We start from the raw sequence: 55,920 nt of genomic DNA, 5'->3' as shown, positions 1-55,920 counted from the left end.
AGTCCTGGACCTCACGACCACGCTCGCCGATCAGGCCGACAACAATGACATCGGCCTGGGTATAGCGGGCCATCATACCCAGCAGCACCGACTTGCCCACGCCGGAGCCGGCGAACAGCCCCATGCGCTGACCACGGCCGACACTCAGTAGCGCATTGATGGCGCGAATGCCGACATCGATCTGCTCACTGATGGGGGCTCGGGACAGTGGATTCAGGGGAGGCGTGGCCAGAGGAGCACGGGGAGCGTCATCCAGATCGCCGAGCCCATCGAGGGGCGCGCCGGTGCCATCGACAACCCTTCCCAGAAGCTGCTCGCCCAATGGAAAGCGTCGCGCACTGCCGGTGTCCCCATGACCCATCGGAAGCACCCGGGCGCCGGGCATCAGACCATGGATCTCGGCCAGTGGCATCAGGAACAGGCGATCACCGGAAAAGCCGACGACTTCAGCGTCGGCATAGGCCATCTTGCCGGGCTGGTCAGTGGATAGCTCGATGCGACAGCTGTCGCCCAGCGCCACCCGCAGGCCAACGGCCTCGATGATCATGCCGGTGGCGCGCACCACGCGACCGCTTGAGCTCACTGGTGGCAGTCTGTCGATACGCGAGGCGACGGACTTCAGCGCCTGCTGCCAGCGCAGCTGATGCTCTGCGGCGCTGCTCATTCGCCGTCATCCCGGTCAGGCTGTCGGGGGGCGCGGCGGCGGATCTGGCCTCGGGCGGCTTCCCAGCGCCCCTGCCAGGTGGCATCCAGCTCGCCATGTTCACCAATCAGGCGGCAGCCGCCACGTTGTTGGCTTTCGTCATCACGCAGGCTCCAGCCTGCTGCGGCAAGTGATTCACCCAGATGGGTCTCGACCAGCCTGCGATCCAGCGGATGTAGCCAGAGGCGCTGCCGACCGACTAGAGGAGGATCGGTCTGCAGCAACTCGCGAACCAATTCGACCACTTGACGTGGACGGGCCTTGAGCGCATCTCCGGCCAACTGCCGGCCGGTAGCCAGGGCGAGTTCCGAGAGGTTCTCGATCACGCTGTCATCCAGCTGTGCAAGGGCAGCCTGAAACTGCTCGACCAACTGCTGTACGGGAGCCAGAGCTTCGGCTACCTGACGCTCGATGGCGGCGGCGATCTCGGCCTCGGCCTGAGCACGGCCTTCGGCGAGCCCCTGTTCGAGACCGGCGGCCAGCCCCTCCGCGTGGCCATCCGTGAATCCTTCGCGATGGCCAGCTTCCATGGCCTCGCGACACTCGTCCTCGAACTGACGGGCCAGCTCTTCGCTGTCCGGCTCGCGGGATGCCTCCGGCCTGTCGTGTGGCTGACGAGAGGCGTCGTCACGAGGCAGCTTGTCCATTCGCCAGCGACGCCAGCTGGTGCTGCCCGATGTCCATGCCTGATGGCTCATGGCCGGCAACCCCCGTAGGCGATGGGCCCGGCGATATCAGACGCTTCTGGCCCGGAGACATTCCGACGGCTAGACATAGGCTTCCTCTCCGCCACTCAATACGATCTCGCCGTTGTCGGCCATGCGCCGAACGATCTGCAGGATGGCCTTCTGCTCGGCTTCGACATGGGAGACGCGCATGGGACCCCGAGCCTCCATATCTTCCTGCAGCAGATCGGCGGCGCGCTGCGACATGTTGAGCAGGAAGCGGGCCTTGAGAGTCTCCGGTGCGCCCTTGAGCGCGACCACCAGACTGTTGGTGTCGATTTCCTTGAGCAGCAGTTGAATGCTGCGGTCGTCGAGGTCGACGAGGTTCTCGAACAGGAACATCTCGTCGATGATGCGCTGGGCGAGGTCTTCGCTGTGTGTGCGCACGGTGTCGATCGCAGCTTCTTCCTGGGTGGAGTTCATCAGGTTGAGAATTTCCGCCGCGGTGCGCACACCGCCCATCTTGCTGCGCTTGAGATTCTGACCGTCGAGCATACTGCTGAGCACTTCGGTGAGCTCCTGCAGTGCGGCGGGCTGGACACCACTGAAGGTGGCGATGCGCAATACCACGTCGTTGCGTAGCTTGTCCTCAAACTGTTCGAGCACATCGGCGGCCTGGGCTCGCTCGAGGTGAACCAGCACAGTGGCAATGATCTGTGGGTGCTCGTCGCGGATCAGTTCGGCCACCATCGAAGGCTCCATCAGATTGAGCGCGTCGATGCCACTGCTGGTGCCGGTCGATTCCAGCACATCCTCGATCAGGCTGGAGGCGCGCTCACTGCCCAGCGCCTTGGTCAGCACAGAGCGAATATGCTCGCTGGAGTTCATGTTGAGGCCGACGTATTCCTCGGTCTCGCTGTGGAAGTCATGCAGTACGCGGCGCATCTCATCATGGGAGATCTGCCCCAACTGTGCCATCTCGCGAGATAACAGCTGGATTTCCTTGGCGTTGAGGAACTTGAAGACCTCTGCAGCGCTGTCCTCATCAAGGGCGAGGAGCAGCACAGCGCTGCGACGAATACCGTTGGGACTCTCGGTGCTAGTCATTGTCGTTTATCCAGCCGCGGACAATCATGGCAATCATGCGCGGATCTTCCTGGGCCATCTCGCGCAGATCATTGAGGTGCTGTTCATAGGTCGTGGCCTTGCGCTGGCGCTTCGCTTCACGCGCATAGGTCGGGGTGTCGTCGCTGCCGTCGATTGACTCGCTATCGTTTTCCGCCGCCTGATCATCCTCGCCGACCGTGGCATGGAAGCCAGCCGCTGCCGTCGGCATCACCGGGCTTTCGGTATAGCGGCGAATCACCGGTCTCAGGACCAACAGGTAGAGCAGCAGAATAGCGAGGCCCACCAGTAGGTACCGACCGCTACTCAGTGCCAGTTGCTGGATGCCGGGATCACGCCACCAGGCCAGATCGGCAGGCCCCTCGGGCTGACTGAACGGACTGTTGACCACGGTCAGCGCATCGCCACGCTCCTCGGAGAACCCCATGGCCTGGTGGACCAGACCTTCGATCTGGGTCAGTTGCTCGGAGGCCAGTGGTTGCGGCTCGGTGACGCCATTATCGTTGGTGACCTGCTGGTAGTTGACCACCACGGCTGCCGACAGTCGCTGGATCTGGCCGCGCTGGTGCTGCACGTGGGAGACCAGACGATCGACCTCGTAGTTGATGACATCATCGCGCCGCATGCGACCGTTGGCTGATTCCTCGCTGGTGGCCTCGTCATTGGCGCCTGCTGTGCCATTGTCGATCGGTGATGGAGCGGTTCCCGGAGGAGTATTGCTGAGGGCACCGGGGATACCGCTGGCGAGGTTGCCTTGACCGTTGTAGTCGAGGCTGCTCTGACGACTGCGCACGGTGGCTTCATTGGGTGGCTGGTTGGGCGAGTACTGTTCGGAGGTTTCCTCACGCCGGGAGAAGTCGATCTGAGCGGTGACCTGAGCCTTGACGTTACCGGGTCCGAGAATCGGTGTGAGAATGTCCTCGATGCGCTGCTGGTAGGTCTGCTCCAGCTGGCTGACATAATCCAGTTGTGTGCCATCCAGGCCCATGCCATGGGTGGTGGGGGATGACAGCAGGCGCCCGGACTGGTCGACGACGGTGACGCCCTCGTTGGCCAGGTCCGGAACGCTTGAGGATACCAGGTGAACGATGGCGGCGATCTGGCCATCGCTCAACTGTCGGCCCGGCTCGAGGGACAGCATCACCGATGCCTTGGCGGGCTCACGCTTGCGCACGAACACCGAGTCACGGGACAGAGCGAGGTGCACGCGGGCACTGGCCACCGGCCCCAATGAAGTGATGGAGCGTGCCAGTTCGCCTTCGAGGCCACGCTGGTAGTTGATCTGCTCGGCAAACTGGCTGATACCGAATTCCTGGTGATCCATCAGTTCCAGCCCGACGTTGCCGGCGTGGGGCAGGCCCTTTTCAGCCAGTTGCAGACGCAGCACCGGTACCTGGTCGCCGGGCACCAGTAGCGTGTTGCCCCCGGAGGCGAAACGGTAGGGGATGCCGCGGCTGTCCAGCTCGGTGATGATGGCTCCGCCATCGGCTTCACTGAGGTTGCTGAACAGGACGCGGTATTGCGGACGAGAGGCCCACAGCAGCAGGGCGATGATCATGGCGATACAGGCTGCGGCGGCGATGATCACAGCAATGATCGGCTTGCCACGCAGGCGTGTGGCGAGATCGGCCAGGGGGGAGCTGCCGGTGTGCTTTGCGTCGTCGGAGGCTGCTGCACTCATGAGTGGCTCCTGACGGTGTTGGCCCTGTGGGTCTTGTGGTCGTGCAGTGACATGAATGGCAGCTCGCAACTTGATTGGTACGCTGGTGACACGGTTCCGCGATGACAGCCATTATGCGCAGCCCCTGCCAGGCTAAAGGTTCGAATAGCCCTTCTTTTGCCAGTCAATTACGCCAATGGCGTCATGGTCCCCCTTGCTAGTCTTGGCGACAATTCCCTATCTTCCAGGACCTTTTCATGGCTACCCCGGCAATGCAGTCTGCTCTCGCCCAGATGACCTCTCTCACTCAACAGGCTGGTGCCACGCCCGTGGCCAGACCGCTTGATGAAGCCGCACTCGTGGCAGATGGGGGCGGTGGATTTGCCGATGCGCTCAAGTCGTCAATTCAGCGCATCAATCAGCTCAAGCATGAGGCGGATGCCGGAGCAATGGCATTCCAGTCGGGGGTGCCGGGCGTCGAACTCAATGACGTCATGGTCGATATGCAGAAGGCCAGCCTTGCCTTTCAGATGGGCCAGCAGGTGCGTGATCGGCTTGTGGGAGCCTATCGCGAAGTGATGAACATGCAGGTCTGACGAGTGACCATTCTTCGACGGTTCGATCGAATCCAGTGGTTGCCTTTCATCGGGTGTCTTCTGGTCCTGATGGCGGCAACCCTGGCGATTGGATCGATGGCATGGCAGTTGCAACGGCAGCAGCACGCGGATGTGGGTCGCTTGCCCAGGTCCGTCGAGCAGCAGGCGCGCCTGCTCAACCTGGCGTATGTCGACGTGCTGCGAGCGAAGATCGAATTGAATGAGGTTGTTCGGCAGCATGTCGGTCAGCAGCAGCCGGCCTCGGAGGCTGAGTTATGGCGTACCACGGCACTGGTCAAGGATGCACGCATTGCCTTTGACGCCTTCAGCAGGAATGCCGCTCTGGAAGGCGAGTCGGAGAGTGTACAGAGCCTGGCACAGCCCTTTCATGAGCTGCTGAAAGTGGGCTTCGATCAGCAGATCCTGAATCTGAGTCGTGGAATGCTCTCCGCACTGGATGCCGGACAACAGCAGATTGCTCAGCTGGAATCAGCCTTCGGTGATCGTGTTGAGCACTGGTTTGCCCAGCGTGGCCGACAGGCCCTTGCGGCGTCTTCCGTCACTGCCGCTCCTTTCGATTACTCCCTCTATGTATCGGTGGCCGTTCTGCTGCTGCTGATCCTGTTGATCGGACATCGTGTCCAACAGGATGTCTATGCTCCCCTGGCGTGTCTTGGAGAGCGTTCACGATTGCCCATTACGAGGCGGGATGACTTGCCCGGGAAAAGCTATCCACAGCCACTTGGCTAGTGCAGTAGGCTGCCAATGTCAGGCCGCCTGGGCTTTTCCTCAGGACTTGCACATGTTATCCACAGCAATTCCCAGGCAATGTCCACTGGCTTGTCCACACGCGCCTTTACGTTCCTGTAACCGCTATAGCCTGCCCATTGTGACAGGATGTTCTGCATCTCTCTTCTTTCTTCTCACCTCTGTTCTTGCTGTCTGCCTCTTGCGAGATATCTCTGTCTGTCATGCGCTGACGACGCCGCGCATCAGAACTGTGGTCGTTTAGCGGGCGATCAGCGGTCGTACGTCGGCAGGGGCCAATGGAGAGATTTCACGATGTTCATTGAGCGGGCGCCCTGCCGCCGTGGTCAGCAGGATCTGTAGCGGATCACCATGACTGACGAGTAGCAGGGTGGTGTCGTTATACCGTTGTTCAAGCTCAGCAATCAGCGCGCAGAGACGCTCGGCAACCTGGTGAACGCTCTCGACTTGTTTCAATGGTTGAGACGGATCTCTGGCATCCATGTCCCAGACATCGTGATAGACATGATCGGGGTGCAGGTCGTACTCGCCGAAGAAGCGTTCACGCAGGCGAGCGTCGGGGTTCAGGGGCACGTTGAAATGGTCGGCAACGCGCTGGGCGGTCTCGGTGGTGCGTAGAAAATCCGAGTACAGAATCTGCTGTGGAGCTGCCAGATGCCATTCCGCCAGGCGTCGACTCATTTGTTCCTCACCCTTGGCCGATAGCCCGTAGCCGCTCAAGCCATGTTCGGGAGAGGACACCACCAGACCCATGGCGTTGGCCTGGCTGTGACCATGACGCATTACCAGGTAATGATTGCGCAGCTGATGGAGTTCGGGGACGGTAGAGTTTGACTTCATGGGGTCACATTCTAGATTGAAGACAGGGAGCGCTCGAATTCGCACATCGGAGCACCGGAGTGTTTTCACCTTCGAACTTCCGGCCTACCCTGGGGGAAAGGACCGGAGTGCAGAACGCAGGTTGCTGGCGGATGTTTTCAGAGCGGATATTTCAAGAATCTGGGCTCCAGGACAATAAACACAATACACCACCAAAGAGGCATGCCATGCGATATTCATTCCAGCAGGGTAGAGGTCTCCTGCTCGCCACGCTAATGGTTTCCTTCGGGCTGACGATGCCCGTCGCCCAGGCTCAGGACGACACCAGTTGCCCGCACGGGGACCTGGATCCAATGTACTGCGACCAGGATGGCGATCTCGTGGCTGACCCGCCCGACGAGTCCGAGCTGGTCAACCCGGATACCCTGATCTTTGCCTACACGCCGGTGGAGGATCCGGCGATCTATGCCGACATCTGGCAGCCATTCATTGACCATATCAAGGAAGTGACCGGTAAGGACGTGCGCTTCTTCGCAGTACAGTCCAACTCCGCCCAGGTGGAGGCAATGCGTAGTGGGCGCCTGCACATTGCTGGCTTCTCGACTGGGCCGACCCCCTTTGCCGTCAATCTCGCCGGGGCGGTACCCTTTGCTCTGATGGGGTCCGATGACGGGCGTTTCGGTTATACGCTGCAGGTGTTTACCCAGGCGGACTCCGATATCCAGAGTCTGGCGGACTTGAAGGGCAAGCGTGTGGCACATACCTCGCCGACATCCAACTCCGGTAACCAGGCCCCCCGTGCACTGTTCCCGGATGAGGGGGTAGTGCCGGATGAGGACTATGAGGTGCTGTATTCCGGTAGCCATGATCAGTCGATGCTGGGGGTGGTGGCTGGCGACTATGATGCCGCTCCGGTGGCATCGGAAGTGGTCGAGCGCATGGCGGCACGCGACCTGTATGATGAGGACAGCGTGCGCATGATCTTCGAGTCCGAGCCATTCCCCACCACGTCCTACACCTATGCCCATGATCTCGATCCGCAACTGGTGGAGAGTATCAAGGAGGCCTTCTTCAGCTTCGACTTTGCCGGTACTGCCCTGGGAGAGGAATTCGAAGGCGTCGAGAAGTTCATCCCGATCACCTACAAGGATCAGTGGCAGGTGATTCGCACCATCCAGTCAGCCAATGGAGTCCGTTACACTCCAGACAACCTGGAGGAATAGTCCACACCCAATGCCTTGGCAGGCAGTGGAGAACTGGCGGGACCGGTATCATTGCCGGGACCCGCTGTTTCTCTGTTGCTGGTGTGGATGCTGTTGTTGTCGATCGGGCTTCAGGGGATTGCGATGCTGGAAATCACTCAACTGGTCAAACGCTATGGCCGTAACGATCCGGTGCTCAAGGGGCTGGATCTCACCGTCGAAGGCAACTCCGTGGTATCCATTGTCGGAGCCTCGGGGGCGGGCAAGAGTACCCTGTTACGCTGTATCAATCGCTTGATCGAACCCAGCTCGGGCTCGATCAAGCTCAATGGCGATGAGTTGTCGAACCTTCATGGCCAGGCATTGCGCCAGGCCCGCCGGCGAATCGGCATGGTCTTTCAGGGCTTCAATCTCATTGATCGCCTGACGGTGATGGAAAACGTGCTGGCCGGACGGCTTGGTTACGTGAGTTTTCTGCAGGCCTGGCGACGCAGGTTCCCACAACAGGATATCGAACGTGCCTTCGAACTGATGGAGCGCGTGGGGATCGCTCAGTATGCCAACAAGCGGGCCGATGAGCTGTCCGGCGGCGAGCGGCAGCGAGTTGGTGTGGTGCGGGCGCTGATGCAGGAGCCGGATATCCTGTTGGCGGATGAGCCAACCGCATCTCTGGACCCGGTCACCAGTGAACAGATCATGAAGTTGATGCACAGCCTGGCCCATGAGTTGTCGTTGCCGGTGCTGATCAATATCCACAACGTAGCTCAGGCAAGAACCTACACCGAGCGTATTGTGGGTCTGCGCCACGGACACATGATCTTCGATGGATCGCCCGCGCAGTTCGACAAGGCGGCGTTGGAGGAGATCTATGGCGGCATTGAAGCGCCGGATGAGACCACTGCATCAGCCACTGCGGAGGAGCATCACGGATGACGCCGAACTCCGCGGTACGTCAGTGGCGCAAGCCGCACTTCATCGCCAGCCCATGGTTGCGCTGGGGGCTGATCCTCGGTGTGGCGGCCTATCTGAGCTGGGCACTGGCGACGCTACCTTTCGACTGGGAGCGTATCAGTCAGGGCATTCCGCGTGCAGCTCGCATCTTCGGTGGCGGATTCCCACCGAGTTTCGAGCGTTACGAGTTGCTGTTCAGCGGTTTCAAGGAGAGCTTCCAGATTGCCTTGCTGGCAACCCTACTGGGCGTGCTGTTGTCGATACCCTTTGCGGTGATGGCGGCACGCAATATTGCGCCGCGGCCGATCTATCTGCTGGGCCGAGCGGTGATCATTGTCTCGCGCAGCTTTCATCCGGTAATCGTTGCCATTCTGTTCGTCAAGGCGGTGGGCTTTGGCCCTCTGGCCGGTATTCTTACGTTGACCCTGTATTCCATCGGGTTTGTCGGCAAGTTGCTGGCCGAGGAGATCGAGGAAATCGACTGGGGACAGGTCGAGGCCATGCGCGCGGTGGGAGCCAGTTATCTATCGACACTGATCTATGCGGTCTTCCCGCAGATCCTGCCGCGTCAGATCGGATTGTCGATGTACCAGCTCGACAGCAACCTGAGAGCATCGGCAGTGGTCGGCATCGTCGGAGCCGGAGGGATTGGTGGGACCTTGATGAATGCCTTTGGCCGTTACGACTATGATTTTGCCTTCGCCATTCTGTTGGTGATCATCGCCGTGATTCTGGTCAGTGAAGGCGTCAGCGGCTGGGTAAGGAGACGAGTATGGTAACCGAGCCGGTCTCCAGCCGCGTGTGGATTCGTTACAACCGGCGTGAGCGCTGGACACGTTGGAGCATCATGCTGCTGGTATGCGCGGTGCTGGTGTGGGCGGTGCGCGATGTGGATATCTTCTGGCCGTGGGTATGGGATGCGCCGGTACAGATTCACAGTCTGGGCGAGCGTATGTGGCCGCCGGATCTGCGGCGTCTGGAAGAGATTGTCACGGCCATGGTCGAGACCGTACACATCGCCACTCTGGCCACTTTTCTGACGATCTTTCTGGCCTTGCCGATTTCCTGGATATCGGCCCAGAACACCACGCCCAATCGTGCCTGCCTGTGGTTGGGGCGCTTTATTCTTGTCGCCAGCCGTTCGGTCAACACCATTATCTGGGCGTTGCTGTTTGTGGCCATCTTCGGGCCCGGTGTACTGGCCGGGATTCTGGCGATCACCTTTCGCTCGATCGGTTTTGTCGGCAAGTTGATGGGCGAGGCCATCGAGGAAATCGATCGCAAACCGGTCGAGGCGATGGAAGCGACTGGTGCCAGCCGGGCCAGCGTGGTGCTGTATGCCATTGTGCCCCAGGTGATGCCGGCGTTCTTTGCGGTGATCATCCTGCGTTGGGATATCAATATTCGTGAGTCGACCGTACTGGGGCTGGTGGGCGCGGGTGGAATCGGCGTGATTCTTCAGGGCGCCATCGATACCTTTGCCTGGCCCACCGTGGCGACCATTCTGTGCGCGATCGTGCTGTTGGTGCTGGCCGGAGAGGCGGTGACCAGCGTACTACGACGTAGGGTACTCTAGACAACTCACTAGGAGTATACGGGCATCTGTGCTGGTGAGCTGTGATGGAATGGGTTATCCTCGAAGCATTAGTGCTAGTGAAATGCTGCGAGATTATTGACCCTGTGAGACGCCTCTGAAAATGGATGCCCGCACCGCCTTTCGCCTACTTGCTGATGGGCTCTCCCGTGAGCCAGCCAGAGACTTCTTTCCCTGGCTGGCGTTACGTCTGGCGAGTATCGTTGAGGCTGATGCTCTTGCCATTGTTCGTGTGATACCCGGTGGCCGCGCGGCCCATACTCTTTCTCTGTGTATAGATGGCGCGATAGTCGACAATGTCGATTATGTGCTGGCAGGTACACCGTGTGAACAGGTGACAGAACATCGAGTCTGCTTGTTTGCTCGAGATGTTGTGAAAGACTTTCCTGACGACATCATGCTGGCTGATCTAGGAGCTGAGGCCTATCTTGGTGTCCCGGTGCTGACGCTGGACGACAAGCTTGTTGGACTTATTGCTGCCATCTATCGTCGACCACTGACCAATGGCGGTGTGGCTCAGGAAGTGTTGAGCATCGCTGCAGCTCGAGTGGGTTCTGAACTGGCCAATCAGCGAGCTGAATTTGCTCTGGCGAGTACCGAGCGCCAGTTGGCCGATACCCACCATCGATTGGCCCGCACCAACCACGCTTTGACGCTGCTGAGGTTAGTCAACCGAGTGGTGATCCGCAGTGCTGATGAAATGGCCCTGCTCAGTGAAGTCTGCCGTCTGGCGGTGGAAGAGGGCGGCTATCAGTTGGCCTGGACGGGGTTGGCTCAGGGGGAAGAAAAGCGAATCATGCCTCTGACCTGCTCCGGGGAGGGCCAGGAGTTTCTCGACGAATGCCGCTTCAGTTGGTCGGCAGAGTCGCCCGAAGGGCAAGCCCCCTGTGGTCGCACTATTCGTGAACAGACAGCGCAGTTACTGTCGCCGTTGGTGACGTCACCGGACTATGCGCCTTTTGCAGATGCTGCGGCGCGTTACAGTCTGGCCACAGAGGTGGCGTTGCCGTTGCATCTTGGTAGTGATCGGCAAGGTGTGCTGGTACTGCTGATGAATACGGCGCTGGAGGTCAGTGATGACGAACTGATGCTATTGCAGGAATTGGCCGACAACCTTTCCTGGGGGGTGAGTGCGTTACGGCTTCGTCGAGAACAGGAGCGTATGCAGCAGGTCGTACTGGATGTGGCGGAAGCCGTTACTGCACGAAGTAATGACCAGTTCTTCAGTCATCTTGCTCAACGTCTCGCAGGTGTGATGATGGCTGATGCGGCCCTTATCATGCGTGTTGACGATGGCGTACCGCTCAGCGCTTCGCTGGAGGCCGGTGTGGTTGATGGTCAGCCTGTGGAAAACTTCAGCTTCGAGTTTTCAGGGATGCCTTGTGGAGAGAATTTTCATAGCGCTGAGCGTGTCATAACTCAAGGTGTGGCCACTGATTTTCCCTTGATCGAGCGACTCATGGGGGAACGATTTCAGGCTTGGGTCGACCGGCGCCTCGAGGATGCCAGTGGTGATGCTATTGGCGTGATTATTCTGTTGTTTCGTCAACCTCTGATGGCGGGTTACGACTCCCCTCGTCACTTGTTGCGAATCTTCGCTGCAGGAGCAGCGGCTGAGCTGGAACGGCGTCGCAGCGATTCCCACATCCGTCACCTGGCCTATTTTGATCCGGGCACGGGGTTGCCTAACCGGGTGCATTTCATGGAACGGCTGCACGGTGCAATTCTGAAGTCTCGTCAGGAAGGGCACCGCCTGGCATTGATGTTTCTTGACCTGAACCGCTTCAAGGAAATCAACGATAGTCAGGGACATGATGTCGGAGATCAGGTACTGCGGGAGGTGGCCACACGCTTTGCTGCCTGTCTGGCTCGTGGTGAGAGCCTTGCCCGCCTGGGCGGAGACGAGTTCGTGGTGATGGTAGAGCGAGCTGACGAGATTCATTCGGCTCAGGTGGTCGGGCGGTTACTCAATGCGCTGGCAAACCCAGTACTATGTGATGGGCATCGTTTCAATCTCGATGTCAGTATCGGTGTTGCCTTCTATCCCGAAGATGGCGATGGTCCGCGTGAATTACTCAAGAATACCGACATTGCCATGTATCACGCCAAGGAATGCGGTAGTGGGTATCGCTTCTACGCTCCAGAGATGGGGCGCGACCTGAGTCGTCGCCTGATACTGGCGACAAGGCTCAAGGAAGCCTTGAAGAACGAGAAACTGGAGTTGCGCTATCAGCCGATTGTGGCCTTGGGTAGTGGCAATCTGGTTGGCGCCGAGGTGCTATGTCGCTGGTTCGACAATGAACTGGGTTGGATCAGCCCCATCGAGTTCATTGCCGTGGCAGAGGAACGTGGCATGATCAGTCAGCTCGGAGAGTGGGTGATGAGTGACGCCTGTCGCCAGTTGGCCCAATGGGAGGAGATGCAAGTGGCAGTATTGCCTGAGCGTCTCTATGTGAATCTGGCGGCGAGACAGTTTGAGGACCCCCTTTTGACGCAGCAGCTTTGCGACATCGTTGGACGTGCTGGTGTGTCGCCGGACCGACTGGGGCTGGAGATAACTGAAGGCGGCTTCATGCAGGATCCCGAGCAGGCAGTGCGCACTACTGAACAGCTGTGCAAGCGAGGCTTTGTGTTGTCCATCGACGACTTTGGTACGGGTTATTCGTCATTGACTTACCTCAAGCGTTTTGCGGCCTATGCGGTAAAAATCGACAAGTCTTTTGTCAGCGATATGCTCACTGACAGCAATGACTATTCGATCATCGAGACTATCATTGCCATGGCGGATCGCCTGGGACTGAGGACGGTGGCTGAAGGCGTAGAGACGCAGGCCCAGGCCAGCGCCCTCAAGTCGATGGGTTGCAACCTGGCCCAGGGATATCTGTTCTCGCGTCCGTTGGCTGCCGAGGAGTTCCAGCGCCTATGGCTGGTGGAGTCGAATCCTTCGATGAACGTCGTTGGTGATGGCGTTGTGGCTAGCCGCGACTGAAGCACAACTGTTTCATACGTGACAGTGCATCCGCTGCGCCTTCCAGGCTGAAGGTCATGAACCAGTAGTCGTCGACATCTTCCGTCATGCGGATACGTAGATGTAGTTCCTGGCCGTCCTGCATCTGTTGCAGAAGGGTAGGCATGTCGAGGTCATGAAAGCGCAGGTATAGGCCGTCGTCGCCGCGCTCAGTGAGCAGCTCAACGCGCCCGGTCAGCGTGTAGTGATCGCCGATCAGCACATCGGCAGGGACATCATTGACGCGTTCACTGAGCGGTTGGTTTTCCCCGACACTGGTGCGAACTTCCAGCCACGGCTGTGTGCAGCTCCCGGGTGTGGCATTGACGCTGAGCATCGCATCGCTGTAACTGCTGTGCTCGATCATCCGTACATGGGATTCGCTGCCGAGACTGACGACCAGTGACTGCCACATCCCGTGCTGCTGCTGTTCTGTGGTATTGAAGTCCACAGCGGCACTGATATTTGACGTCAGTAATCCGGCGGTCATGATCAGCGATGCAAGCAGTATACGGGGGTGAAAATCCCGGAAATGGCGTCCCCTGAAGTGAGGACCGAGAGTCGCAGAACGAGGCATGACGGCTCCTGTCGATGACGGTTGAAGCGAGGCGAGTGTGGTATCCCGCAAGTTCATCGTGTTTCAGCGTCATCAGGTGCCGTTGGGCACGTGGTCCAGCACCCTGGCGTGTTCCGCCGTTCATATCGGCTATATGGACCAGGGACACAACACAGCACCAGTGGCACCTGATGGCTCCCACGAGGCACGCCATACCGGGCCGCTGGCGGTGTTGCCGCTTTGGGAAAGGGTAGTAGCCATTCCCTGCAAGCGGCGTCTGGCCATCGATCCGGTATGACGCGCTGAAATCATGCCAACTTGCGGGACGCCACACTAGCACGGAGCCTCTCTACTGTCGCCCTCGCCGGGGGCGTGGCTTCCGTCAAGCGCAGCTTTGGGTCAGCTCGATCAGCTTGAGTTCCTGCAGGCGAGATCGGCAATCAGGCATCAGCAGGTCCTGTAGCGTATAGCGATCCAGCACCTCGATGAACGCGGCCAGCCCTTCATTGGCAATATGCTTGAATCGGCACACGGTCGCAATGTAACAAGCTTCATCATCGCCATCGCATTCGGTCAGTGAAAGACTGTGCTCGGTGTCCTGGATCAGCCTGCCGAGGTGGATGGTATCCGGGCTTTTCTTCAGGGATAGGCCTCCATGTTTACCGCGAATGGCGGTGACGTAACCGAGGCGGCTGAGTTCCTGAACGACCTTCATCAAGTGATTGCGAGAGATGTTGAAACGTGCGGCTATCTCGGCAATGGTGGTGCGCTCGTTGGTCGACTCGGCGAGGTACATGAGCACACGAAGTGAGTAATCAGTGAAACGAGTAAGGTGCATGGCTGGGCCCTAAAGCCGACGGCGCGGCGTGTTGAATAAAATGCAGAGCGGTAAACACGGATCAGAACTCTATCATTAGGCTGCAATGAAAATTCCGGTATAACTCAATTTATACGAAAGTATCAGATTGAAGTGGATTGTCATTGATGTCAGTCATTGCGATAGGCCCTGGTTCGTATAATAGATGATTTATTTAGTATTTTTATTGCGATTTATTTTCCAAATCCTTCAGGGGTATTTGTGCCATTCTTGTATGGGTATTGACTGGTTGTAAAGTAGTAGTTCTGATTGGTCTTATAGCCCCAGGTTCCTGTTGTGTCGGGACTTGTTGCCGTTCTTCAGTCGCTTAAATGTAAACAGGCCTCCGGATAATCATATGAGGTGTTGGTTGTTGCATGGTTGTCCCGATCCTGAGTGGAGCACCTCGGGTGCCGGGGCTGTCGGGATGAGTGCTGCTCGTTGATAGAGAGCCTTCGCCTGGCACGACTCAACAAGGCAGTCACTGTCTGGCGGAAAACAGGTACTGAAAATACACATCTGAATCGAGAGGCAAACATGCCCTGTCTTTACCCTTTATGTATTGATGCAGGTCATGTCCCTGTTGATCGAGCGCAGCAGAGCCGGGGAGTCATGAGACAATGGCTCTGGTGTAGGCCCATGGGAGGCGTCTACACCTTTCCTGCTGAGGGCCGCCACCATGTCTGCCGATATCCTGCCGTTCGAGCGCTGTCTGGTTGAGAAGTACGACCGTCCCGGTCCTCGCTATACTTCCTATCCCACGGCACCTCATTTCCACGAGGATTTTGGTGTGGCGGACTACCGGCAGGCGGTGTTGGTCAGCCAGCAGGTAGCGCAGCCGCGTCCCCTGTCGATATATGTCCATGTGCCCTTCTGCGAGAGCCTCTGCTACTACTGCGGCTGCTCGAAGATCATTACCCATAACCGCCAGCGCGCCGCCGAATACCTCGACTATCTGAAGCGTGAGATTGTCCTGCAGGCCGAGTTATTCAATCAGGCCCGTGTGCTGACACAATTGCATCTGGGCGGAGGCACTCCGACTTTTCTCTCCAATCGCCAACTGGGTGAATTGATCGACTGTCTGGCGCAACATTTTCAGTTCGCCTCAGAGGCCCAGCGGGAGTTCTCGCTGGAGGTGGATCCACGCACGGTGACTCCCGCACAGATTCACGAGCTGCGTCGACTGGGTTTCAATCGACTGAGTCTGGGCGTGCAGGACTTCGACCCTGCGGTGCAGGAGGCTGTCAATCGAGTGCAGAGTGAGGCTGAGGTGCGGGGTCTGGTCGAGGCTGCGCGCGAGGCGGGCTTTGCTTCGGTGTCAGTGGATCTGATCTATGGTTTGCCGTTGCAGACCCGTGAGAGCTTCGCCAGGACGCTTGAACAGGTCATCGACATTCGTCCGGATCGCATCGCCAGCTACAGCTATGCGCACCTGCCGCACCTGTTCAAGGCACAACGGTTGATCCGTGACCAGGACATGCCACCGCCCTCGCGCAAGCTGGAACTGCTGGAACTGACCATCGAGCGATTGACATCCGCAGGCTACATCTACATCGGTATGGACCATTTCGCCCAGCCAGACGATGATCTCTGCCAGGCAAGGCGTGACGGTTCGCTGCAGCGGAACTTCCAGGGGTACTCGACCCAGGCCGAGTGCGACATGGTTGGTCTGGGGGTGACATCCATCGGCCGTGTCGGCAACGCCTGGAGCCAGAACGTCAAGACCACCGCCGAATACATGGCGTGTCTTGATGCCGGAAGGCTGCCGATCCTGCGTGGCTATCGGCTGAGCGCCGAAGATGTCCTGCGCGCAGAGGTCATCACCGCCTTGATGTGCCATGGTCGGCTGCGTTTTCGGGATATCGAACAGCATCACCGCATCGATTTCGCCGACCACTTCTCCGAGTCGCTGGAACAATTGAGGGAGATGGTCGTCGATGGCCTGATCGAGATCAATGAGGCCGAGATTCGTGTGCAGCCGGCAGGGCGGCTGATGTTGAGAAATGTCGCCATGGCCTTTGATGCCTACCTCAATCCCGGCACCGTACGCTACTCGCGGACCGTGTGACGGGCCTGCCGCAAAGCTTGCTGAATCAGCACAGGATGAATTGAAATTCGGGGCTTCCATACGCCGAAATTTGCTTTATATTGTGCTGCCTGCTTCATCATCTACTATATATGGTGTCGAGGGGGTTCCGTGGTGACCACCGGAACTTGTGCCCCTTGCGCCCTTTTTTCTTGCCGAGCTTCATCGGAGACAGCACGCATGACGACATCTGCCAAGGCCGCTGCGTTGTCGCAGGAGGTACCCATGCAGGGCCCTTCATATGACATCTGGGATTCGAAATATCGTCTCAAGGACCGCCATGGTCAGCCGGTCGATAGTGACCTCAAGGCCACCTGGGAACGGGTTGCCAAAGCCCTGGCCAAGGTGGAGGGCGATCAGGCCGACCATTGGCTGCCGAAGTTTCGCTGGGCGCTGGAGCATGGCGCGGTACCGGCGGGCCGCATCATGTCGAATGCTGGAGCCGAGGGCTACAAGCCGGCGGTCAGCCTGATCAACTGCACCGTTTCGCGCACCATCCGCGACTCCATGCACGATATCCTCGACAGCGTGGTGGATGCCGGCATGACGCTCAAGGCCGGTTGCGGTATCGGCTATGAGTTCTCCACCCTGCGCCACAAGGGCGCCTTCGTGTTCGGTGCCGGTGCCGGCACCAATGGCCCGCTGGCGTTCATGGATATCTACGACAAGATGTGTTTCACGGTGGCCTCCGCTGGCGGACGTCGTGGTGCCCAGATGGGAACCTTCGACGTCGGTCATCCAGATGTGCGTGCTTTCATCGAGGCCAAGCGTGAGGCGGGGCGTCTGCGTCAGTTCAACCTCAGTCTGCTGATCACCGACGAGTTCATGGAAGCGGTCAAGAACGATGCCGACTGGCCGCTGGCCTTCCCGCTGCACGCCGGCGAAAAGGGTGATGTGGACGACAGCGAGCTGATCTATCGCGACTGGCCGGTGGTCGAGGATGGCTACACCGTCGACGCGGAAGGTCGAGTGGCCTGTCGCATCGTCGAGGTCATCAAGGCGCGTGAGCTGTGGGACACTATCATGAGTTCCACCTACGACTACGCGGAGCCGGGCTTCATTCTGATTGACCAGGTCAATCGCATGAACAACAACTGGTTCTGTGAGGAAATCCGTGCCACCAACCCCTGCGGTGAACAGCCGTTGCCGCCTGAAGGGGCCTGTCTGCTGGGTTCGGTCAACCTGACTCGTTTTGTTATCGATCCTTTCAGCGAGGCACCGCGCTTCGACTGGGACAAGTATCGTCAGGTAGTGGCCATCTTCACCCGCATGCTCGATAACGTAGTCGAGATCAGCGGTCTGCCGCTGGAGGGCCAGCGCAGCGAGATCGAAGCCAAGCGCCGTCATGGCATGGGCTTCCTCGGCCTCGGTTCGACCATGACAATGCTGCAGATGCCCTACGGTTCGGCCGAGTCGCTGGCCTTCACCGAGGAAGTCAGCCGCGTGCTGGCGGTGGAAGGCTGGAAACAGGCGCTGGAACTGTCGAAGGAGAAGGGCATGGCACCCATCCTTCAGCAGGAGTTCGAGATCACGCCGAAGATGCTGCGCAACCGCCCGGAACTGGCGCGTGATGGCTATGAGGCGGGTGACAAGGTGCCGGGGCGTATCCTGCATGCGCGTTATAGCCGTTACATGCAGAAGGTTGCCGAGGTGGAACCGGAACTGGTCGCTGAGCTGGCCGAGCATGGCGCACGTTTCACCCACCATTCGTCGATTGCGCCCACAGGCACTATCAGTCTGTCGTTGGGTAATAATGCTTCCAACGGTATCGAACCATCGTTCTCGCATCGCTATTTCCGCAATGTGATTCAGGCCGGCAAGAAGACCAAGGAGCAGGTCGAGGTCGTGTCCTTTGAACTGGCGGCCTATCGTCACTTCATGCATGCCGATGCGGTGGAAAGCGATCTACCGGACTACTTCATCACAGCGGATGCAGTGACACCTGAGCAGCATGTGGCGGTGCAGGCGGCGGCCCAGGCGTGGATCGACTCGGCGATCTCCAAGACCGTCAATGTGCCGACTGACTTTCCGTTTGATGCGTTCAAGGACCTGTATCTCGACGCCTATCAGAGTCGTCTCAAGGGCTGCACGACCTTCCGCTTCAACCCGGAAGCCTTCCAGGGCGTGCTGGTGCGTGAGGATGACCTCAAGAACACCACCTACGTGTTCGAGCTGGACAATGGCGAGAGTGTCGAACTCAAGGGTGATGAGAAAGTGATCTACGATGGCGAGGAACACACGGCCGCCAACCTCTATGACGGGCTCAAGGAGGGGACCTATGGCAAGTGGTAGAGAGGCCTCGTTGTTCGTGATTCATCCTGTTTGTGGAGGAGCCTGCTGATGGCTGTCGAAATTTCATCGAAGATCGTGGGCTACCGCGTCAAGGCCGAGCAGGAGACGCCGCCCCCGGCGCCGCTGGCCGACGAGAACCCATTGACGTTGCGTATCGCTTCACGGCCCGAGGGCACTCTCGAGGCCGTATCGGAAAAGATTTCCTACGTGGGTGCCGAAGGCCGCAAGAAGGTCTATCTGCTGGTGTCGTTCATGCCGGTGGAAGGTGTGCTCAATGGTCAGCGAGTGATCATCGAGCGCCCGGTGGAGTTCTTCTTCCCCTCGGGGCAGCTGTCCAGCGAGCACCAATGGATTACTGCGACCATGCGCAGCCTGTCGCTGGCCGCTCGAGGTGGCTATGTTACCCAGGCGGTGGCGGATCTGCGCAAGGTCGCCTGGGACAAGGGGCTGGTGCGTTGTGGCATGAATCGCTGGGGCAAACCGATGTTCCACGACTCGGAAGTCTCGGCCATTGCCTGGTCGATCCAGCAGATCCTTTATCGCCGTGGTTTTCTCGATATCGATGGTAACCAGGTGCCAGTGGAAGAGCTGGTCAGTCGCTACGCAAAGCGTCAGGCTTCCGGGCACGGCTGGTTCCCTGCCGAGGTTGAGGAAGAGCCGGGCCTTGAGAGCGGCGCCGTGGAGGCGATCGGTGGTGGGGCCGACAGCAAGCCCAGTGGCGAGGGCAAAGGCCCGGCCACAGTCGGTAACTGCCCCGAGTGTCGCGGCGAACTGATCATGATGGACGGCTGTCCGACCTGTTACGCGGGTTGCGGCTGGTCGAAGTGCGGCTAACCTGAGTCAGTACGACCCCGGGCAAGCTCCAGAAGGGCCACTCATTGTAGTGGCCCTTCTGAAAATAAGTGGCCTTTCTGAAAATAAGTGGCCCTTCTGAAATGAGCAGCCTTGCTGCATTCACGGCGGTAGCACTACTCTGCACAGTCGATGCACTTGAGCACGGTGGGATCCCACTCGAGTCGTTTCGCCGAGATCCATTCGCCGCACTCGATGCACTCACCGAAGTCCTCGCGCTCCAGTCGTGTCAGGGCAGCATCGATACGCCGAATCATCAACTGGCGACGTTCTTCTTCTGCCTTGGCCATGGCCTGCCCCTGAAGGGCGTCCATGCGTGACAGGCGGCCGACCGACTGCTGATCCAGCGTCACCGTGGCTCGACTGTCCTCGCTATCGGCACTTTCGCTGAGCAGCGCTTCACGCATTGCCTTCAGCTTTCGAGTGATCTGCTCGAGGTCCAATTGAGGGTGGCTCACGTTTGTGGCTCCTGTATATCTCCCGGCGCAATCGCCATGCGGATCATGGATTCGATCAGTGAAGCATGGACGTGCCGCCGTCGGCCATCAGGACGACAATCAAATCGATCAGGATGCGCTATTTGATTGCCATGTTAATCGCGACGTCGATATCCACCGAGCCGTCTATTGTGTGAGGGAGCTTCCAGCTTGTCCTGAAACGTAAACGGGCCCCGCAATGGGGCCCGTATGTTGCTGCTCGGCTTCAGTGTGAGATCACTGTCCGCCGGAGGGGAAGTTGAACTCGGCGTGGGTGGTCTCGAAGGGAGATGGCCAACGCTGGGACACGGCCTTGCGGCGAGTGTAGAAACGTACCGCGTCGGGCCCGTAGGCATGCAGGTCACCGAACAGTGAGCGCTTCCAGCCGCCGAAGCTGTGGCTGGCCACGGGCACCGGCAGCGGCACATTGACGCCGACCATGCCCACTTCGATGGCATCGGTGAAGCGGCGTGCGGCTTCACCGTCACGGGTGAACAGGCAGGTACCGTTGCCGTATTCGTGGGCGTTGGTCAGCTCGATGGCTTCGTCGAGGCTGTTGACGCGCACCACGCACAGTACCGGGCCGAAGATTTCCTCACGATAGATACGCATCTCCGGAGTCACCTTGTCGAACAGGCAGCCACCGACGAAGTAGCCGTTCTCATGGCCGGGTACGACCAGTTCACGACCGTCGGCGACCAGCTTGGCGCCTTCACGGATCCCCTGCTCGACATAACCCAGTACCTTGTAACGATGCTCGGCGGTAACCAGTGCACCCATGTCGAGGCCCTTTTCGGTACCGGGACCGATCTTGAGTGCGTCGATCTTGGGCTGCATCGACTCGATCAGGCGATCTGCGGTGTCGTCACCCACACACACTGCCACTGAAATCGCCATGCAACGCTCACCGGCGCTGCCGTAGGCCGCACCCATCAGGGTGTTGGCGGCGTTCTCGATGTCGGCATCGCCCAGCACGATGGCATGGTTCTTGGCGCCACCCAGTGCCTGAACACGCTTGCCGGCGGCAGCGCCACGGCGATAGATGGCTTCGGCAATCGGCGTGGAGCCGACGAAGGAGACCGCCTTGACTTCGGGAGCGTCGAGCAGCGTTTCGACGGTTTCGCGGCCACCATGCACCACGTTCATGATGCCCTTCGGCAGGCCAGCTTCCTCGAGCAGTTCGGCCACCGCCAGAGACGCGGTCGGGTCCTTCTCGGAGGGCTTGAGGATGAAGGCATTGCCGCAGGCAATCGCCATCGGGTACATCCACAGCGGCACCATGGCCGGGAAGTTGAACGGTGTGATGCCGGCTACAACCCCCAGCGGCTGGAAGTTGGAGAAGGCGTCGATGGAGGGGCCAACGTTGTGGGAATATTCACCCTTGAGCAGTTCCGGTACGCCGCAGGCATATTCGACATTCTCGATGCCACGCTTGAGCTCGCCCATGGCGTCTTCGACGGTCTTGCCGTGCTCTTCGCTGATCAACTGGACCAGCCGCTCGGCATCACGCTCGAGGAGTGTCTTGAAACGATACATGACCTGAGCGCGCTTGGCCGGCGGAGTATCACGCCATGCCGGGAATGCCCGCTGGGCGGCCTCGATGGCCGTCTGGACGGTGCTGGCGTCACCATCGGCGACCTGACGAATGACTTCGCCGGTGGCCGGGTTGGTGATGGCCAGGGTGCGCTCGGAGGTCAGGTGCTCGCCATTGATCCAGTGGGAAACTTGAGTCATGCAGAAATTCCTTGATGGTTCTCTGTGTCGGGAGCGGCGGCATTATCGCCGCCAGCCCCGGCATCCTGTTGAAGATTGACGGAACAGCCTGGTCTGTCTGTGGATTGTCCGCCTGTGGATAACCTTGTGAATGGCCGGGGAGGAATCTGTCCACAGCCTGTCGATGAGCCGTGGACAGAATCATTTTCGAAACACCCGGCTTCGAAACACCCGGCAACGTATCAGGCCAGACCGTCGAGGGTTGTGGCCACAGCGTCAAACAGGCGCTCCAGTTCCTCTTCGGTGGTGCCGAAGGGAGGGCCGAACTGCAGCGTATCGCCACCATAGCGGACGTAGAAACCTGCTTCCCACAATGCCATGTGAGCATCGCGAGGGCGAATGCTTGGGTCACCGTCGCGTGGTGCCAGCTGGATGGCTCCGGCAAGACCGAAATTGCGGATATCGACCACATGGGCGCGTCCCTTGAGGGCATGCAGCTTGTCCTCGAAGGTTGGCGCGATGGCTCTTACCTGGCCGGGGAAGTCTTCACGCTCGAGCAGGTCCAGTGCAGCCAGGCCCGCGGCGCAGGCGACCGGATGGCCGCTGTAGGTGTAGCCATGCGGGAACTCGATGGCATGCTCGGGGCCACCGGCCTGCATGAAGGCCTCGAAGATCTCGCTGGAGGCAATGACTGCACCCATCGGTACGGCGCCGTTGGTGATCTGCTTGGCCACGGTCATGATATCCGGAGTAACCCCGAAGGCCTCGGCGCCGGTGCGTGCGCCGCTGCGTCCGAAGGCGGTGATGACCTCATCGAAGATCAGCAGGATATCGTGGGCATCACAGATCTGGCGCAGGCGGTCCAGATACCCCTTGGGCGGCACGACGACACCGGCAGACCCGGACATCGGTTCGACGATGACCGCGGCGATGGTCGAGGCGTCATGCAGCGCTACCTGGTCGAGCAGGGCATCGGCCAGCTCGGCGCCGGTTTCTGCCTGGCCACGGGTGAAGGCCAACTGCGGCTGCAGGGTGTGCGGCAGGTGAGTCGAGTCGAGCAACTGACCATAGTGCTTGCGGTTGCCACCAATACCCCCAAGGCTGGTGCCGCCGATGTTGACGCCATGGTAGCCCTTGGCACGCCCGATCAAGCGGGTCTTCTCCGGGCGCCCCTTGAGGCGCCAGTAGGCCTTGGCCATCTTCAGCGCGGTATCGGCGGATTCGGAGCCGGAATCGGTGAAGAACACATGATCGAGCCCTTTCGGCATCAGGCTGGCGACCTTCTCGGCCAGTTGGAAGGCCAGCGGATGCGAGACCTGGAAGCTCGGAGCGTAGTCGAGACAGCCCAACTGATGGGCGACGGCGTCACGGATCTGCTGGCGATTATGGCCAGCGCCGCAAGTCCACAGGCCCGACAGCGAGTCGAAGATGCGCCGGCCCTGGTCATCGATGAAGTAACGTCCCTCGGCACCAGCGATCATGCGCGGGTTGGCATGAAAGTCGCGATTGGCGGTGAAGGGCATCCAGTAATGTTGGTTGAGCTGAGAACCGTGCTGTTCACGGCTCCCGGCTTCCGGGGTGTCGAAGGCCTGCATGACGTATCTCCTGTGAAGTGCCTGCAATGGAAACACTGTTGAGTGACGGCTCGCGCGGCATCATCAACGTGTCCCGCTGAGCATGGTTCACAGCATGGGTCAGGAATCAGGTTGGTAAAATCAAATGTTACTTGCGCTTGGGTGAGTATCTATAAACGTAACCGAATACGCCCTTCAGGGCGTATTCTCCAGGAGCAAGCGTGGCGAGAGGGCCGTCCGATCCAGGCGCAGCTCGAGTATCGCGGGTCGGCCCGCCTGACGAGCGCGAGCCAGGGCTGGCGCGATATCGCCGTCGTCGCATACCACCTCACCGTAGCCACCATAGGCCTGCGCCAGAGCGGCAAAATCCGGGTTGACGAGGTCCGTCGCGGAAGGTCGCTGGGGATAGCGGCGCTGCTGATGCATGCGGATGGTGCCGTACATGCCGTTGTTGGATACCAGCACGATGATGTTGGCGCCATACTGGCAGGCGGTACCGAATTCCTGGGACACCATCTGAAAGCAACCGTCTCCTGCCAGGCAGACCACCTCTCGTTCGGGATAGCGCAGCTTGGCTGCTACGGCAGCGGGCAGGCCGTATCCCATCGAGCCTGAGGTGGGAGCCAGTTGGGTGCGAAAATCGCGATAGCGATAATAGCGATGCAGCCATGCCGAGTAGTTGCCAGCCCCGTTGGTCAGTATGGCGTCATCGGGAAGCACCTCGTTGAGATGGCTCACCAGGCTCTCCATGCGCAGCGTACCGGGAGTCGGCTCCGGAATCTGCCAGGCAGCGTAGTCGGCGCGTGCCGATTCCTGCCAGGCGCGTCGATCGATACGCGGTGCCTCGGCGCACTCTGCCAACTGCTGCACCATGACACCGGCCCTTGCGACCACCGCCAGATCGGGGCGATAGACCCGACCGAGTTCATCGGCATCGGCATGTATGTGGATCAGGCGTTGCCGGGACCTGGGCGGCGTCAACAGCGTGTAGCCGCTGGTGGTCATTTCACCGAGGCGGGCGCCCAGCGCCAGCACCACATCTGCCTCCTTGATGCGCTCGGCCAGTGCCGGATTGATGCCGATTCCTACATCCCCGACGTAGTGCGGGTGACGGTTGTCGAGGTAGTCCTGGCAACGAAAGGCGGCGCCAACCGGCAGTTGGCAGCGCTCGGCGAATTGTCCCAGTGCCCGGGCGGCAGCCTGTGACCAGCCGCTGCCACCGACAATGACCATGGGCTTCTCGGCCTCGGCAAGTGCGTCGATGACGGCCTGGACATCCTGGTGATCCGCCCTGCCGCTGGGAAGATTGGCCGAGGGCAGTACTTCGGCTTCGCAATGGCTCGACAGCATGTCTTCCGGCAGAGCCAGTACCACCGGGCCAGGGCGACCACTCTGGGCAACATGGAAGGCATGGCTGACATATTCCGGAATGCGATCCGCACGGTCGATGGTGGCAACCCACTTGGCCAGCGGCGCAAACATCGCCCCGTAGTCGACTTCCTGAAAGGCTTCCCGGTCACGCTGGTCGCTGGCGACCTGGCCGATGAACAGTACCATCGGTGTCGAGTCCTGAAAGGCAACGTGCACACCACTGGAGGCATTGGTCGCACCGGGCCCTCGGGTCACGAAGGCCACCCCCGGCTGGCCTGTGAGTTTGCCGTCGGCCTCGGCCATCATGGCGGCACCGCCTTCGTGGCGGGCAACAATGGTGTCGATCTCGGCATCATGCAAGGCGTCGAGAGCGGCAAGATAGCTTTCGCCAGGCACACAGAAGACCCGTTCGACGCCCTGGGCGGCGAGGGCCTTGATGAGCACCTGACCACCGTGGGCACTGGTGTGAGAGGTCATGGCATTGTCCCGTCGGGAGAAGAGTGGCTGCTGGAAGTATGGCAGTAGAGGCCCGTTTACAACGGCGAAAATGACGTTGAGCGAAGCAGCTTGTTGCACTGGTGCTGGACGTTGCCGGCTTCGGCACTCTTCTTGCGATAGGCGATCCATTCCGGGTCCTGCTCCATGGCAGTACGGCGTTGTTCACGATCCGCCGCCGACTCATAGCCCCACAGGTGGACAACCTGGTTGTGGGTGCCTGTTTCGGTCACGAAGTAGCCGATGAGATTGCCTAGATGGCGTTTCTGGATAGGCAGGCCTTCGCGTTCGTAGAGTTCGAGAAAGGCGTTGAGTCGGCCGGGAACCATGGTGTAGGTGCGTAGATCGACGATCATGAGGCTTCCTGATGGATGTAAGGTAGGGAAAGGAGCATTCGTAACGCCTCTATTAGTAGTACATATGATGTTTATGTGCGAGTTCGACCATAGTGGGGTGCAGGGCAAGAGGAGCTGGTCGTCCACTAAAGTTGCATACCGTCGAGGGGTGGCGGGGTCTATGTTGTGCTTGGTTGTTATTTGTATGATGTATGATGTCTTATATGTATAGCACGGCACACAGGAGGTACTTGTGGCCCAGATTCCCTTCGCCGAGCTGCAACAGCGTCTCGAGCGAATCCTGCTTGCAGCAGGGCTGCATGGCGAGGATGCGGCGCTCTGTGCCCGAGTGCATGCCGAGTCGACACGGGACGGTGTGGTCTCCCACGGCGTAGGCCGCATTCCCCGGTTCGTTGATTATCTCGCCAGGGGATGGGTTGATCCGCAGGCGACTCTAACACCGGTAACCAGCCTGGATACCCTGGAGGTTCTCGATGGAGGGCAGGGTATTGGCGTCCGTCATGCACTCACCGCCACCGAGCGTGCAATGGCGCTGGCCAGCCAGCACGGCATGGGTCTGGTCGCGGTTCGCAACACCACACACTGGATGCGTGGTGGCACCTATGGCTGGCATGCCGCAGAGCAGGGTTATGCGGCCATCATGTGGACCAATACCGAGTCATGCATGCCGGCCTGGGGAGCCAGGAATCAGAGCATCGGCAACAACCCGCTGGTCATGGCCGTGCCCTCGAAAGATGGGCCGCTGGTGCTGGACATGGCCATGTCGCAGTTTTCCTACGGCAAGCTCGCCACCCTGTCCGAGACCGGAGAGGCCCTGCCGGTGGATGGGGGCTTCGACGACCAGGGGCGCCTCAGTCGCGATCCCGGCGTGATCGCCGCCACCCGGCGGCTGTTGCCGACCGGCTACTGGAAGGGCTCTGGCCTGGCTATCCTGCTGGATGCGCTGGCCGCGCTGTTGTCCCAGGGCAATGCCAGTCATCAGATCGACCGTATACAGCGCGGCAGTGGTACCGGTTGCTCCCAGGTCTTCATGGTTTTCGATCCTCGGCACCTCGGTGGCCTGGAAGCCTGCGAGGCGCTCTGTGCCGGCATTGCTGGACATCTCGTCGATAGTGAGCCGGATGAGGTAGGGAAGCCGGTGCGCTGGCCAGGGCAATCGACGCTGAAACGCCGACGACGGAATCTCGATGAACCCGTTCAGATTCCCGATAACACCTGGCAGGCCATATTGGCGCTGCCTGTCTGACTGACGCTGAAAACAGCAACAGAGACAACAGTTGTTCCCGTGGCCCATGCCGGCGCGCCCGGCTGGGACTCAATAACAATGCAAGGGAGTAAACGCCATGCACAAGTCCATTCTGAGTCTCGCTCTGGCGACGCTGGTCGCCAGTAGTGCCGCATATGCCGAATACCCACAGCGTGACATCCGCATGATCGTGCCATGGGGTGCGGGCGGTGGTACCGACGGCATCGTGCGCAAGATCTCCAGCCTCGCCGAAGACCCGCTCGGCGGCACCATCTATGTGGAGAACATCGAAGGCGGCATGAGTGCCAACGGCCTGGTTCAGGCACTGGGCGCTCGGCCTGATGGCTATACCCTGGTCGCCCTGACCTACGATAGCGTGGTGACCATTCCCTGGCAGGACATGCTGGCTGGGTACGATATCGACAAGCTTGATCTGGTTGCACGCATCACCAGCGAGCCGGATTCCATCGTGGTACCCGATGATTCGCCATATACCAGCTTTGAGGAGTTGATTGCCGCTGCGAAAGAGGCTCCCGGCGAGATCCGCGCTGGTATCCAGAACATGGGCAGCCGCACCCATTTGACGCTGCTTCAGCTTCAGGACCAGGCCGACGTGGAATTCAAGGTGGTGTCTTATCCTGGCGGTGCGGCGCCGCAGAAGGAAGCCCTGCTCAACGGTGAAGTGGATCTTGCCCTGACCAGCCTGGGAGATTTCGAGTCACTGATCTCTTCCGGTGACGCACGCGGTCTGGTGGAGTTCACCGATGTGCAGAGTGAGAGCTTCCCCGATGTTCCTCCCGCCATGGAGCTGGGCTACGACATTCAGATGGGTAGCTTCGTGATCCTCGCGGCACCGGCCAATACGCCGGACGAGGCCATCTCCGCCCTGGAGCAGGCTTATCAACAGGCCTACGACAGCGAGGAATTCCAGCGCTGGTTGGTCGATGTCGGAGTGACACCGAACTGGTTGGGCCATGACGAGGTCAGCGACTGGGCGCAGACAACACAGCAGGAGCTCTTTGGCCGCATGGACGAGCTCAAGGAAGCGGGGCTACTGGGTCAATGAGCCCGATCGACGTCAACCCCGTCATGCTGGTGCATGGCGGGGCACCATCCCATGAGGTCCGGTCATGAGAATTCTGTCCTGGTTGGGTAGTGGCGCGGGTGTCGTCGTACTGCTGCTGGCCCTGACCCTGATCTATCTGGTGGCGGCACTTGGCATTGCGCCTCCGATCAGCAACGGCAATATCACCGCTTCCTTCTTCCCGGTAGTGCTCGGGCTGATCATGGTGGTGGCATTGGCGGTGTCAATGCTGGGGGATCGCCGCAAGGCGGCTGCCGAGAGTGATGACAAGCCATCCACAGAGGCGGGTGCCAGTACGTCATTCGGGCCCCTTGCAGTGGTGGTGCTGACCGCCGTCTATATCGCGTTGTTCTCATCGCTGGGGTACTTCATCAGCACCACGCTCTATGCCTTTGCCATGACCCTGGTGTTCAGCGCCGGGCGCCCCACTCCAGGGCAGCTGTTGGTCAAGGCGCTGATTGCCGTGGCCATTGCGGTGCTGGGGTACGGACTCTTCGAGTGGGTGTTCCAGGTCCGCCTACCGGTACTGTGGGGATAACACATGGACTATGTTGCTGAACTGATGCGTGGGTTTGCAGTGCTCATGCAACCCGACATTCTTCCCTACCTGATCGGCGGTTATCTGATCGGTACCTTCTTCGGGGCCGTGCCGGGGTTGACCTCGATGCTGGCGATCGCGCTGCTGCTGCCGTTGACCTATAGCCTTGATGTCACGGCGGCGTTGGTGGCCTGTGCCGGCATCTTCATGGCCGGCATGTGTAGCGGCAGCATTACCGCAACGACGATCAATATCCCCGGTGCGCCGTCATCCATGATGACCGCCATCGAAGGCTATCCCATGCAACAGCGTGGAGAGGGCGCCAAGGCGCTGGGCCACGCGGCCCTGGCCTCGATGATTGGCGGTGCTCTGGGAGCCGTGTTGCTGATGGTGGTGGCGCCACTGGCCACCGATGCGGCGTTGTTGATACGCACGCCAGGCAAGTTTGCGTTGATTGCCTTCGCCTTGATCGTGATTGTCATTTCCCAGCGCGGGGCAATATCCAAGGGGCTGGTGGCAACCACACTAGGCGTCATGGTCGCCACCGTCGGTATCGATGTGATGCAGCCAGTGACCAGATTCACTTTCGGTACTGCCGTGCTGATGCAGGGCATCGACATCATGCCGCTGGTGATCGGAGCCTTCGCCATCAGCGAGTTGCTGGTACAGGCCGAGAACAAGTCAGCGCGCACTGTGGAAGCCGCGGACGTCAAGGCGGCTCCGATCCGGCGTCGTGACTTTATTCCACCGTGGAGTGAGGTGCGAGAGATCGGCTTCTTCCGCTATGTGAAGTGTGCAGTCATCGGCTATGCGGTTGGGGTTCTGCCCGGGGCAGGAGGGTCGATGGCGGCTTTCGTCGCCTATGCCGAGTCGATGCGCAGTTCGAAACATCCCGAGAAGTACGGCAAGGGCTCTGTGGAAGGCATTGCAGCCGCCGAGGGCGCCAACAACGCCATGTGCAGCGGTGCCTTTGTCCCGATGCTGTCATTCGGCATACCGGGTGACCCGACAACGGCGATTGTGCTGGGGGTTCTGGTGATCAATGGCCTGCAGCCCGGACCACAGTTCCTCGACAGCCAGATGGCACTGATCGCTCCCATGTTCATGGCCCTGTTTGTATCGGCCCTGATCCTGGTGCCGTTGACGCTCTACCTGTTGGGCCCCTGGTTCGTGCGCATCGTGTCGATCAGACGGGACATTCTGTATGCCAGCATCGCAGTGATCGCGCTGGTCGGCTGTTATGTGGCGACCTATTCGATGTTCCAGATGGGACTCGCGCTGCTGTTCGGCGTACTGGCCTGGCTCCTGCGTCGACATGGTTATCCGGTTGCCTGTCTGCTGCTGGGGTTCGTGTTGGGACCAAGTCTCGAGGAATACTGTCGACGTTCGTTGTCGATTTCTGACGGCAGTCCGCTGATCTTCCTCACCAGCCCGGATAGCTTGTTCTTCCTGGCTCTGACTGGTGTGTTCTATTACTTCATGGTGATTCGCAAGCCACAGGCACGCCAGCACGCCTGAGTATATTCAACTCGGGATAAGTGCATTCAACTCGGGATAAATACGTTCAACCCGAGCGGGAGGCTTCCGATCTGGGATAGACCGTTGGCCAGAAAAAGCCGAGGCCGCATCAGTGACGATGCGGCCTCGCGTCGGCCTGATAGCTGGCTGTGGCACGTCCTTGTGCCGCGATTGACCCAGCAAAAGAGCTTGCTGGGTCAATAACTCACTAACCGGCTGTCTTGCCTCAGGCCGCCTGGAGCGGGCGAGACGGGCCGAACTGCTCGTAATGACGTTGATCGGTGCCAATGCCCAGTGCGGCGAGATAACCGTCGACGGCGCTCATGAAGCCCTCGGGGCCCACGAAGTAGCATTGGGTATCGGTACCCGGCAGCAGGCGCTGCAGCAGGGCCTGATCGACAAGGCCGCTGGTGTTGCCACCTTCGCCGTGCTCGTGGATGAAGTGGTGGGTCAACTGGCCGGGGTATTCAGCGCCTAGTGCGCTGATCTCTCCGCCGAAGGCATGGTGGGCGGCATCACGGGCAGCGTGGATGTAGACCACCTGACGACCGCGGCGCAGGGCTTCGCGAGCCAGCATCAGCATCGGGGTCTGGCCGACGCCACCGCTGATCAGCATGACCGGTGCCTGGCCATCGTCGAGGGTCAGATCACCCGCTGGCGGATAGGCGGTCAAGGTATCGCCGACCTTGACCTTGTCATGCAGCCAGGGACTGACCAGTCCTCTCGCTTCGCGCTTGACCGAGATACGGTAGCCACGTTCAGCGTCACAGCCGGACAGGCTGTAGTGGCGATGGGCAATGGTGCCATCCACATCAAGGCGCAGGCCGATGTACTGACCCGCCTCGGCCACAGCCACCGGCTTGCCGTCGACAGGCTCGAGATGAAACGAGCGGATCACCTCGCTTTCCTGCTTGATGTCGGCGACACGGAACTCACGGGTGCCTGTCCAGCCGCCTGGGCGCTGGGCGAACGCCTGGTACTCCCGGGCTTCAGCGGTGATCAACAGGTCGGCCAACTCGCCATAGAGTGCCCCCCAGGCATCGGCAACGTCTTCTGTCACGGCATCGCCCAGCACTTCGCCGATGGCGGCCATCAAGCATTCGCCAACAATCGGGTACTGGCCCGGCTGGATACCCAGCGAAACATGTTTGCTGATCGCCACAGCCATGGCCGCGCGGGCTTCGGCCGGCTGCTTGCGCAGCCCTACATAGGCCAGCACGCTGCGCGCCAGAGCGCGAGGTTGTCCACCATCCTGCTGGTGGCTCTGGTTGAAGATCGTCTTGACCTCGGGGTAGCGCTCGAACATCAATGGATAGAAGCGCGCAGTGATGGCTTCCAGGTGCTCGGCAACAACGGGAGCAGTGGCATCGATGATGGCGTCTTGAGCAGCGGTGGTCATGGCTGGACTCCTTGAGTTCAATGAATCAGCGGTGGCGAAGCGGCGGTGATGAGGCCGCTTGTGGTGAATCCGGCGACCGGCACAGGGGCCGGTGGCAATGATTCCTTTCCTCTCCTTCCGACGCGGATGCTGCGAGGCGACGATGGACAGGAGCCTTGCCCTTGATATGGCAAGTGCTGTGCCGATTCCGCCAGGGTGCGCTATCCTGCCGCACCCATGACGCGTAAGTGCCATGGTACGAGGGATTCAGAGCCAGGATACTGTCGTCGGTCATGATGTCGGTTGACATGCATGTTTGGATGATTGTCATAATGACATTTATAGTTAGTGTCTTATTGACAGTTATCATTGTGGAATTGACAGCATTATGGTGACGTTTCTTCGAACGCTGCGCGATGTCCTGATGCGCCTCGACGGCAATGACGAGGAAGGCCTCGAGGTGGCGTGGCAGGGGTTGCTCGAGGCGTTGGTGGCGGATACTGCTGCCGATGCCAGTGCGTTGCTGGTGCATCAGGCCGGCGGCTTGACGCCGGTGGCGGCGATTGGGCTGCCGGACGGCATCCGTGGGCGCACCTTCATCCTCGCCGACCATCCACGACTGGCGGCCATCGCCAATGCCGACGGTGTCTGTCGCTTCGCCACGGATTCACCACTACCGGACCCCTATGACGGTCTGCTCGACGAGGCACTGAGCCCTGTCCATGATTGCCTGGGCGTGGCCTTGCGCGACGGCCAGCGGCTGATCGGCATGGTGACGCTTGATGCGCTGACACCAGGATGTCTGGCCGATCTTGATGATCAGGCGTTGATCGCCGCGGCCAACCTGCTGGCAACCTGCCTGCGTCTGGCCGAGAGGCTGCAGGCGGCACGCTCCCAACTCGCCGTCAACCATCAGTTGCCCGGTGAGCGACCGTTGGTGACACGTTGGAACAGTGGCTCGATGCGACAGCTGATGAGCTCGGTGGAGCTGGTGGCGACTACCGACATGAGCGTACTGGTGTGTGGTGAAACCGGGGTCGGCAAGGAACAGATCGCCACCGCCCTGCATCGGCTCTCACCGCGGGCGGAGGGGGCCCTGGTCGTGGTCAACTGTGCTGCCCTGCCTGCGTCACTGATCGAGAGTGCGCTGTTCGGCCATCGACGTGGAGCCTTCTCCGGGGCAACCCGTGATCATCGCGGCCACTTTGCCATGGCCGATGGCGGTACCCTGGTGCTGGACGAGATTGGTGAGTTGCCGCTGGAGTTGCAGCCCAAACTGCTGCGTTCATTGCAGGAGGGGGAAATCCAGGCGCTGGGCAGCGATGAGGTGCGCCGGGTCGATGTGCGGGTGGTGGCGGTCACCAATCGCGATCTGGCCGCCCAGGTCTCGGCGGGCCGTTTTCGCGAGGATCTCTTCCATCGCCTCAGTGCCTTTCCGTTGCGAGTACCGCCACTGCGCGAGCGCCCGGAAGATCTGTCGTTATTGATCGGACACTTTCTCGAACAGAACCGCTCTCGTCTGGGGGTCGGTAACCTGCGAGTCAACGCGGCGGCAGCAACTGCCCTCAGCGAGTGGTCATGGCCCGGCAATGTGCGTGAGCTGGAACATGTGCTGGCAAGGGCCTCGCTGATGGCAGTGGCCGCAGCTCGTGATGGCGCGGATCTCAGCCGGCGTACCCTGATGCTGGGGCGCGAGCATCTCGGTTTGAGCACCGCCGCTGAGTATCAGACAGCAGCGGAACCTGAGACGGCTGAAGAGCCCAGGCTGTCGATGACGATACCTGCCAATCTGCGCGAGGCTACCGACAGCTTCCAGCGTCAGTGTATCGAGGCGGCATTCGAGGCTGCCGGTAACTGGGCGGGGGCCGCACGTCAGTTGGGCATGGATGCCGGCAACCTGCATCGGCTGGCCCGCCGTCTGGGGTTGAAACAATGAGGTTGAAGCAATGATGTGGGGCTCGACGGAATGTCCATTGGGTATTTCCGTCGGTCGCTGGTGGTTTGGTCTGGACGTCCGAATTCCAGCTAGCGTTTAAAACCAGGTTTGACCGAGGGCGTTTCGACTCCGATAGTGAAATGCGTAATTCAGCAAAATCAGCAAACGACTACTGATCGGAGTTGAAGGCATGAAACGCAACAATAACAAGATGCTGATAAGTCTATCCGTCGCTGCCCTGGGTCTGGGCATGGCAACCGCTGCCTCCGCCGCGACTCTGGATGAGGTCAAGCAGCGTGGCAATCTCAGTTGTGGGGTCAATGTCGGGCTATCCGGCTTCTCGTCTCCAGATGCTGATGGTCAGTGGCAGGGGCTTGATGTGGAAACCTGTCGTGCCCTGTCGTCAGCGATCTTCGGCGATCCTGACCAGGTGGCGTTCACACCGCTCACCGCCAAGGAGCGTTTTACTGCCCTGCAGTCCGGGGAAGTCGATGTGTTGGCGCGCAACACGACCTGGACGGCGACCCGCGATAACTCGCTGGGGCTCAATTTCACCACCACCACCTTCTATGATGGCCAGGGCTTCATGGTCGCGAAGGATCTCGGTGTGACCAGCCTCGAGGATCTGGACGGGGCTTCCATCTGCATCCAGTCCGGTACCACCCATGAACTCAATCTGGCTGACTACTTCCCGTCGAAGGGAATCGAGATCAACACGGTGACCTTCGATACGCCCGATCAGACAGCATCCGGCTTCTCCAGTGGCCGCTGTGATGTGCTGACTTCGGATACCTCTCAGTTGAGTGCCCTGCGCCTGCAACTGCCCGAGCCTGACAGTGTCGAGATCATGACTCAGCTGATTTCCAAGGAGCCGTTGGGTCCGGTGGTCAGGCAGGGTGATGACCAATGGTTCGATATCGTCAAATGGACGGTATTCGCCATGGTCAATGCCGAAGAGCTGGGCGTGACTCGGGATAACGTCGAACAGATGAAGAATGATCCACCGAATCCTCAGGTCGCACGCCTGCTGGGTGTCGACGGTACCTATGGTGAGCAGTTGGGGCTTGGCAACGATTGGGCCTACAACATCATTTCCCAGGTGGGTAACTATGGTGAGGTGTTTGCCGATACCGTGGGGGCCAACTCGCCACTCAACATCAGCCGTGGCCTGAATGCGCTGTGGGATCAGGGCGGGATTCTCTACGCACCGCCGATTCGCTGAGCCTGTCCCGGCAGGCTGTGTCCGCACCATGCGCGTGACCACCTGCCGGGCCGAGCTGTGAGTAGACCGGGCTCTGCGTCATCAGGGGCGCGAGCCTCGGTCCGGTTTCCCATCTGACTGGATGATGGCGCGGGCTGTCTCCGCGACATCGTCGAGTCACTGCGTCAGAGACCTGCCATGTCCATACCCCCAGCCAGCCACGTCCCATTGTGGCGGCGTCCTGCATTCCGTGCCCTGATCATTCAGGCATTGCTGCTTGCCGGTGTACTGGCATTGATTGCCATGATGGTGACCAATGCCCTGACCAATCTGGAAGCGCGCGGCATTACCACCGGCTTTGCCTTTCTCAATGAGCGAGCCGGTTTTTCCATTCCCCAGTCGCTGATCGAATACTCCGGCGACAGCAGCTATGCGCGGACCTTCATTGTCGGTCTGCTCAATACGTTGCTGGTGTCGGCGATGGGCATCGTGGCGGCAACGATCATCGGCTTTGCCGTCGGCATTGCACGGCTGTCGCCCAACTGGCTGCTGGCTCGACTGGCATCGGCTTTCGTCGAGATATTCCGCAATATTCCGCTGCTGGTGCAGATCCTGTTCTGGTACTTCGCGGTACTCCAGGCATTGCCCAGCCCACGTCAGAGCCTGTCGCTGATGGAGGCGGTGTTTCTCAATGTACGTGGTCTGGTGGTGCCGGCACCGGTGCCTGAAACGGGCTTCGGGTTGACGCTGGCAGCGCTGGCGGTGGCGGTCGTTGCCAGTATCGCCTTTGCGATCTACGCGCGGCGCCTGCAGGAGCGGACCGGCCGGGCATTGCCGGTGTACTGGTGCGGTGCGGCGATGATCATCGGATTGCCGCTGCTGGCCTTTGCCTTCAGTGGTGCGCCACTGAGCTGGGAGATACCGGAACTCAAGGGCTTCAACTTCCGCGGTGGCATCACGGTCATTCCCGAACTGATGGCGCTGTGGCTGGCACTGTCGATCTATACGGCGTCCTTCATTGCCGAGATCGTGCGCTCGGGCATCCAGTCGGTACCCTCCGGCCAGGTCGAGGCCTCGCGTGCCATCGGCCTATCGCCGAATATCACGCTGCGCAAGGTGGTGATTCCCCAGGCCATGCGGGTCATCGTGCCGCAACTGACCAGCCAGTATCTGAACCTGATCAAGAACTCGTCTCTGGCGACGGCGATCGGCTATCCCGATCTGGTGGCGGTCTTCGCCGGTACCTCCCTGAACCAGACCGGGCAGGCGATCGAGATCATCGCCATTACCATGGCGGTGTATCTGACCATCAGTCTTGTGGTGTCGGCGTTCATGAACTTCTACAACGCCCGAACCCTGATCAAGGAGCGCTAGCATGAACGATTCTACTGCGCGAGATGCCTTGATTGCGGCCCGCCCGGCACCGGACAGCCGGCATGGTCTGGTCGGCTGGCTGCGCTCGCGGCTGTTCAATGGCCCGGTCAACTCGATCGTCAGCCTGCTGACGCTGGCACTGTTGGTGTGGGTCCTGACACCGATGGTCCAGTGGGCGCTGATCAATGCCGACTGGCTCGGCGATAGTCGCGAGGCCTGTTCCGGTGAAGGGGCCTGTTGGGTATTCATCAGTGCGCGCTTCGAAACCATCGTCTATGGCTTCTATCCCGTAGCTGAGCGCTATCGGGTCGATATCACCCTGGCGTTGATGGCGGTGACCGTTGCCTGGCTGGCGATTCCGCGGATGCCGGCCAGGAAATGGGTGGTGGTCTTTGCCCTGGTAGGGTTCCCGATCATCGCCTGGTTGCTGTTGGTGGGAGGCGTGTTTGACCTGCCCCATGTCCCTACTCGTCGCTGGGGCGGCCTGATGCTGACGCTGACGGTGGCCACGGTGGGTATCGTCGGTTCACTGCCACTCGGCGTCATGCTGGCGTTGGGGCGGCGCTCGCAGATGCCGCTGGTCAGAAGCCTGTGCATCGTCTTCATCGAGTTCTGGCGTGGCGTACCACTGATCACCGTGTTGTTCATGGCATCGGTCATGCTGCCGCTGTTCGTGCCCAGTGAGGTCGAGTTCAACAAGCTGCTGCGGGCGCTGATCGGCATCATGTTCTTCTGGAGCGCCTACATGGCCGAAGTGGTACGAGGTGGTCTGCAGGCGATACCCAAGGGCCAGGAGGAAGCCGCCAAGGCACTGGGACTCAGCTACTGGCGACGGATGGGACTGATCATCCTGCCCCAGGCGCTCAAGCTGGTGATTCCCGGTATCGTCAATACCTTCATCGCGCTGTTCAAGGATACCTCGCTGGTGTTGATCATTGGCCTGTTCGATCTGCTGGCGATCATCCGTGCCGGGCTGACCGATAGCGATTGGCTGGGCTTCGCGACGGAAGGATATGTGTTTGCGGCACTGATGTTCTGGGTCTTCTGCTTCAGCATGTCGCGCTACAGTCAATATATGGAGAGGCGCTTGCACCGTGGCCATTGAGGCTGACCTCAACCATGACCATGCTTGCTCGTAGCTCGTAGCTCGTAGCTCGTAGCTCGTAGCTAGTCGCGCTCACAATAAATCCAATGATTCGGGAGTAAGATGATGTCCTCTCAAGCTGCCACGCCTGTGCCGGAAGGTACATCACCGACCTCGGCTTCCGACCAGCCGGCGATGATCGAGATATCCGGGCTCAACAAGTGGTATGGCGATTTTCATGTGCTACGGGATATCGACCTCAAGGTCGAACGCGGGGAGCGTATCGTCATCTGTGGACCATCCGGTTCCGGCAAGTCGACCCTGATCCGTTGCATCAATCATCTCGAGGAGCATCAGCAGGGCGATATCGTGGTCGATGGCATGCACATGACCGAGGACGTCAAGCGCATCGAGCAGATTCGTCGCCACGTCGGCATGGTGTTCCAGCACTTCAATCTGTTCCCCCACCTGTCGGTGCTGGAAAATTGCTGTATCGCCCAGACCTGGGTGCAGCGGCGACCGCTGCGGGAAGCGGAAGCCACCGCCATGGAGTATCTCGAGCGGGTGCAGATCGCTGACCAGGCCCACAAGTATCCCGGTCAGTTATCCGGTGGTCAGCAGCAGCGGGTGGCCATCGCCCGGGCTCTGTGCCTCAAGCCGGAAGTCATGCTGTTCGATGAGCCGACGTCGGCCCTTGATCCGGAGATGATCAAGGAAGTGCTCGATGTCATGGTTGAACTGGCCCGGGACGGCATGACCATGCTCTGTGTGACCCATGAAATGGGCTTTGCCAGAACCGTAGCCGACCGAGTGATCTTCATGGATCAGGGGCAGATCATCGAGGAAGCACCGCCGGAGACATTCTTCAGCGCGCCCCGCTCGGAACGGACGCGACTGTTCCTCAGCCAGATTCTGGGCCATTAGGGGGTGGACGGCTCGGGGAGTGCAGAACACTGCGCCCGCTCGACCAGGTATTCGATGAAATGTCGGACGTGTGGCTGCTCGCCGAGGGCTTCCGGAGTCACCAGGTAATAGGCGTCGGGAGTGGTCAGGACGTGGAGAGAGGCGAGTTGTAGTTGGCCGCTGCCCAGTTCCTCGTCGATCAGAAAGCGCGGCACCAGTCCCAGTCCGGCGCCGTTGATCAACATCTGGATCAGGGTGTGGAAGGTCTCGACACGAGTACCGTAGTAGCTGCGTTCACTGCGGATGCCCTGATCAGCAAACCAGTGGTGCCAGGCAGCAGGGCGGGTGGCGAGATGCAGCAGGCGACAGTCGCCGAAGGCTCGGGCGGCATCCGGTTGCCGCTCGGCCAGGTAGTGCGGGGCGGCCACCGCGACGACCTCCTCGCCAAACAATCGGTGGCATTCGAGCCCCGGCCAACTGCCATGACCATGGAACACCGCCACGTCGAGGCCTTCGCCATGCACGTCGAAGGCCTCGACACGATCGGTGAGCTGCAGGGTCAGTTGTGGGCGGGCTTCGAGGAAGGCAGGGAGATGGCGTGCCAGCCAGCGGCTGCCGAAGGTGGGCAAGGTCGCGACCTTCAGCACTTCGCCCTGGCCGCTCCAGGTCTGGATGGTATTGGTCGACATCTCGAGCTGGGCCAGAATCTTGCGCGCTTCGCTCAGGTACAGGGCGCCTTCCGGCGTCAGCACCAGGCTGCGCCTCAGGCGGCGGAAAAGCTTGCGTTGCAGCACATCTTCCAACTGTGCCACCTGCTTGCTGACGGCACTCTGGGTAATGCTCAACTCTTCGGCGGCACGGGTAAAGCTGAGGTGTCGCGCCGCAGTCTCGAAGCACTGGATGGTGACCGTGGAAGGCAAGTGACGGGCTTTCATGGATAGGCACAACTTTTATGCATGAGTATAAGGATGCGGCGGAAAAGGCCATTCAGGCGTTTTGCACCTTGAAACCTTGCATGAGATGCTGACTCGATATTCTCACCTCGCATTCCGCAATGGAATGCAAAGCGTGCTTTTTTTCGTTTGTCCCCTATTGTCGGCTCTGTTTTCATGGGCGGTAAATCGGATATACGGCGCCCTGTCGTCATTACTCCTTTCAAGCCATCACCATGTGTTCTCACATATCAGGTAGAGTCACCATGTCGTCCTCTTTCGTTTCCTCCGATGAAATTCGTGACCGCTTTTCGCGTGCCATGTCGGCCATGTATCAGACAGAAGTGCCGCAGTACGGCGCCTTGCTGGAGCTGGTCGAGACCGTCAATCGCGAGACGCTGGAAGCACGGCCCGAATTCAAGACCAGCCTCGAGGCCCGTGGTGAACTGGAGCGCCTTGGTGTCGAGCGCCATGGCGCCATCCGCGTGGGAACAGCGGAGGAGCTGGCGACGTTGCGACGCCTGTTTGCGGTGATGGGCATGTATCCGGTGGGCTACTATGACCTTTCCGAGGCGGGAGTTCCGGTACATTCCACCGCCTTCCGTCCGGTGTCTGACGCGGCCCTGGCGCGTAATCCCTTCCGCCTGTTCACTTCACTGCTGCGGCTGGAGTTGATCGAGGATTCGGCGCTGCGCCAGCGTGCTGCCGATATTCTCGCGCAGCGCGATATCTTTACACCGGGGGTGCGGGAGCTGATTGCCGCTTTCGAGAGCGAGGGTGGGTTGACCAGCGACCAGGCAGATCGGTTTGTCGCCGAGGCACTGGAGACCTTCCGCTGGCACCAGCATGCCACGGTGGATCGAGCCACCTATGACGACCTGCATGCCGCTCACCGTCTGATTGCCGATGTGGTGTGCTTCCGTGGTCCGCACATCAATCACCTGACGCCGCGTACCCTGGACATTGATGAGGTTCAGCGCCGGATGCCCGCTGTCGGCATGTCGCCCAAGGCGGTGATCGAAGGGCCGCCGCGTCGCCAGTGCCCGATCCTGCTGCGCCAGACCAGCTTCAAGGCGCTGGAGGAACTGACCCATTTCCGTGGCGATGACATCGGCAAGCACACCGCACGTTTCGGCGAGATCGAGCAGCGTGGCGTAGCCCTGACCGCGCGTGGCCGCCAACGCTATGATCAACTGCTCAATGAGGCGCGCCAGGCTGCCCCGGGCGCGGACAATGAGGCTCACCAGGCGCATTTGGCCGACGTCTTCGAGGCCTTCCCGGATGACGACACTATCCTGCGCCGCGAAGGGCTGGCCTTCTTCGAGTATCGCCTGGCTCCCGGAGAGTCCCGGGCTGAAGGCAAGCTCGAGGAGCTGTTGTCGGCGGGGAAGGTCATTGCCGATCCCATCACCTATGAGGACTTCCTGCCGGTATCTGCCGCCGGTATCTTCCAGTCCAACCTCGGCGGAGAGGAAGGGCAAGTTGGTCAGGGCAATGCCAATCGCGAGGCCTTCGAGGAGGCGTTGGGCGCCGCTGTCACCGATGAGCTGGCGCTCTATGCCGAACGACAGGCTGCATCGCTGAAGGCGCTGGGTCTGGTGGGCTGAATCCAGCACTGACTCGCATGACAATACGGGTGCCGCAGGCCTTTCGGGTCGGCGGCGCCTGCCCAGAGGGTAGCGGAATGATCAAGCGGGAAGGGGAATGGTCCCGTGGGATGACTGCCAGGTGCAGAGCCCGGAAAGAGAAGGGTATGCTGTAGCCCCTTGATTGTCGGGAATCCCTGCTCATGGAATGGCTCGCTCAACTCTCCCCGTTGTCCGCCGATATCAGTTTGCTGCTGGTGGCACTGTCATCGCTGACCTCGATGATCAGTGCCTCGATGGGTATCGGCGGCGGTACGCTATTGATCATGACCATGGCGCAGGTGATGCCGGCGATGGCTCTGATTCCGGTACATGGCATGGTGCAGATGGGCTCGAACGGCGGCCGCATGCTGATGACGCTACGTCATATCGAGCGTGGTGCATTGCTGGCTTTCATTCCCGGCGCCGTGGTCGGGGCGCTGGTCGCCAGTCTGTTGTTGATTCGACTGCCGGAAGGCGTGCTGGAGCTGGCTATTGCCGCTTTTGTACTGTTCACCACCTGGGGCCCAGCGCTGCCGAAACGGGCGCTGGGCCAGTTGGGCACGCTGGTGGCGGGGGCGGTAACGACCTTTCTATCCAGCCTGGTCGGTGCCAGTGGCCCCATGGTCGCGGCCTTCATCAAGCAGCGCAGCAACAACCGCCAGTCCACGGTAGCGACTTTCGCCGCCTGCATGACCTTCCAGCATCTGACCAAGGCCTTCGTGTTCGGCTTCGCCGGCTTTGTCTTCCATGAGTGGCTGCCGCTGATCGGAGTGATGATCCTGTCTGGCGTGATTGGTACCTGGCTGGGGTTGCGCCTGCTCAAGCGCCTGTCCGATAACCGCTTTGACCTGTTCTTTCGCCTGGTGCTGACGGCATTGGCGTTGAGGCTAGTGTGGCTGGGCGCACAGCGGCTGTTGGGTTGATCGGTGACAGCACGCGATCATCCCGCCTTTTGGGTAATTGCATGACGGCAGGCCATGAACGACAGTGTATCGGGGATATTACTGTCTTTTCGCGCTGCATATACCGCTCAAGTAGGCCATAATGCGCGAGAATCATTGGTAAACGCTGGGGAAGAAATGATGGTGTCTGCTCGCAGCATCTGGCGTAGTTCTGCTGTATCGATTGTGCTACTGCTGGTTTCGAGCCTGATGGTCAACGTGGCCTGGGCCGGTAATCCTAAATATGCAGGGATCGTGGTTGATGCCGAGACACAGGAGATTCTCTACGCCGAGAATGCCGACGAGCCCCGGTATCCCGCTTCCCTGACCAAGATGATGACCCTGTACCTGTTGTTCGAGGCGCTGGAAGGTCGTTCCATGAGCCTTGGCCACCCCTTGCCTGTGTCGTCTCATGCGGCGTCGATGCCGGCCACCAAGCTCTGGCTCAAGGCGGGCAGTACCATTCCGGTCGACAAGGCCATTCAGGCTCTGGTGGTGAGATCCGCCAATGATGTGGCGGTGGTCGTGGCCGAGGCACTTGGTGGCACCGAGTCCGGCTTTGCCGAGATAATGACACGCAAGGCCCGTGAGCTGGGCATGGAAAATACCACCTTCCGCAATGCCTCTGGTCTGCCGGACTCCGGCCAGGTGACCACCGCTCGTGATATGGCCATTCTGGCCGAACATCTGATTCAGGACTTCCCCCAGCATTACCACTATTTTGGTCTGACCGAGTTCACCTGGCGTGGTACGCGGCATACCGGCCACAATCGCCTGCTCAACAACTATCCGGGCGCGGACGGTCTCAAGACGGGCTTCATTCGCGCCTCTGGCTTCAACGTGGCGACCTCTGCAGTGCGTAACGGTCGACGCATGGTGGCCGTGGTCATGGGAGGGTATACCGCGTCGTCGCGGGATGAACAGATGGTCAGCGTACTGGATCGTGGCTTCCTGCGGGCATCCTTGAGCGACGGGCGAGGGTTTCTCGCGGATACCAGTATTTCCGGCGGCCTGTTGATGCAGCCGCAGCAGGGCATGCTGTCTGCGCCGGCACCTTCGCCAACCACTCAGGTAGCCAGTGCAGCAGCGGTGCCGGTCTCACCGGGAGCGGTGCAGCCATCGCGAGTCGAGAGTGTCATTGCACCGGCGCAGGTCGCCTCCGCGGCACCGGTCATTCAGGAGGCGAGCACCTCATCGGTCGGCTCCAGTGGTTCAAGCTCCAGTGGTTCAAGCTATAGGGGTTCGGGCTATAGTGGTTCGAGCTCCAGTGGTTCAAACTATAGTAGTGCATCGGCTCGTGACCCGCTTTCCGGCCTGGCATCTTCGCCGGTTCCGGTGGCAGCGTCGGCGCCAATGGTCGCCTCGGTATCGTCACCAGCCCCGGTGCAGACAACCTCCTCTGCGGCTCCCGCGTCCACACCCTCTCCGACACCGGCTGCTCCGGTGCCATCGCAGAGTGCACCGACCAGTGCAGGTGACTGGGGCGTTCAAGTAGGCGCCTTCAGCAGTGAGGATAGTGCTCGAAGCCAGGCAAGCCGCGCCGCCGACCAATTGGCAGAAGAGCTGGGCAATGCGCGGGTGGCTGTCGCTAGAGCCGACAATGCGGACGTCTATCGCGCGCGTCTCGTCGATCTTCAGGAGAGTCAGGCACGCACCGCCTGCCAGCATCTGGCCCAGCGCGGGATAGACTGCATGGTGGTACCCACCATGTAGTGTCGGGTTCAACTCGGACCGCTGCGAATGCCCGCCTTCGGCGGGCATTGTTCGTTGTAGCTGCAGTGATTTATTAACATGGCAATCAAACGGCTCATCCTGATCGATTTGATTGTCGTCCACACCACACTGGTCGCAGATGCGCGGATCTGTTGGTGTGGTGCGGTCTCGCGTCGGCCTGATGGCCGACGGCGGCACCTCCCTGTGCCGCCATTAACCCAACATGAAAGCATGCCGGGTTAATATCTCACTACGACACTGTCATGGTCCCAGCCAGGCTTGCCGTTCAACGCGCTTGCTTTGCCTGCGGTTCGCACCTAATGTGGGTCGGCCCCGGCATTGCCACGTCAATAGTGCCGCTGGAACCGTCACGGAGGAATGGATGTCACCATCGATCAAGGGAATCGCCTTCATGTGCCTCGGCGTGCTGTGCCTTGCGTTGGGTGATGCGATTTCCAAGTGGTTGGGAGCGGTGCATTCGCCGATCCAGATCATCTTCTTCCGCACCCTGGTGTCATTGCCGCTGATCATGCTGTTTGCCCGTTTTGCCGGTGGACTGCGCCTGCTGGGCACTCGACGACCTGGTGTTCATCTGGTGCGAGGCCTGATCTATGCCGGTTGCATGGGATGCTTCATTCTCGGCCTGACCATGATGCCGCTGGCCGAAGGCACTGCTATCGCCTTTGCCGCCCCCCTGTTTGTCAGCCTGCTGTCAGTGCCTCTGTTGGGCGAGAAGGTGACGCTCCCGGTGCTGGGTGCCTCGTTGCTGGGTTTTATCGGCGTACTGGTGGTGGTAAGGCCGGGATCAGACGGGATTTCGCTCGGCGCGTTGGCCATGCTCGGCGCGGCGGTGTTCTATGCCTTGATGATGATCACTGCGCGGCGCTACGGCGGACGTGAGCATCTGTGGGCCATGGTCTTCTATATGAACCTGGTGCCCTTCATCATCGCCGCACTCTGCCTGCCGCTGGTATGGACCACTCCAGAACCCTGGCACTGGCCGGGCTTTCTGGTCTCCGGCGTCTTCGGCGTGGGAGCCACCGCCTGCATCACCCAGGCCTTTCGCTATGCACCTGCGGCCATTGCCGCTCCCTTCGATTACACCGCCATGGTATGGGCGGTGCTGCTGGGTTGGATCTTCTGGGGTGAAGTGCCGGATATCTGGGTTCTGCTCGGCGGTACCCTGATCATCGGCAGTGGCCTGCTGATTGCCTATCAGGAAGGGCGCACGTCGCTGAAACGGCGGCCGACGGCCTAGACCCTCAGCTACGAGTCTCGAGCCGCGAGCACGCTGCGCTCGAGCTGGAACCCCGGCTGTTGTCTGTGATCCATGGAGTGGTACTGAACAGCTCGAGGCTCGTCGCTCGGAGCTCGTAGCTTGAAACTCGCAGCTATGTGCCCTTCCACTCCTTCACCAACGCCTGCGTCGCCGCCTGTGGGTCCGCTTGGCCACAGATCGCCGAGACGACGGCCAGACCGTCGGCGCCTGCCTGATGAATCTGGTTGGTGTGTTCGGCCTTGAGACCACCGATGGCGACGCTGGGCAGTGGGCTGGCGGACACCAACTGAGCGAGCCCGTCAAAGCCGAGCGGAGCGGCGTGATCGCTCTTGGTGGCAGTGGCAAATACCGGGCCGAGTCCCAGGTAGTCGAGGGGGGCCGTGTCGAGCTCATTCAGCTGCTGGAGGTTCTGCACCGAGAGGCCGATGATGGCGGCATCTCCCAGGCGTCGACGTGCTTCCGCTACATCGCTGTCGTCCTGCCCCAGATGCACTCCGTCGGCACCGCTGACCTCGGCCACCGCAACGCGATCATTGATCACCAGAGGTACGCCGGTGGCGGCCATTGCCTGCTTGAGACGTCGGGCGATGTCGATCAACTCGGCATCGGTGGCGTGTTTGTCACGTAACTGTATCAGGGTGGCGCCACCACTCACGGCATCCATGACGGTGCGTTCCAGTCCGTAATCAGCGCAGAGCGCCGGGTCGGTCACCAGATACACACTCAGTTGTTCGCGGCGAAACAGACGTTCAGTCGACATTCGTGATCTCTACAAATCCTGAATTCAGGGGTGTCAGGGAATCGGTATCAAGCTGGTATAGAGCATCGAGGAAGGCGGAGGCAAAGCTCCCGGGTCCGTTGGCTCTGTCTCCGGCCATGCTACCGGCAATGGCGTAGCAGTTCAGAGCGGCACAGGTCGCGAGCAGGGCGTCGTCGCCGGTGGCAACGAAGGCCGCGACCACTCCGGTCAGGCTGCAGCCGAGAGTGGTGACCCTGGGCATCAGCGGATGCCCGCCGGGGATTCGTGCCAGACGCTGACCGTCGGTGACCAGGTCCGTTACGCCGGTGACCGCGACTATGGCAGACGTCGTGCGGGCCAGCCCAATGGCGGCGGTGGTGGCGGCATCGCTGCTGGCGGTTGAGTCGACACCACGACCACGGTCATCGGCACCGGCGCCGCTATTGGACAGCTGTGCCAGAGCGAGAATCTCAGAGGCGTTGCCACGAATCACACTGGGCCGCTCGGCGATCAACAGCGCTCCCGCATCGCGGCGAAAGCGGGTGGCTCCCACTGCCACCGGGTCCAGCACCCAGGGCTTGCCGTGCTCTCGGGCACTGCGTGCGGCCTGTTGCATGGCCTCCAGCCAGTCGGCGGAGAGGGTGCCGATATTGATGGTCAGCGCATCAGCAATGGCAGCAAACTCAGCCACTTCCTCAGTGGCATGCACCATCGCTGGGGAGGCGCCCACCGCCAGCAGAATGTTGGCCATGCTGTTCATGGCGACATAGTTGGTGATGTTGTGAATCAGTGGCGTGGCCTGGCGCAGTTGTTCCAGCCGCGCAGCGCAATCCTGGCGTGACAGCCTGGCGGTAGGGGGTGTTACAGATGACATCGGGAGTCTCCAGGTGGAGGAGATATCCGCCAGCGGGCAGTGTGACTCCTTCCACCGCCTGTCATGGAAATCCTGGCTGGTGCAGGTTTCAGGTGATGGCTGCATGGATCGCCGAGAAGGTCCTGCAGCGTCACCTGTGTTGAGGGGCACTATCCCTGCTTTGTCGGGGGCTGTAAAGACTACGCGGTGCTGCACCCGACCCGATATTAACCCGGCATGCTTTCATGTTGGGTTAATGGCGGCACAGGGACGTGCCGCCGTCGGCCATCAGGCCGACGCGAGACCGTGCCACACCAGCAGATCCGCGCATCTGCGCCAGTGTGGTGCTGACGACAATCACATCGATCAGGATGAGCTATTTGATTGCCATTTTATTAACCCGGCATGCTTTCATGTTGGGTTAATGGTGGCACAGGGAAGTGCCGCCGTCGGCCATCAGGCCGACGCGCGGCCGCACCACACCAGCAGATCCGCGCATCTGTGCCAGTGTGGTGCGGACGACAATCAAATCGATCAGGATGAGCTATTTGATTGCCATGTTAATAATAGTTTGCGGGAGCTGGTGATGGCACTGCGGCAACCTGGGCAGTTGCTGCCCGGGTTACCGCAGGGTGATGGGAACGGAGCTCAGGAGCGGTTGGGCTGCTTGACGTAGCGTAGGTAGGGGCGCAGCTCATCCCAGCCATCGGGGAACAGTTTGGCCGCTTCCTCGTTACTGACCGCGGGCACGATGATGCAGCGATCACCGTCCTGCCAGTTCACCGGGGTGGCCACCTTGTAGCCGTCGGTCAACTGAAGGCTGTCGAGAACCCGCAGGATCTCGGCAAAGTTGCGTCCAGTGCTGGCCGGGTAGGTCAGTGTCAGGCGCACCTTTTTCGCCGGGTCGATGATGAAGACGCTGCGTACGGTCAGGGTGTCGTTGGCATTGGGATGAACCATGCCATAGAGGTCACTGACCTTGCGGTCGTCGTCGGCCAGCAGCGGGAAGTTGAGGCCGTAGCCCTGGGTGTCCTCGATGTCGCCCACCCAGGCATGGTGATCCTCGATGGGGTCGACTGACAGGCCAAGGACCTTGGTGTTGCGCGCATCGAACTTCTGCTTGAGGCGCGATACCTCGCCAAGTTCCGTGGTGCAGACCGGTGTAAAGTCCTTTGGGTGGGAAAACAGGATCACCCAGTTGTCACCGGCCCAATCATGGAAGCTGATGGGACCCGCGGTACTGTCCTGAGTGAAGTCCGGTGCGGTATCTCCCAGTCTCAGTGTCATGGCGTACTCCTATCGGTTGGGTGGAACCTCGTTGGACAGGGCAATGTAGCCTGAGTTTGCTGGTCTGTGGCTTACGGCCACGAACGTGACCAGCTTTGCATGGTCGGCGCCCCGGCTCCAACAATCGCTTTGCATAACTTCATCACTTGATCTTCTCAGGGAGCGGGAGCCGCCGCACCGACGTAGTGCTCCTTCCAGTAGTCATACGACAGTGAGGTGGTGGTTACCGTGCGCCCGCTACCCGGAGCGTGAATCATGGTGTCGTCGCCCATGTAGATACCGACATGACTGACCGAGGAGCCGGATCCGGTAGCAAAGAACAACAGGTCTCCGGGGCGGGCCGACCTGGTGTGCGGCAGAGTCTCGTACTGGTCGCTGGATGACCTGGGCAGAGCAATACCAGCGCGCAGGTACGCCATCTGTACCAGCCCTGAACAGTCCAGCCCGCGCGCATCACTGCCACCGTAGCGGTAGGGCGTGCCGACGGCATTGCGAGCCTCCTGGAGCACCAGAGCACGCTCCATGGAAAGTCCCTCGCCATCACTGGTCGACAGTTGAGGACCGGCACAACCGGCCAGCAACGACAGCAGCAGACAGCAGACAAACAGGCGAAGGCAGGTGACAGGGGGCAGCGAGTGCGTCATCGAAGGCGAGTCCATGCGGCGATGAGTCGGATGCTCTCCAGGGTAGCCGCAACGGCGCCCAGTGCCAAGCACCACAGATACCAGGCCCGGCGCCAGAGACACTGGATTTGCCCTGCATGGTTGGATGCGCCGTGGATAGTGACGAGACACCGCTGGGTCGCCCTGGGCTGCCAGGGATCAGCGAAAGGAAATTCGTGTGCCATTGGCAAGCATCTCTTCCGGTGTCATGGCGTGGCCTTCAACACCGATCATCTCGTCACCGCACTGGTCCGCCCAGGTCAGCACACCGTGGGTCAGCCCCAGGTCTCCCAGCATCTCGCGGATCTCGCCAGTGCCCAGGAAGGTGCGGGTTGCGCCGTTATTGTCACACAGTTCGGATATGCCGTTGGCGTGATGGAAGCGAACGGTATAGATGCCGTCCATGGACTCCACCTCGACAATCGGTGAAAGGCCATGGGACAGGGCGCGAGACAGCGTCTTGAGAGTGATGCGGTTATCGAGAGAGTCGTCGATATCGGCCATTGCACAGGCCTCGCAGGCAGAAGAGTCCATCTACCAGCGTGGCCCAGGTTCGCCGATTCGGCAAATGTAAACCGTTGCCGCCCGGGCTTGACGCTACGGGCGACAGCGGCTGGACTCAGTGGTCGTGGTCGTGGTCGTGGTCGTGGTCGTGGTCGTGGTCGTGGTCGTGGTCGTGGTCGTGGTCGTGGTCGTGGTCGTCGCCTTGCTGCTCAGTGCCGGCCAGGCCGTCATGCAGGATGGTGGCATTGTGCATCACCATGCCCAGATAGCTGGACGTATCACCAGAAACCGAGAGAGCCCCGGTATAGAGCGTGCCGACGATGGGCACACCGGTTTCCTCGGACAACTGTTCGATCAGGCGCGGACTGGACATGCTTTCGAGGTAGAACGCCGGAATCTGCCGCTCCTTGACCGTCTCGATCAACCGGGCGATATCTGCCGCGGAAGGCTCGGCCTCGGTGGACAGACCAACCGGTGACAGGAAGTGCACCCCATAGGCGCGCGAAAAGTGACCGAAGGCGTCATGGTTGACGATGACCTCGGCATTGGCTGGTACTTCCTCGAACATGGTATTGATCTGCTGGTCTGCAGCGGCCAATTGATCGATATAGGCCTGGGCCTGCTCGCGGTAGTCTGCTTCATGCTCGGGGTCCACGGCGATAAGTCCATCGCGGACATTGGCCGCATAGACCTGGCCGGCCGCCAGATCCAGCCATGCGTGGGGGTCGAACTCTCCATGGTGATGGCCGGCGTGGTCGCCATGCTCATCGTGGGCGGCATGTTCCTCTGCGCCATGTTTATCTGAGGCATGTTCGTCTGAGACATGCTCATGCGCTTCTTCCGCATGAGCATGGTCTTCGCTGTGGTCATGTGCGTCTTCGGCGTGGTCGTGTGCCCCGCCTTCGATGGAGTGGCCCTCGTAGGGTAGTGGCTCGATACCGTCCGTAGCCACCACGGTCTTGCCTTCATAACCACTGGAGTCGAGCAGGCGTGTCATCCAGCCTTCGAACTGCAGGCCATTCAGCACCACCAGGTCGGCCTCGGCCAGCGAGCGCGCATCGCTGGGACGTGGGCTGTAGACATGTGGGTCACTGTCGGCACCGACCAGCGAGGTCACCTCGACGTGATCGCCGCCGACCTGGCGTACGATATCGGCCAGTATGCTGAAGCTGGTGACGACTTCCACAGGCTCTTCGGCCTGGGCATTGCTGGCAAGAGCCCAGGCTGGCAGGGTTGCGACCAGCAGTTGGGCAGAGCGACGACGGAAGATATGTGGCGACATCAGGACAACTCCGTTGAGATCGACTAGTGGTCAGGGTGATTCAATGGTCAAGACTGTTGGATAGCGGCGTCGCGCGTCGCCGCAGCCTGGCTGTCAGGCTGTGATGACGTCCGAACAGTGCAGACAGCAGGTAGGCACAGCCGGCCAGCAGAATGATCGCAGGGCCCGATGGCAGGCTGAGATGATAGGAGAGCAGTAGACCACCACTGCTGGCCACCAGCGCAATCAGCACCGACAGTACCATCAGGCCTTCGAGTCGAGTGCTCCAGAAGCGTGCGGTGGTCGCCGGTAGCATCATCAGACCCACTGCCATCAGGGTGCCGAGTGTCTGGAATCCGGCGGTGAGGTTGAGCACCACCAGACCCAGAAAAACGCCATGCACCATCCCACCCTTGATGCCCTGGCCGCGCAGGAAGAGCGGGTCGAGACATTCCACCACCAGCGCCCGAAAGATCACCGCCAGGATGATGACAATCAGTGTACTGATGGCCGCGATCAGCAGCAGGGCGGTGGAGTCCACGGCGAGAATCGAGCCGAACAGAACATGGGTCAGGTCGACGCTGCTGCCGCCCAGCGACACCAGCATGACCCCGCCGGCCAGCGAAATCAGGAAGAAGCTCGCCATGGCCGAGTCTTCGCGATGTCCGGTCAACTGCGAGACGCTGCCGGCCATGACCGCCACCAACAGTCCCGACAGCATGCCGCCCAGACTCATCGCCGGTAGCGAGAAACCGGCCAGCAGGAAGCCCAATGCTACGCCTGGCAGAATGGCGTGGGACATGGCATCGCCGATCAGACTCATGCCACGCAGCATCAGGAAGACCCCCAAGGGTGGTGCGGCCAGTGACAACGCCATGCTGGCGACCAGCGCGCGCTCCATGAAGCTGTAGCTGAAAGGCGCAATCAGCCAGGTGTGAATCAGGGAGAGAAATGACTCGAGCATTCAGACGGATCCCGGGAAGGTCAGCGGCAGGCGTGGTGGTCGTGACAACTGGCCGGTATGGCGGTCGACAAGTATATCCGGTGAAGCCCAGCGGCCATGGCCCTCCGTCAGGATCAGCACATCATCGGCAAGGCGCGCCAGTTGCTCCATGTCATGCAGGACGACGATGATGGTTGCCCCTTCGCTGGCCATTTCGCGCAGGACATCCATCAGCACTTCGACGGTATCGATATCGACATTGGCGAAGGGCTCGTCGAGCAGCAGTAGTTCGGCTTCCTGCATCAGGGTGCGGCCAATCAGCGCACGCTGGCGCTGACCGCCTGACAACTCGCCAAGCGGCCGGTGAGCGAGATGGGAAATGCCCAGTCGCTGCATGATGTCGCGCCCGCGTCGATAATGCGCACCACAGTAACCGAGGAAGGCGCCGTGACTCGGCCAGGTGCCGGTCATGATCAGTTCCTCGACGCTCATCGGGAAACTCAGATCCAGGGCGAGTTGCTGGGGCAACCAGGCACGACGCACGGCGGGCACCTGGCATTCTATGTGGCCGTTGACTGGCGTCAGCGTGCCCATGATGGCCTGAATCAGAGTGCTCTTGCCGGCGCCATTGGCGCCGATCAGGGCGGTAATGGCGGCATCCTGAAAGTGACCTTCGAGATGTTCCAGAACGGTGCGCCCACCTCGTGCCAGTTGCAGGTCCTTGAGCTGCAGGCGCGACATCAGTGCCACCATCCTGCTGACCAGGCGACAGCCAGCCACAGGGGTACCAGGGGTACCAGTACCAGAGCAAGTCGTCGCCAGACCGATAGCGACATCAGGGAAAAGTGGCAGGGCCCTTCCGGGCGGTGACTATGTGACATGAACAGACTCCACTACGATGAAAAAGGTTATAACATAACAATAGCGTCCAGGGCTACGTCTGGTTGATGACGTCATGAAGGACCCGCCCCGGGAGCTGCCCGAGAGGGAGGGGCCAGGGGAATATCAAAAAGATGCATATAGCGTATGCTTGTCTGTAGGAGATTGATTCTGCAGAATATCTGCGCTGGGCAGCGAGGAGCAGAAACACGAGGCTGTTGCTCATGCAAAATTTCCCGCTGCAGGATTGCCTTTCCCGCGATAGACTTCGACAGTATTGCCTGTAAGTGATTCTGCACAGGTCTAGGGATTTCAAATGGAGCTTGTCTGATGTCACTGGTCGTGCGTCGAGAAACGTTCTGGGCGGTATGCCTGAGTAGCGTTCTGTTGTTGATGTCTTCCCACTGCTTCGCTGGCGGTAACACTGGCTTCTATCTGGGGGCTGGTGCAGGGCAGATCGAGGGCGACGGGGATTTTGATGATGATGCCGGATTGGCCAAGGTGTTTGCCGGCTACAACTTCGGCTGGCTGCCGTTTCTCGACCTGGGGGCTGAACTGTCGTACATGAATGGTGGCAAGTTGCATGACCACGTCGATGGGCATGCGGCGTCACTGGAGATCGACAGCTGGCAGGCGATGGGCATTGCCGGGCTGAGCTTTGGCCCCTTCGGTGTCTACGGCAAGGCAGGTTTCGCTGAGTGGGATGCCGAGCGCCGTGGCGATGGCAATCTCGACCGCAACTTTGATGGTACTGACCCGGTCTATGGCATCGGTGCACGCCTCAAGTTGTTTGATGTTACCGGCCGTCTCGAGGTCGAACGCATTGATACCGGTGATATCGGTAATATCGATAGCCTTACCGGCAGTGTGGTCTATACCTTCTGATCTGACGGGAACCCAGTTCAGGCACTCCAGGAAGCCGACGCCATGGCGTCGGCTTCCGTGTATCCGGACGCTGTTCCCGAGCGGAGATCTTTCCTGCCGAGTCCGTGCCGATGGCACTATTATTAACATGGCAATCAAATAGCTCATCCTGATCGATTTGATTGTCGCCCGCACCACACTGGCGTAGATGCACGGATCTGCTGGTGTGGTGCCGTCTCGCATCGGCCTGATGGCCGACGGCGGCACGTCCCTGTGCCGCCATCAACCCAACATGAAAGCATGCCGGGTTAATACCATGAAGAATGTCCGTGAACCCTGCAGTGGAGAGACCATGAACACAACGCCCTACCATGAGGCGCTTCTGGCGCTGGACGGGCTGCATGCCGAGGACCCGCGCCGAGTCACTGTCGAGGGACAGCCGCAACCGCTGGAGCTGTGGCATGCCGGACGCATGAGCGCCTGGCTGGAACAACTGGTCGAGTCGCCCAGCGAGTGCCTGCGCCTGGCAGTACGTGCCCAGCATCTCAAGCGTTGGGAAGTGCCGCGCGATGATTATCCCGAAGGCCGTGTCGGTTATCTGACCTGGCGACGGGACCAGGGACAGCGTGCCGGTGAGCTGACGGCGTCCATCATGCGCGAGGCAGGCTACAGTGACGCTGAGGCTGATGACACCGCGCGTATGGTGCGCAAGCAGGGATTGGGGCGCGACCCGGGGACTCAGGCGGTCGAGGATTGCGCCTGCCTGGTGTTTCTGGAGAACTACTTCGCTGACTTCTCCCGACAGGTCGATCATGATCACCTGATTCGTATCGTACAGAAGACATGGCGCAAGATGTCGCCTCGGGCACATGAACTGGCGCTGGCTCTGCCGATGTCCGACAGCGCCAGGGCGCTGGTCGAGGAGGCCCTGGCCGTTCGCGGCAGTCTCGGCCTAGCGCCGAATGGCCAGTAGCGATGAACCTTCATCATCCCAGGTGATATCGTCCAACTCGGCCCGATAGATCGGTGCCAGCCGCTCGGCACGCAGCACGTCAGCAGGGGAGCCGGCGTCGATGCGGCAACCTCGATCCATCAGCCACACCCGGTCGGCAAAGCGGCTGGCCAGATTGAGGTCATGCAGTACGCAGATGACGGCCAGGTTGCTGCAGCGAGTCTGGCGTCGCAATAGACGCATCAGGTTCTGCTGCTGGCCGATATCGAGAGCACTGGTCGGCTCATCGAGCAACAGGTAGCGGGGCCCTGGCTGTGGGCCTTTCAACTGGCACAGGGCGCGGGCGATCATCACTCGCTGGAGCTCGCCGCCGGACAGGGACAGCACGCTACGTGTGGCCAGCGTATCCAGTTCCAGTTCCTGCAGGGTTCGGCCGATGCCGTCGTCGCTGCAATGAGCGCCCAGCGCCACCAGGTCCCTGAGTGGCCAGGCGAAGGCCGGGCGTTCCTGCTGGGCAACCAGTGCTCGCCTGGCGGCCAGTGCGGCCACTGACCAGAGTGCAAGCTCCTGACCCTCCAGACACACACGCCCATGATCCGGCTGGCGAAAGCCGCTCAACAGGCCCAGCAACGTGCTCTTGCCGGCACCATTGGGACCGACGATGGCCAACAGCTGTCCGGGATGGATGTGATCGCTGAGCGGGGCCAACTGGGGGGTACCTTCAAGACTCGCTGATTCCAGGCTCAGCATCGCGGGCTCTCCCTGAGCAATAACCACAGGAAGTAGGGGCCGCCGATCAAGCTGGTCAACAACCCGACCGGAATCTCGGCAGGTGTGGCCAGACTGCGCGCCAGGCTATCGGCAAGCAGCAACAATAGAGCGCCGCCAAGCATCGAGGCCGGCATCAGCAGGCGATGTCCCGGCCCCAGCCACAGTCGCAGGCAGTGAGGGATCAACAGGCCGATGAAACCGATGATACCAGCCAGTGCCACACTGACTCCCACCCCCAGAGCGCAGGCAAGAATCACTCGGCGACGCAGCCTGGGTATGTCCAGCCCGGCTGCGTGGGCGGTGAGGTCCCCCAGTTGCAGCAGGTCGAGATCCCTTCGGCTACGCAGCAATAGAGCAAGGGCAATGGGGGCTGCCAGCCATAGACCAATGACCGCAGGCCACAGGGCATTGGCGAGACTGCCCATGCCCCATAGGCTGAGCTGTCGCAGTTGCTGATCATTGGCCAGAAAGGCCAGAAGGCCGCCTCCGGCAGCGGCCAGGGTGTTGATGGCCAATCCGGCGAGCAACAGGGTGAAGAGCGCGGCGCTGCCCTGGCGGGCGCTACCGAGACTGAATACGAACAGCCCCACCGCAAAGGCGCCGACGAATCCGGCGATGAATTGACCATACAGTCCCAGGACGCTGTGGGTACCGTCCAGCAACACGATCCACAGGGCCACGGCACAGCCGGCGCCACTGGCCATGCCCAGCAGGGTCGGGTCGGCCAGTGGGTTGCGGAACAACCCCTGCATGGCCGTGCCGGTCCCCGCCAGCAGCATGCCGACGCCCAGACCCAGTGCCAGGCGCGGCACACGCAACTGCCACCAGACCTGCCAACTCCCGGTGTTTCCGGGGCTCTGCAGCATCTGCCAGCTGAGTCCGAGTGGCCCACTGCAGGCTGCCCAGATCAGTACCAGCACCAGCGACAAGCCCAGCCAGTACAGAGGCTTGAGCGGCCAGGCGGTCCGGTCGGATGGAGGCGCGTGGCGAGTGACAGGGGTCGTGGTCATGGCGACAGGTCGTCAGTCAATGCGGCCAGTTGGCCATGCAATGCGATCAGCGCATCGGTGGTGCGAAGGCCCATGCCGAGCAGTGCGCCGCTGTTGATGGCAACGTAGTGGTGCGCCTTCCCGGCGGGTGTCAACGACAGTCCCGGGAGCTGCCACAGACCCTCGGGGCCACCAAGCGCTGCCAGACCATCTGCGGGCAGTATCACGACATCGGGGGCTGCCGGCACCAGGCCTTCGGCGGAGATCGGGCGATAACCCTGCATCCCGGCAAAGGCATTGGTAGCACCCAGGCGTTCGACAAGCTGATGAGCGAGGGTGCCTTGTCCCGCGACCATGGGCGTCATGCCGCCATGGTGCAGCACGAACATGACTTTCAGACCATCCAGCGGGGGCAGTGCGGCAAGCTGTTCGCGACTCCTGTCGAGCTCTTCGATCAGTGCCTTGCCTTCGGCCTGCTTCCCGTAGATGGCGGCGAGGGTGTCGATCCGTGCCGGCAGGTTGTCCAATTGCGGCGACTGCTCGAAGTGAATCAACTCCACGCCACTGGCTTCAATCTGCGCCAGAACCTCACGCGGGCCGGCTGCCTGGGCAGCGATCACGCGCTGAGGAGCCAGACTGAGTACGCTTTCACCGGACAGGTTACGTAGATAGCCGATCGACGGCAGGCTGGCCAACTCGGCGGGCCAGTCCACCGTATCGTCACGTGCGATCACGTTGTCACTC

Annotated in this window: 55 protein-coding genes (2 of these 55 cut by a window edge); 28 read left to right on the top strand and 27 right to left on the bottom strand. The window is 60.5% G+C overall.

Annotated elements, in window-relative coordinates; translation table 11 throughout:
* The 4 genes from fliI to fliF form a co-directional block, all read right to left on the bottom strand.
* Positions 1-664 carry the 5' portion of a flagellar protein export ATPase FliI gene (gene fliI / locus BUE38_RS10705; protein WP_073435202.1) on the bottom strand. The gene continues 719 nt to the left of window position 1, outside the view, so only the first 664 of its 1,383 coding nucleotides appear in the window; the start codon lies at positions 662-664; its stop codon lies beyond the left edge, outside the window.
* Positions 661-1,401: a flagellar assembly protein FliH gene (locus BUE38_RS10700; protein WP_073435201.1), complete on the bottom strand. Its 741-nt coding sequence runs from the start codon at positions 1,399-1,401 to the stop codon at positions 661-663. Before BUE38_RS10700 ends, fliI begins: the two co-directional genes overlap by 4 nt.
* A 69-nt stretch (positions 1,402-1,470) precedes the next feature.
* Complete coding sequence (gene fliG / locus BUE38_RS10695; RefSeq protein ID WP_073435200.1) at positions 1,471-2,475, bottom strand: flagellar motor switch protein FliG; 1,005 nt, start codon at positions 2,473-2,475, stop codon at positions 1,471-1,473.
* Positions 2,468-4,174: a flagellar basal-body MS-ring/collar protein FliF gene (gene fliF / locus BUE38_RS10690; protein ID WP_073435199.1), complete on the bottom strand. Its 1,707-nt coding sequence runs from the start codon at positions 4,172-4,174 to the stop codon at positions 2,468-2,470. Before fliF ends, fliG begins: the two co-directional genes overlap by 8 nt.
* A gap of 236 nt (positions 4,175-4,410) precedes the next feature.
* On the opposite strand from fliF, the gene fliE reads away from it, so the two are divergent.
* On the top strand, positions 4,411-4,749 hold the full coding sequence (fliE, locus tag BUE38_RS10685) for a flagellar hook-basal body complex protein FliE (RefSeq protein WP_073435198.1): 339 nt from the start codon (positions 4,411-4,413) through the stop codon (positions 4,747-4,749).
* Between the two features lie 3 nt (positions 4,750-4,752).
* Positions 4,753-5,499: a Tar ligand binding domain-containing protein gene (locus tag BUE38_RS10680; RefSeq protein ID WP_073435197.1), complete on the top strand. Its 747-nt coding sequence runs from the start codon at positions 4,753-4,755 to the stop codon at positions 5,497-5,499.
* A gap of 258 nt (positions 5,500-5,757) precedes the next feature.
* Here BUE38_RS10680 and BUE38_RS10675 read toward each other — a convergent pair whose 3' ends face one another.
* On the bottom strand, positions 5,758-6,357 hold the full coding sequence (locus tag BUE38_RS10675; protein ID WP_234986905.1) for a histidine phosphatase family protein: 600 nt from the start codon (positions 6,355-6,357) through the stop codon (positions 5,758-5,760).
* A 254-nt stretch (positions 6,358-6,611) separates the two neighbouring features.
* Here BUE38_RS10675 and phnD point away from each other — a divergent pair, with 254 nt between their 5' ends.
* The 5 genes from phnD (at position 6,612) to BUE38_RS10650 (ending at position 13,072) form a co-directional block, all read left to right on the top strand.
* Positions 6,612-7,559, top strand: coding sequence for a phosphate/phosphite/phosphonate ABC transporter substrate-binding protein (phnD, locus tag BUE38_RS10670; RefSeq protein WP_143166294.1), 948 nt, complete (start codon positions 6,612-6,614; stop codon positions 7,557-7,559).
* A 123-nt stretch (positions 7,560-7,682) separates the two neighbouring features.
* Positions 7,683-8,471, top strand: coding sequence for a phosphonate ABC transporter ATP-binding protein (gene phnC, locus BUE38_RS10665; RefSeq protein ID WP_073435436.1), 789 nt, complete (start codon positions 7,683-7,685; stop codon positions 8,469-8,471).
* Positions 8,468-9,268, top strand: a complete 801-nt coding sequence (phnE, locus tag BUE38_RS10660; protein ID WP_073435195.1) for a phosphonate ABC transporter, permease protein PhnE — start codon at positions 8,468-8,470, stop codon at positions 9,266-9,268. The genes phnC and phnE (BUE38_RS10660) overlap by 4 nt, the downstream gene beginning before the upstream one ends.
* Complete coding sequence (gene phnE, locus BUE38_RS10655; RefSeq protein ID WP_073435194.1) at positions 9,262-10,065, top strand: phosphonate ABC transporter, permease protein PhnE; 804 nt, start codon at positions 9,262-9,264, stop codon at positions 10,063-10,065. The genes phnE (BUE38_RS10660) and phnE (BUE38_RS10655) overlap by 7 nt, the downstream gene beginning before the upstream one ends.
* A gap of 121 nt (positions 10,066-10,186) precedes the next feature.
* Positions 10,187-13,072, top strand: a complete 2,886-nt coding sequence (locus tag BUE38_RS10650) for a putative bifunctional diguanylate cyclase/phosphodiesterase (protein ID WP_084541880.1) — start codon at positions 10,187-10,189, stop codon at positions 13,070-13,072.
* Here the strand turns inward: BUE38_RS10650 and BUE38_RS10645 are convergent.
* Positions 13,059-13,667 carry a hypothetical protein gene (locus tag BUE38_RS10645; protein WP_084541879.1) on the bottom strand — a complete coding sequence of 203 codons (609 nt, stop codon included), beginning with the start codon at positions 13,665-13,667 and terminating at the stop codon, positions 13,059-13,061. The genes BUE38_RS10650 and BUE38_RS10645 overlap by 14 nt on opposite strands.
* Before the next feature lie 37 nt (positions 13,668-13,704).
* On the opposite strand from BUE38_RS10645, the gene BUE38_RS10640 reads away from it, so the two are divergent.
* Positions 13,705-13,944, top strand: a complete 240-nt coding sequence (locus BUE38_RS10640) for a hypothetical protein (RefSeq protein ID WP_073435193.1) — start codon at positions 13,705-13,707, stop codon at positions 13,942-13,944.
* A gap of 84 nt (positions 13,945-14,028) precedes the next feature.
* Here the strand turns inward: BUE38_RS10640 and BUE38_RS10635 are convergent, their stop codons facing one another.
* Positions 14,029-14,484 carry an RrF2 family transcriptional regulator gene (locus BUE38_RS10635; protein WP_073435192.1) on the bottom strand — a complete coding sequence of 152 codons (456 nt, stop codon included), beginning with the start codon at positions 14,482-14,484 and terminating at the stop codon, positions 14,029-14,031.
* 697 nt (positions 14,485-15,181) lie between these two features.
* Here BUE38_RS10635 and hemN point away from each other — a divergent pair.
* The 3 genes from hemN to BUE38_RS10620 all read left to right on the top strand — a co-directional run bounded on the left by hemN (position 15,182) and on the right by BUE38_RS10620 (position 19,714).
* Positions 15,182-16,570, top strand: a complete 1,389-nt coding sequence (gene hemN / locus BUE38_RS10630; RefSeq protein ID WP_073435191.1) for an oxygen-independent coproporphyrinogen III oxidase — start codon at positions 15,182-15,184, stop codon at positions 16,568-16,570.
* Positions 16,571-16,768: 198 nt separating this feature from the next.
* Complete coding sequence (locus BUE38_RS10625; protein WP_073435190.1) at positions 16,769-18,880, top strand: adenosylcobalamin-dependent ribonucleoside-diphosphate reductase; 2,112 nt, start codon at positions 16,769-16,771, stop codon at positions 18,878-18,880.
* Positions 18,881-18,928: 48 nt separating this feature from the next.
* A complete protein-coding gene (locus BUE38_RS10620; protein ID WP_073435189.1) occupies positions 18,929-19,714 on the top strand; it encodes a ribonucleoside-diphosphate reductase in 786 nt (261 codons plus the stop codon).
* A gap of 134 nt (positions 19,715-19,848) precedes the next feature.
* On the opposite strand, the gene BUE38_RS10615 is transcribed toward BUE38_RS10620, so the two are convergent.
* Complete coding sequence (locus tag BUE38_RS10615; protein WP_073435188.1) at positions 19,849-20,190, bottom strand: TraR/DksA family transcriptional regulator; 342 nt, start codon at positions 20,188-20,190, stop codon at positions 19,849-19,851.
* Between the two features lie 58 nt (positions 20,191-20,248).
* Here BUE38_RS10615 and BUE38_RS22940 point away from each other — a divergent pair, with 58 nt between their 5' ends.
* Entirely contained in the window at positions 20,249-20,395 is a 147-nt protein-coding gene (locus tag BUE38_RS22940) for a hypothetical protein (protein WP_159438877.1), read from the top strand.
* Between the two features lie 50 nt (positions 20,396-20,445).
* On the opposite strand, the gene BUE38_RS10610 is transcribed toward BUE38_RS22940, so the two are convergent.
* From BUE38_RS10610 to BUE38_RS10595, 4 genes are all read right to left on the bottom strand, one after another.
* Positions 20,446-21,942, bottom strand: a complete 1,497-nt coding sequence (locus BUE38_RS10610) for a CoA-acylating methylmalonate-semialdehyde dehydrogenase (RefSeq protein WP_073435187.1) — start codon at positions 21,940-21,942, stop codon at positions 20,446-20,448.
* Between the two features lie 221 nt (positions 21,943-22,163).
* Positions 22,164-23,516, bottom strand: coding sequence for an omega-aminotransferase AptA (locus tag BUE38_RS10605; protein WP_073435186.1), 1,353 nt, complete (start codon positions 23,514-23,516; stop codon positions 22,164-22,166).
* Positions 23,517-23,690: 174 nt separating this feature from the next.
* Complete coding sequence (locus tag BUE38_RS10600) at positions 23,691-25,343, bottom strand: thiamine pyrophosphate-binding protein (RefSeq protein ID WP_073435185.1); 1,653 nt, start codon at positions 25,341-25,343, stop codon at positions 23,691-23,693.
* Between the two features lie 56 nt (positions 25,344-25,399).
* Positions 25,400-25,717 carry an NIPSNAP family protein gene (locus BUE38_RS10595; RefSeq protein ID WP_073435184.1) on the bottom strand — a complete coding sequence of 106 codons (318 nt, stop codon included), beginning with the start codon at positions 25,715-25,717 and terminating at the stop codon, positions 25,400-25,402.
* 232 nt (positions 25,718-25,949) lie between these two features.
* Here BUE38_RS10595 and yiaK point away from each other — a divergent pair, with 232 nt between their 5' ends.
* The 4 genes from yiaK (at position 25,950) to BUE38_RS10575 (ending at position 30,103) form a co-directional block, all read left to right on the top strand.
* Positions 25,950-26,963 (top strand): 3-dehydro-L-gulonate 2-dehydrogenase, encoded by a 1,014-nt coding sequence (gene yiaK, locus BUE38_RS10590; RefSeq protein ID WP_073435183.1) that lies wholly within the window; start codon positions 25,950-25,952, stop codon positions 26,961-26,963.
* A gap of 97 nt (positions 26,964-27,060) precedes the next feature.
* A complete protein-coding gene (locus tag BUE38_RS10585; RefSeq protein ID WP_073435182.1) occupies positions 27,061-28,029 on the top strand; it encodes a Bug family tripartite tricarboxylate transporter substrate binding protein in 969 nt (322 codons plus the stop codon).
* Between the two features lie 64 nt (positions 28,030-28,093).
* The gene (locus BUE38_RS10580; protein ID WP_073435181.1) at positions 28,094-28,585 is read left to right on the top strand and encodes a tripartite tricarboxylate transporter TctB family protein; all 492 of its coding nucleotides are present in this window, start codon (positions 28,094-28,096) and stop codon (positions 28,583-28,585) included.
* A gap of 3 nt (positions 28,586-28,588) precedes the next feature.
* Positions 28,589-30,103 carry a tripartite tricarboxylate transporter permease gene (locus BUE38_RS10575; RefSeq protein WP_073435180.1) on the top strand — a complete coding sequence of 505 codons (1,515 nt, stop codon included), beginning with the start codon at positions 28,589-28,591 and terminating at the stop codon, positions 30,101-30,103.
* A 226-nt stretch (positions 30,104-30,329) separates the two neighbouring features.
* Here the strand turns inward: BUE38_RS10575 and BUE38_RS10570 are convergent, their stop codons facing one another.
* Positions 30,330-31,502: a globin domain-containing protein gene (locus tag BUE38_RS10570; RefSeq protein ID WP_073435179.1), complete on the bottom strand. Its 1,173-nt coding sequence runs from the start codon at positions 31,500-31,502 to the stop codon at positions 30,330-30,332.
* A gap of 367 nt (positions 31,503-31,869) precedes the next feature.
* Here BUE38_RS10570 and norR point away from each other — a divergent pair, with 367 nt between their 5' ends.
* The 5 genes from norR to BUE38_RS10545 all read left to right on the top strand — a co-directional run bounded on the left by norR (position 31,870) and on the right by BUE38_RS10545 (position 38,000).
* A complete protein-coding gene (gene norR / locus BUE38_RS10565) occupies positions 31,870-33,417 on the top strand; it encodes a nitric oxide reductase transcriptional regulator NorR (RefSeq protein ID WP_073435178.1) in 1,548 nt (515 codons plus the stop codon).
* Positions 33,418-33,607: 190 nt separating this feature from the next.
* Positions 33,608-34,639, top strand: a complete 1,032-nt coding sequence (locus BUE38_RS10560; RefSeq protein ID WP_073435177.1) for an amino acid ABC transporter substrate-binding protein — start codon at positions 33,608-33,610, stop codon at positions 34,637-34,639.
* A 177-nt stretch (positions 34,640-34,816) separates the two neighbouring features.
* Positions 34,817-35,992 (top strand): amino acid ABC transporter permease, encoded by a 1,176-nt coding sequence (locus BUE38_RS10555; protein ID WP_073435176.1) that lies wholly within the window; start codon positions 34,817-34,819, stop codon positions 35,990-35,992.
* A 1-nt stretch (position 35,993) separates the two neighbouring features.
* The gene (locus tag BUE38_RS10550) at positions 35,994-37,097 is read left to right on the top strand and encodes an amino acid ABC transporter permease (RefSeq protein ID WP_073435175.1); all 1,104 of its coding nucleotides are present in this window, start codon (positions 35,994-35,996) and stop codon (positions 37,095-37,097) included.
* Between the two features lie 174 nt (positions 37,098-37,271).
* On the top strand, positions 37,272-38,000 hold the full coding sequence (locus BUE38_RS10545; protein WP_073435433.1) for an amino acid ABC transporter ATP-binding protein: 729 nt from the start codon (positions 37,272-37,274) through the stop codon (positions 37,998-38,000).
* Here the strand turns inward: BUE38_RS10545 and BUE38_RS10540 are convergent.
* Positions 37,997-38,914: a LysR substrate-binding domain-containing protein gene (locus BUE38_RS10540; protein WP_073435174.1), complete on the bottom strand. Its 918-nt coding sequence runs from the start codon at positions 38,912-38,914 to the stop codon at positions 37,997-37,999. The genes BUE38_RS10545 and BUE38_RS10540 overlap by 4 nt on opposite strands.
* Before the next feature lie 263 nt (positions 38,915-39,177).
* On the opposite strand from BUE38_RS10540, the gene hglS reads away from it, so the two are divergent.
* The 4 genes from hglS (at position 39,178) to BUE38_RS10520 (ending at position 44,451) form a co-directional block, all read left to right on the top strand.
* On the top strand, positions 39,178-40,518 hold the full coding sequence (gene hglS / locus BUE38_RS10535; RefSeq protein WP_073435173.1) for a 2-oxoadipate dioxygenase/decarboxylase HglS: 1,341 nt from the start codon (positions 39,178-39,180) through the stop codon (positions 40,516-40,518).
* Positions 40,519-40,700: 182 nt separating this feature from the next.
* Positions 40,701-41,462 carry a sulfite exporter TauE/SafE family protein gene (locus BUE38_RS10530; protein ID WP_073435172.1) on the top strand — a complete coding sequence of 254 codons (762 nt, stop codon included), beginning with the start codon at positions 40,701-40,703 and terminating at the stop codon, positions 41,460-41,462.
* 156 nt (positions 41,463-41,618) lie between these two features.
* A complete protein-coding gene (locus BUE38_RS10525) occupies positions 41,619-43,193 on the top strand; it encodes an SPOR domain-containing protein (protein WP_084541878.1) in 1,575 nt (524 codons plus the stop codon).
* A gap of 382 nt (positions 43,194-43,575) precedes the next feature.
* Positions 43,576-44,451 carry a DMT family transporter gene (locus BUE38_RS10520; protein WP_073435170.1) on the top strand — a complete coding sequence of 292 codons (876 nt, stop codon included), beginning with the start codon at positions 43,576-43,578 and terminating at the stop codon, positions 44,449-44,451.
* 133 nt (positions 44,452-44,584) lie between these two features.
* On the opposite strand, the gene thiE is transcribed toward BUE38_RS10520, so the two are convergent.
* Both thiE and thiM read right to left on the bottom strand, forming a co-directional pair.
* Positions 44,585-45,232: a thiamine phosphate synthase gene (thiE, locus tag BUE38_RS10515; protein ID WP_073435169.1), complete on the bottom strand. Its 648-nt coding sequence runs from the start codon at positions 45,230-45,232 to the stop codon at positions 44,585-44,587.
* Positions 45,222-46,085, bottom strand: coding sequence for a hydroxyethylthiazole kinase (gene thiM / locus BUE38_RS10510; RefSeq protein ID WP_073435168.1), 864 nt, complete (start codon positions 46,083-46,085; stop codon positions 45,222-45,224). The genes thiE and thiM overlap by 11 nt, the downstream gene beginning before the upstream one ends.
* Before the next feature lie 235 nt (positions 46,086-46,320).
* On the opposite strand from thiM, the gene BUE38_RS22535 reads away from it, so the two are divergent.
* On the top strand, positions 46,321-46,740 hold the full coding sequence (locus tag BUE38_RS22535; RefSeq protein WP_143166286.1) for a hypothetical protein: 420 nt from the start codon (positions 46,321-46,323) through the stop codon (positions 46,738-46,740).
* Here the strand turns inward: BUE38_RS22535 and BUE38_RS10505 are convergent.
* The 7 genes from BUE38_RS10505 to BUE38_RS23105 form a co-directional block, all read right to left on the bottom strand.
* A complete protein-coding gene (locus BUE38_RS10505; protein ID WP_073435167.1) occupies positions 46,713-47,351 on the bottom strand; it encodes a peroxiredoxin in 639 nt (212 codons plus the stop codon). The two genes, BUE38_RS22535 and BUE38_RS10505, sit on opposite strands and share 28 nt — an antisense overlap.
* 155 nt (positions 47,352-47,506) lie before the next feature.
* A complete protein-coding gene (locus BUE38_RS10500; RefSeq protein WP_073435432.1) occupies positions 47,507-47,995 on the bottom strand; it encodes a C40 family peptidase in 489 nt (162 codons plus the stop codon).
* 177 nt (positions 47,996-48,172) lie between these two features.
* A complete protein-coding gene (locus tag BUE38_RS10495) occupies positions 48,173-48,517 on the bottom strand; it encodes a hypothetical protein (protein ID WP_073435166.1) in 345 nt (114 codons plus the stop codon).
* Positions 48,518-48,632: 115 nt separating this feature from the next.
* Positions 48,633-49,799, bottom strand: coding sequence for a metal ABC transporter solute-binding protein, Zn/Mn family (locus BUE38_RS10490; protein WP_073435165.1), 1,167 nt, complete (start codon positions 49,797-49,799; stop codon positions 48,633-48,635).
* A gap of 40 nt (positions 49,800-49,839) precedes the next feature.
* Positions 49,840-50,742 (bottom strand): metal ABC transporter permease, encoded by a 903-nt coding sequence (locus tag BUE38_RS10485; protein WP_073435164.1) that lies wholly within the window; start codon positions 50,740-50,742, stop codon positions 49,840-49,842.
* Positions 50,743-51,462 carry a metal ABC transporter ATP-binding protein gene (locus tag BUE38_RS10480; RefSeq protein ID WP_073435163.1) on the bottom strand — a complete coding sequence of 240 codons (720 nt, stop codon included), beginning with the start codon at positions 51,460-51,462 and terminating at the stop codon, positions 50,743-50,745.
* Complete coding sequence (locus tag BUE38_RS23105; protein WP_170234283.1) at positions 51,462-51,602, bottom strand: hypothetical protein; 141 nt, start codon at positions 51,600-51,602, stop codon at positions 51,462-51,464. Before BUE38_RS23105 ends, BUE38_RS10480 begins: the two co-directional genes overlap by 1 nt.
* Before the next feature lie 328 nt (positions 51,603-51,930).
* On the opposite strand from BUE38_RS23105, the gene BUE38_RS10475 reads away from it, so the two are divergent.
* Positions 51,931-52,485 carry an outer membrane protein gene (locus tag BUE38_RS10475; RefSeq protein WP_073435162.1) on the top strand — a complete coding sequence of 185 codons (555 nt, stop codon included), beginning with the start codon at positions 51,931-51,933 and terminating at the stop codon, positions 52,483-52,485.
* On the opposite strand, the gene BUE38_RS22530 is transcribed toward BUE38_RS10475, so the two are convergent.
* A complete protein-coding gene (locus BUE38_RS22530; protein ID WP_143166285.1) occupies positions 52,457-52,747 on the bottom strand; it encodes a hypothetical protein in 291 nt (96 codons plus the stop codon). The two genes, BUE38_RS10475 and BUE38_RS22530, sit on opposite strands and share 29 nt — an antisense overlap.
* A gap of 69 nt (positions 52,748-52,816) precedes the next feature.
* Between BUE38_RS22530 and BUE38_RS10470 the strand changes: the two genes are divergently transcribed.
* Positions 52,817-53,437 (top strand): DUF4202 domain-containing protein, encoded by a 621-nt coding sequence (locus BUE38_RS10470; protein WP_073435161.1) that lies wholly within the window; start codon positions 52,817-52,819, stop codon positions 53,435-53,437.
* On the opposite strand, the gene BUE38_RS10465 is transcribed toward BUE38_RS10470, so the two are convergent.
* The 3 genes in view from BUE38_RS10465 to BUE38_RS10455 are tightly spaced (each overlapping or abutting the next) and all read right to left on the bottom strand, a layout consistent with a single transcriptional unit that may run on beyond the window.
* A complete protein-coding gene (locus BUE38_RS10465; RefSeq protein WP_073435160.1) occupies positions 53,417-54,166 on the bottom strand; it encodes an ATP-binding cassette domain-containing protein in 750 nt (249 codons plus the stop codon). The two genes, BUE38_RS10470 and BUE38_RS10465, sit on opposite strands and share 21 nt — an antisense overlap.
* Positions 54,160-55,197: a FecCD family ABC transporter permease gene (locus tag BUE38_RS10460; protein WP_084541876.1), complete on the bottom strand. Its 1,038-nt coding sequence runs from the start codon at positions 55,195-55,197 to the stop codon at positions 54,160-54,162. Before BUE38_RS10460 ends, BUE38_RS10465 begins: the two co-directional genes overlap by 7 nt.
* Positions 55,194-55,920, bottom strand: the 3' portion of a protein-coding gene (locus BUE38_RS10455) for a heme/hemin ABC transporter substrate-binding protein (RefSeq protein ID WP_073435159.1). The gene runs 137 nt beyond the window's last position; 727 of the gene's 864 nt are visible here — the last part of the coding sequence; its start codon lies beyond the right edge, outside the window; its stop codon occupies positions 55,194-55,196. The genes BUE38_RS10460 and BUE38_RS10455 overlap by 4 nt, the downstream gene beginning before the upstream one ends.

This window comes from Halomonas cupida, from assembly GCF_900142755.1.
Taxonomy (GTDB): domain Bacteria; phylum Pseudomonadota; class Gammaproteobacteria; order Pseudomonadales; family Halomonadaceae; genus Halomonas; species Halomonas cupida.
This window is presented reverse-complemented; position numbering and strand designations above follow the sequence as displayed.

Excerpts from the sequence above, each read along its gene's own strand:
- BUE38_RS10600 (WP_073435185.1), bottom strand. The coding sequence starts at position 25,343 with ATGACCTCTCACACCAGTGCCCACGGTGGTCAGGTGCTCATCAAGGCC.
- BUE38_RS10570 (WP_073435179.1), bottom strand. The coding sequence starts at position 31,502 with ATGACCACCGCTGCTCAAGACGCCATCATCGATGCCACTGCTCCCGTT.
- hemN (WP_073435191.1), top strand. The coding sequence starts at position 15,182 with ATGTCTGCCGATATCCTGCCGTTCGAGCGCTGTCTGGTTGAGAAGTAC.
- fliF (WP_073435199.1), bottom strand. The coding sequence starts at position 4,174 with ATGAGTGCAGCAGCCTCCGACGACGCAAAGCACACCGGCAGCTCCCCC.
- BUE38_RS10500 (WP_073435432.1), bottom strand. The coding sequence starts at position 47,995 with ATGACGCACTCGCTGCCCCCTGTCACCTGCCTTCGCCTGTTTGTCTGC.
- BUE38_RS23105 (WP_170234283.1), bottom strand. The coding sequence starts at position 51,602 with ATGTCACATAGTCACCGCCCGGAAGGGCCCTGCCACTTTTCCCTGATG.
- phnC (WP_073435436.1), top strand. The coding sequence starts at position 7,683 with ATGCTGGAAATCACTCAACTGGTCAAACGCTATGGCCGTAACGATCCG.
- norR (WP_073435178.1), top strand. The coding sequence starts at position 31,870 with ATGGTGACGTTTCTTCGAACGCTGCGCGATGTCCTGATGCGCCTCGAC.
- BUE38_RS10540 (WP_073435174.1), bottom strand. The coding sequence starts at position 38,914 with ATGAAAGCCCGTCACTTGCCTTCCACGGTCACCATCCAGTGCTTCGAG.
- BUE38_RS10585 (WP_073435182.1), top strand. The coding sequence starts at position 27,061 with ATGCACAAGTCCATTCTGAGTCTCGCTCTGGCGACGCTGGTCGCCAGT.
- fliE (WP_073435198.1), top strand. The coding sequence starts at position 4,411 with ATGGCTACCCCGGCAATGCAGTCTGCTCTCGCCCAGATGACCTCTCTC.
- phnD (WP_143166294.1), top strand. The coding sequence starts at position 6,612 with ATGGTTTCCTTCGGGCTGACGATGCCCGTCGCCCAGGCTCAGGACGAC.
- BUE38_RS10625 (WP_073435190.1), top strand. The coding sequence starts at position 16,769 with ATGACGACATCTGCCAAGGCCGCTGCGTTGTCGCAGGAGGTACCCATG.
- BUE38_RS10675 (WP_234986905.1), bottom strand. The coding sequence starts at position 6,357 with ATGAAGTCAAACTCTACCGTCCCCGAACTCCATCAGCTGCGCAATCAT.
- thiM (WP_073435168.1), bottom strand. The coding sequence starts at position 46,085 with ATGTCATCTGTAACACCCCCTACCGCCAGGCTGTCACGCCAGGATTGC.
- BUE38_RS10580 (WP_073435181.1), top strand. The coding sequence starts at position 28,094 with ATGAGAATTCTGTCCTGGTTGGGTAGTGGCGCGGGTGTCGTCGTACTG.
- BUE38_RS10525 (WP_084541878.1), top strand. The coding sequence starts at position 41,619 with ATGATGGTGTCTGCTCGCAGCATCTGGCGTAGTTCTGCTGTATCGATT.
- BUE38_RS10700 (WP_073435201.1), bottom strand. The coding sequence starts at position 1,401 with ATGAGCCATCAGGCATGGACATCGGGCAGCACCAGCTGGCGTCGCTGG.
- BUE38_RS22530 (WP_143166285.1), bottom strand. The coding sequence starts at position 52,747 with ATGGCGGCACAGGGACGTGCCGCCGTCGGCCATCAGGCCGATGCGAGA.
- BUE38_RS10610 (WP_073435187.1), bottom strand. The coding sequence starts at position 21,942 with ATGACTCAAGTTTCCCACTGGATCAATGGCGAGCACCTGACCTCCGAG.
- BUE38_RS10530 (WP_073435172.1), top strand. The coding sequence starts at position 40,701 with ATGGAATGGCTCGCTCAACTCTCCCCGTTGTCCGCCGATATCAGTTTG.
- BUE38_RS10485 (WP_073435164.1), bottom strand. The coding sequence starts at position 50,742 with ATGCTCGAGTCATTTCTCTCCCTGATTCACACCTGGCTGATTGCGCCT.
- BUE38_RS10635 (WP_073435192.1), bottom strand. The coding sequence starts at position 14,484 with ATGCACCTTACTCGTTTCACTGATTACTCACTTCGTGTGCTCATGTAC.
- BUE38_RS10645 (WP_084541879.1), bottom strand. The coding sequence starts at position 13,667 with ATGCCTCGTTCTGCGACTCTCGGTCCTCACTTCAGGGGACGCCATTTC.
- hglS (WP_073435173.1), top strand. The coding sequence starts at position 39,178 with ATGTCGTCCTCTTTCGTTTCCTCCGATGAAATTCGTGACCGCTTTTCG.
- BUE38_RS10475 (WP_073435162.1), top strand. The coding sequence starts at position 51,931 with ATGTCACTGGTCGTGCGTCGAGAAACGTTCTGGGCGGTATGCCTGAGT.
- BUE38_RS10505 (WP_073435167.1), bottom strand. The coding sequence starts at position 47,351 with ATGACACTGAGACTGGGAGATACCGCACCGGACTTCACTCAGGACAGT.
- BUE38_RS10650 (WP_084541880.1), top strand. The coding sequence starts at position 10,187 with ATGGATGCCCGCACCGCCTTTCGCCTACTTGCTGATGGGCTCTCCCGT.
- BUE38_RS10620 (WP_073435189.1), top strand. The coding sequence starts at position 18,929 with ATGGCTGTCGAAATTTCATCGAAGATCGTGGGCTACCGCGTCAAGGCC.
- fliG (WP_073435200.1), bottom strand. The coding sequence starts at position 2,475 with ATGACTAGCACCGAGAGTCCCAACGGTATTCGTCGCAGCGCTGTGCTG.
- BUE38_RS10495 (WP_073435166.1), bottom strand. The coding sequence starts at position 48,517 with ATGGCCGATATCGACGACTCTCTCGATAACCGCATCACTCTCAAGACG.
- BUE38_RS10460 (WP_084541876.1), bottom strand. The coding sequence starts at position 55,197 with ATGACCACGACCCCTGTCACTCGCCACGCGCCTCCATCCGACCGGACC.
- BUE38_RS22535 (WP_143166286.1), top strand. The coding sequence starts at position 46,321 with ATGGCGGCACAGGGACGTGCCGCCGTCGGCCATCAGGCCGACGCGAGA.
- BUE38_RS10575 (WP_073435180.1), top strand. The coding sequence starts at position 28,589 with ATGGACTATGTTGCTGAACTGATGCGTGGGTTTGCAGTGCTCATGCAA.
- phnE (WP_073435195.1), top strand. The coding sequence starts at position 8,468 with ATGACGCCGAACTCCGCGGTACGTCAGTGGCGCAAGCCGCACTTCATC.
- BUE38_RS10480 (WP_073435163.1), bottom strand. The coding sequence starts at position 51,462 with ATGTCGCGCCTGCAGCTCAAGGACCTGCAACTGGCACGAGGTGGGCGC.
- BUE38_RS10560 (WP_073435177.1), top strand. The coding sequence starts at position 33,608 with ATGAAACGCAACAATAACAAGATGCTGATAAGTCTATCCGTCGCTGCC.
- BUE38_RS10520 (WP_073435170.1), top strand. The coding sequence starts at position 43,576 with ATGTCACCATCGATCAAGGGAATCGCCTTCATGTGCCTCGGCGTGCTG.
- BUE38_RS10465 (WP_073435160.1), bottom strand. The coding sequence starts at position 54,166 with ATGCTGAGCCTGGAATCAGCGAGTCTTGAAGGTACCCCCCAGTTGGCC.
- BUE38_RS10605 (WP_073435186.1), bottom strand. The coding sequence starts at position 23,516 with ATGCAGGCCTTCGACACCCCGGAAGCCGGGAGCCGTGAACAGCACGGT.
- BUE38_RS10470 (WP_073435161.1), top strand. The coding sequence starts at position 52,817 with ATGAACACAACGCCCTACCATGAGGCGCTTCTGGCGCTGGACGGGCTG.
- thiE (WP_073435169.1), bottom strand. The coding sequence starts at position 45,232 with ATGTCGACTGAACGTCTGTTTCGCCGCGAACAACTGAGTGTGTATCTG.
- BUE38_RS10550 (WP_073435175.1), top strand. The coding sequence starts at position 35,994 with ATGAACGATTCTACTGCGCGAGATGCCTTGATTGCGGCCCGCCCGGCA.
- BUE38_RS10595 (WP_073435184.1), bottom strand. The coding sequence starts at position 25,717 with ATGATCGTCGATCTACGCACCTACACCATGGTTCCCGGCCGACTCAAC.
- BUE38_RS10490 (WP_073435165.1), bottom strand. The coding sequence starts at position 49,799 with ATGTCGCCACATATCTTCCGTCGTCGCTCTGCCCAACTGCTGGTCGCA.
- phnE (WP_073435194.1), top strand. The coding sequence starts at position 9,262 with ATGGTAACCGAGCCGGTCTCCAGCCGCGTGTGGATTCGTTACAACCGG.
- BUE38_RS10545 (WP_073435433.1), top strand. The coding sequence starts at position 37,272 with ATGATCGAGATATCCGGGCTCAACAAGTGGTATGGCGATTTTCATGTG.
- BUE38_RS10555 (WP_073435176.1), top strand. The coding sequence starts at position 34,817 with ATGTCCATACCCCCAGCCAGCCACGTCCCATTGTGGCGGCGTCCTGCA.